Consider the following 54156-nt stretch of genomic DNA (forward strand, 5'->3'; position numbering starts at 1 on the left):
GTTGAGCGCGCCCTCCTCGCCGCCGGACACACCGGTGCCGACGAAGTGCAGGCCCCGCTCACGCAGCGCGGCCTCACGCCGGCGCGTGTCCGCGAAGTGCGCGTTGCCCGCGTCGACGATCACGTCACCCGGCTCCAGCAGCGGCGCGAACTCCTCGATCACGGCGTCGGTGGGCCCGCCGGCCTGCACCATGATCACGATCTGCCGGGGCCGCTCCAGCGCGTCGACGAACTCCTGCGCGGAGTACGCCGGGATGAAGTCGCCCTCGTCGCCGAACTGCTCGACGAGGGAGCGCGTGCGCGCCTCGGAGCGGTTGTGCAGAGCGACCGTGTGCCCGTGCCGGGCCAGGTTCCGCGCCAGGTTGCGGCCCATGACCGCGAGGCCCGTGACCCCGATGCTCGCCTTCTTGCTCATCCGAACCCTTTCCGAAGTCTCTGCCGGAGTCCGAGCCTACTGGCGTTCGGCGTCCGGCGAACCTGCGAGAACATTCACGGGACGTTCGGGAATGCGAGCCTGTCCGAGCATCAGGAAAAACAGCGGATCGGCGCGCCGTTGTAGGCGACCATGTCCGTGATCGCCGCGACCAGGTCGAGCGGGGCGCCCCACTCGGCGCCGTCCAGCTCGGCGTAGGCGCGGTGCAGGTTGCCGGCCAGGCGTTCCTGTTCGGACAGGTCCGAAAAGGTCCCGAGGTCGGTCTCCTTGGCCAGCTGCAGCGGCGAAAGCCCGGCCGCCTTGCCGCGTTCGGCGGTCGCCTGCACGAAGGCCAGGTACGCGTCCACCACGTCCACCGTCTCGACACCGCACGGGCCGCCGTGGCCGGGCAGGATCACGGCGGGGTCGAGCTCGCGGATGACGTCGAGCGCGGCGCGCCAGCCGGCGATCGAGCCCATGAGCGCGAACGGGCTGCCGCCGTTGAACACGAGGTCGCCGGCGAAGAGGATGCGCTGTTCGGGCAGCCAGGCGAGCACGTCGTTGGTGGTGTGGGCGGCGTGGCCGGGGTGCACGAGCTCGATCGCGGTGCCGCCGGCGTGCACGGTGAGCCGTTCGTCGAACACGACGTCGGGTGGGCGCAGCTCGAGGTGACCCCAGTCGTTGCCGACGAGCACGCCGTCGTAGGTCTCGATGCCCGCCGCGAGCATCGCGTCGCGCGTTTTGCGCTGGCCGATGATCGTGGCGCCGCCGACGAGGTAGTTGCCGTTGGTGTGGTCGGAGTGGTGGTGGGTGTTCACGAGCGTCGTGACCGGTCCTGCCGTGGCCTGCGCGGCGGCGAGCAGCGCGCGGGTGCGGCGTTCGGTGGCGCACGTGTCGATCAGCACACAGTGGTCGCCGGCCGCGACGAAGCCGCAGTTGTTGATGAACCAGGACCCGTCGGGCTGTAGGTAGCCGAAGACGCCGTCGGCGAGCTGTTCGACCTTCGCGGCGCCAGGAGAGCGATCGATCACGTCGCCACTATGCCGCATCACCAGGACCGTACGAACCGGGCGCGGGTGTAGACCGGATGGAGCAGCGTGGGTGTCCGAAAGGAGCCGTCTGCCCTGGTCCAGCCGAGTGACAAACGTGATGACTGGCTTTTCGGATCATTTCCTGGAACGCTGCCCGGTGTCATCATCGAGCCCCGTTGGGTAAAGGTACTAACCTGGGTGGTTCGAACGTTCGCGCGCCGGCAGTGGTCGAAAGGCCTCCCACGGCGGTTACTGGTCCGGGAGAGCAAGGCTGATGGCGAGCACCGTCACCTCGCGCCGGAAGCAGCTCGGCAACGAGCTCCGGCATGCCCGCAACGCCGCGCGGATGACTCAGCAGCAGGTCGCCGAAGTTCTCGGCTGCACCCAGGGCAAGGTCAACAAGATCGAGTCCGGTGCCGTCGGGGTGAAGCTCGGGGATGTGCGATCGATGCTGAACGCGTTCGGGATCAACGGCGAAGAAGCCGACACGTTGATGAACCTCGCCCGCGCCGCCGCCGGGCAGCGCGGGCACTGGTCGGGGTACCGCTCGGTGGTGCCCCACTGGTTCCGCACCTTCACCGACCTCGAGCCGGCGGCCGCGGAGATCCTCACCTGGCACGGGGAGCGCATCCCCGGCCCGCTGCAGTCCGAGCACTACATGCTCAAGCAGTTCACGGAGGCGGGCGCCACCGACGTCACGTCGCTGGTGCGCAACCGGCTCGACCGCAAGGCCGTGTTCGACCAGCAGCAGCCGCCGTACTACCGGTTCATCGTGAGCGAGGGCGCGCTGCGCCGCGCGCCCGGCGGGTTCGCGCCGGCGGTGATGCTGGACCAGGTCGAGCACATGCTGGCGCTCGACCGCTACCCCCGCGTGTACGTGCACGTGCTGCCCTTCGGCGCGAAGCTCGCCGCCGTGCCCAACGACTTCACGATCATGCGTTTCCCCGACCGCACGCGGGACTTCGTCTACATCGAACACTCCGCGGGCGGGCTGTACCTCGACGACGTCAAGGACTTCAACATCTTCGTCGACTCGTGGGACCGCCTGCGCGGCGCGGCGCTGGAGCGCGGCGAGACGCGCCAGTTCCTCAAGGAGCTCGCCGAGGGCTACCGGGCGCAGATGTCGCAGTGATTTCCAGCAGTGGCACGGTTTCCTCCGCGCCGGGCTGGGCGTTGATCTCCTCCTGCACGCGCTGAGCGGCTGCGCGCCAGCGGGCCTCGGTGAGCAACTGCACGGCTGTGTCGTGGATCTCGCCGGGCGTCGCCGTTTCCGGATCGAGGGCGAGGCCGGCCCCGAGCCGGGCCAGCCGCCGCGCGTTGCCCGGTTGGTCGGCACCCATCGCGAACACCAGTGACGGCAGGCCGTGGGCCAGCGCGCCCAGCACGCTGCCGGACCCGCCGTGGGACACCACGAGGTCGGTTTTCGGCAGCAGCTCCGCTTGAGGGACGAAGCTGTGGATGCTGACGTTCGCGGGCTGCGGCCCGAAGCCCGCGGGATCCAGCTGCGAGCCGACGGTCGTGGTCACGTCGGCGTCGAGGCGGCCGAGCCCGGCGAGCGCGCGTTCGAACAGATCCCCGGACGCGGTGTTGAAATCCGTGCCGAGCGTGAAGTACACCCCCGGCCGTTCGTGGGGTGCCCGCTGCGGGATCGGCTCGCCCTGGCGGAACGAGAACGCCCCTGGCGGCAGCGGCGCACCGCGGAACATCTCCGGAAACGGCGACAGCACCAGCTGCCCGTCGAGCATGGCCAGGTCCGGGTCCCTCGGCAGCCCGTGCCCGGCCCGCAGCTCGTGCAGGGGTTCGGCCACGAGGTCCTTGCGCAGCAACGTTCCCGCCGCCAGCACCAGCACGGTCACACAGGGGATCCCGAGCTTTTCGGCCGCGACCGCGGCACCGAAGTCGACCTCGTCACGGATCACGACGTCGGGCCGCCAGTCGCGGCCGATCTCCAGCAGCTTTTCGGCCCGCTCCCCGGCGGCTCGGCGGGCGAAGAGCTCGCGGATCTCCCAGTCGTCCCGCGCGGGGTCGACGGGCGGCAGGGGCTCGCGGTTGCCGGTGGTGTGGGGCTGGGGCTGGGGATCGCTGGTCGCGATCGCCGTGAACCCGGCCCGCTCCACCGCCGCGACCAGACTGCCCGCCCCGGCCACGGCCACGACGTGGTCGCGCTTCACCGCCGCCCGCGCCACGGGCACCATCGGATCGAAGTGGCCCCGCCCGCCGACGAAGGTGAAGAGGAAGCGCATTCCCGGCAAGGTACTGGGTGAGGGTGGGACCGGGCATGCCGTTTTCCATGGCTTGGTCACCTCGGCTTGGACCATCGACCAGCCGCCTCGGCCGGCGTGTGCGCGGTGAAGCCGCCGTCGCGTGGTGTCCCAATTCCCCGATCAGGTGTCACTCGATCGGGGGTCGGCTGCGGGACGCGGCCGAAGGTCGGCAGACTGGTCCGCACCAGCACACCGCGGGTCGAAAGGGCGGCTGATGACACAGGTACCGGATCCCGAAGCGCCGGAAGGCATCGACCTCGAGCGGCCGAACGCGGCGCGCATCTACGACTGGTTCCTCGGCGGCACGGCGAACTGGGCGATCGACCGCGAGTTCGGCGAGCGCGCGGTCCAGACCTTCCCCATGATCAAGACCATCGCCCGCTCCGGGCGGGAGCTGCTCGGCCGCACGGTGCGCTACATGGCGCGCAACGGCATCGACCAGTACCTCGACCTCGGGTCGGGCGTGCCGACGGCCGGCAACGTGCACCAGATCGCCACGTCGGTGAACCCGAACGCGCGCTGTGTGTACGTGGACAACGAACCGGTGGCCGTCGCGCACTCGCAGATCCTGCTGGAGCGCGAAGGCGTCGCCGATCGCCACGCCGTGCTGCAGGGCGATCTGCGGTACCCCGGCGACATCTGGCCGCGTGCGCTCGACACCGGCGTGCTCGACCCGAAGCGCCCGATCGGGTTGATCATGTCGGGCGTCCTGTACTTCATCGGCCGCGAAGAGGGCGCGCACGAGATGGTGCGCAAGTACCTGTCGCTGGTGCCGTCCGGCTCGTACTTCATGGCCTCGCACATCACGCTCGACGGCGTGCCGCAGTCCGACGGTGACAGCCGCGAGTCGATCCACGAGCAGTACAAGCAGTCGAGCACGCCGATCCACTTCCGCTCACGCGCGGAGTTCGCGGAGTTCTTCGACGGTCTCGAGGTCGTCGACCCCGGTGTGGTGTGGGTTTCCGAGTGGCGGCCGGAGGAAGGCGAGTCGCGCAACAGCGACCGCATGGCCGCGGACCCGTCGTTCAGTGGCGGCATCTGTGCCGTGGGACGGAAGCCGTAACGACAAAAGCGCGCCTCGGGCGGAGTGGCCCGGGGCGCGCTGGTTCGGTGCTGGGCTACACGTGCCCGTGGACGAGCCCGGCGAGGGTCTCCAGCGGCCGGTGGGCGCGGACCAGGTCCGGCTGGCGCGGTGCGGGCACGTCGAGGTCGGTGTCCCAGGTGACCGGCTTGCGCAGCGGCGCCTGGATCAGGCTGAAGCCGAAGCGGTTGCGCAGCTCGTGGTTGATCCCACGCCGGCCGGGAGTGTGTTCATCCTCACGGCGGAAGAGCGTGGTGAGCCGGACGGCCATGAGATCACACCCCCAGTTCCGAAAGCGGTGACCGGGGCAGATCCGCTCCGGCCAGACCGAGGCAGCTTTCGCACGGCATGCCCACGCCCGACGTCAACCACTCGACGTGGGCCCGGGGAAGCCTCTCCCCGCACCTCGCGAGCACCTCGGCGCAGGAACCCGTGGCGTCCACCTCGAACACGTGCACGACGCGGCGGGATTCGCCGGCTCGGCCGGGCGCGAGCCTGCCCGTCATGAGCACGTTCGCCGTCATGCTGTCCTGGATGATCACGCGGTCCCTCCCCCCGAGCTCGGTGCCGGTTCGCGGACTCCGCTGGTGTGCTGGGCCGAATGCAGCAAGCCATTCACCCACCATCGGCGCCCCGATCGATGCGATTAATCCTACTCCTGGAATAATCTTCATGTCGAGATCGGGTCGAGTTGATCACCCGCTTGGCCCTGCGGTTTGCTCCGTAGTGACAGAAAGAAGCCGGGGACGTGCGCGGCGACCGCACGCCCTGCAGAAGGCTCGGAGGTACGACCCATGACGGATTATCCGTCGCTCCAGGATTACGACCCGGCCTCCGCCGAAGGGCTGTTCGAGGACGCTGCCTGGGAGAAGTCGTTCGCCAGTGAGCCCAACGGAGGCAGCTGCGTCGAGGTCAACCTGGGCCGTTCCGACCTCGTCGGGGTGCGGGACACGAAGCTCGCGTCGAGCCCCGTGTTCGTGTTCGACCGGGCCGAGTGGGAGGCGTTCCTGGTCGGTGTGAAGGCCGGGCAGTTCGACCTGCCGCCCGGCACCTGACGCGGGCTTCGCGATTTTCCGCGACCTCGGACTCAGGCTGTGACGTGAGCGGTTCACCAACTGTCACTCGAACGAGTGAGATGCGCTGACCCAGGGTGGTCGAGGTGGTGATCAAGACGCCGGGAGCACCGTCATCGGTACTCCCGGCTGCGACTCAAGAGGCGGCCGCGACCCCGCCGCCCCGCAACCGGCCGCGCGTGCGGCGCCAGGCGATGACCACGAGCACCACCAGCCCGATCAGCGGCAGGCTGCTGATCGCCCAGCTCAGCCCCATCGGCGGCCCCGGCTGCTCGAGCACGCGCAGGTTCTGCAGTTCGCCCGTGCCCTGGCCCTGCGGGCCTTCGATGGTGAAGCGGAACGCCCACGTGCCCTCCGTCGGCAGGGCGCGGATGTCCAGACCCCACACGTCACGCTTGCGCGGGTGCCGCGCGAGCGGCTGCGCCCGCTGGAAGGTGCCCGAAGCGGGGTTGTGCATCGCGAGCGAGCCCGTTTTGGTGCCGATGCCGCCGTCGGGGATGAAGGTGAAGTCGAGCGACTGCATGGCCCGCAGCGGCCACGTCGAGAAGCCCACGGTCAGGCCGTAGGGCCCGGCCTGCACGCGTTCGGTGTGCACGATGTTCACCGGCTCGTACGCGTCGGCCGGCAACGCGGTGGCGAGCAGCAGCCCGATGACCGCGCCCAGCGCCAGCAGAGTCCTACGCATCCGAACGCACCCCCGAAACCGGGGCGAGCAGCCGCAGCATGCCGCCGAAGCGCCACCCCGCGAAGCCGCCCGCCAACCCCAGCGCGCCGGCCACGAGGCCGGTCGCGATCACCGAAGCGAAGTCACCGACGTGACCGGCGTACACCCAGCCATGCTGCACCGGCAGGGTCGCGCCGATCAGCAGCCCGGCCAGCCCGCCCGCGAGCACCGACACCCGGCCCGGCTGCCAGCCCCGCCGTCGCGCGATCAGCAGGTAGCCCTCGACGAGCGCGGCCACGGGCAGCAGCGCCATCGGCATCAGCGCGGGCATGTCCGGCACGCCGGCCACGTAGTCCCGCACCGGCAGCCCCACGAGGTCGGCGTACCAGCGCGCCGCCCACGGCGAGAACCACCAGAACACGGCCTGGATCACGGCCAGGATCGCCGCCGTCGCCACCGCGCCACCGGGGCGGCGCTGGAACCCGGCCCCGGTGAACACGAGCAGCACCGACAGCAGCGTCGCGCCCACCGACGTGGCCTCGACCGGGTCGAGATCCACCTGCTGCAGCCCCAGCGCGGTCACGGCGCTGAACGCGATCAACACGGCCAGCGAACCGAACACCCCGACTCGCCCCCAGCGGTGCTCACGCGCGGCCGCGAAGACCATCGCGGTGCCGATGATCGACAGCGTCACCGAGAGCAGCAGCCCGATGTGCGGCGGCGAGTCGATCACGGCGTCGAAGCCGTACAACCCGTGCCACCACTGGTCCCACAGGCCGTAGAGCAGGAACGCGGCGGCGCCGACGCCCGAGATGAGGTACCCGACCGGCGCGGCGAACGTCCGGCCGAACACGCCGATCGCGCGTCCGCCGATGCGCGGGTCGACCGGCCGCCCGGCGCGCTGCGCGGCCGTGGTCAGCAGCACCACGGCCAGGCTCGCCAGGCCGACGATCGCGCTGCCCGCGTACAGGAACAGGTGCGGCAGCGTGAAGAAGGTGTCCGGACCGACGTCGTCGTGCCACTGCACGTCCCACGTGAGCCCGATCATCGAGATCACCGAACCCCCGAGCACGGTGCACGCCGGTGCGAGCCCCGGCTTTCTCGTCGTGGCGACCACCCGGGCCCCCGACGCGGTGAGATCCATTCCCAGCCCCCTTATCGATTGACCAACACGGGAAACACGACCTGGTCGGCGCCCGCCGGCCCCTTCAGGGAGACGGTGATCTCCCACTGGCCCGCCATCGGCAGGCCGACGTCGGCGGCGCGGAAGTGCCCCGGCCCGTCGGCGGTCGCCGGCACCGGTGTGATGGCGTGGCCCATCTGCGGCATCACCGGCTCCACCGTCACGCCGTCGACGGCGGGGCCGGTCACCGCGAACGCGAACGTGTTGCCGCCGACGCGGGGCGCGTCCGCGGACAGCTGCACGGTGTAGGGCCCGGTCGTCGACTTGAGCACGGTGGGACCGCCCGCGCCACCGCCGAACAGCAGCCAGCCGGCGATGACCGCGGCGATCACCACGACCACGCTGATGAGGACCACCGGACGCCGTTGTTTCACTTTTCCCCTCCTGGGCAGCGGGCACGTCGAGCACCACCGGCACGGTCAGCACGGACCAGCCGTGCTCGGCCTGCAGCCACAGCCGGTACCGGCCCGGTGCGGCGAAGGTGAACGTGTAGGGCACGTCGGGCCCGTACGCGGCGACGGTCTCGTCCGGCACGCCCGTCAGCCCCGGCACGTACGGCGGCATCGCGTGCGCGTGGGCCCACGTCGGCGCCGTGGCGGCCACCGCACCGACCCGGTCGTCCGACGGCAGCGGCCCGACGACGATCAGGTGCCCCAGCATGCCCAGCCACGGTTGCAGGTCTCCCGCGGGGAAGTGCGCGGTGACCGTGACGGGCACGCCGGCCTTCAGCGCCGTGGTGGTCACGTCGACCGGAACGCCGTCGACCACGCGTTTTCCGGGCCCGGCGGGGACTTCCGCCGAGGTGCCGTGGGTGGCTTGGAGGTCCACAGTGGACCGGGTGAGCTGCACGCCGCCACCGCGGCGTTCCAGCTCGGCCGCCACCGCGTACGTCCCGGATTCCGGTGCGGTGAAGGCAACCTGTTACTCGCCGGGCGCGACCCGCACCGGGTGCAGGTGCCACAACCGGCCCGAGGGCGAGACGACGATGAGGTGCACGAGCGCGTCGTCGTGCACCACGAGGTCGTCGGCCGGGCGGCCGGTGGAGCCGTCGGTGAAGTGCAGTCCGAGGCCGTTCCGGCTCTGCACGCTGAAGTTCACCGGTGGCCGCGAGTAGTCCGTGAGGGGCAGGCGCGACATCGCGTACGGGTCGGTGACGTTGTTCACGGTCGCGTCCAGCTGCGCACCCGGCGCGGGCGGCGGGGGAGTGCCGGTGGACAGCAGCGCGCCGGTGACCGCGACGGCCAGCGCCGCGACCATCCCGCCCGCCGGCACCAGCGCGTAAGCCGTGCGCCGCGACCGCACCGCCACGATCAGCGCGATCAGCAGAAACGCCCCTGCCGCAACGAATCCGCCGAACGCCGCCTTCTCCCACGGCGGCACCACCCGCGCGGGCACGACGAACGGAATGGTCCCGGTGGTCGTGCCGTCGGACAGCCGCAGCTCCCACGGCCCGGCGTGGTCGACGTCCACTTCGCCCGAGTACAGCCCGGGTTTCGCACCGAGCATCACGTCACCGCGCGAGAAGACGACACCGTCGGCGGCCGCGGCGAGGTGCAGCGTGCCGGGCGCGGTGCCGGTGTGCGTGGCGATGTCGACGTGCAGCTCGCCCGGTGTCACGTCGATGCGTCGGATGATCACCGTCAGCTCGCGTGCGCCGAGCGTCTGCGCCACCTGGATGTCCGTGCCCACGGGCGCCCCGTCGGCGCGCGCGGTCCCGCCGCCGAGCGCGATCCCCAGTGCGCAGAGCAGCATCAACAACGCGGCTTCTCTCGTGGTCCCCATCACGGGAGAACGTAGCGAGGCCGGGCCGGGTGAATCGTCACGGAACCGGGGGAAGATCCATCCCCGGTTCGGGGGATGCCACCCCTGAGACGCGAGCCGGTTGCAAATCGGAACGTTGCTCCGTATGGTTATGGAGCAACGTTCCGCTTGCTCTTCGGAGGACCGCCCCATGCAGTACCGCACCTTGGGCCGCACCGGCGTGCAGGTCAGCGCCCTGGCGCTCGGCGCCATGAACTTCGACGCGATCGGTCCCACCACCCAGGAAGACGCCACCGCCATCGTCACCGCCGCGGTCCTTGGGTGATCGATCTCCGAGCGCGGCGGCGAGTGGCAGCCCGTGGCGAGTGCCCATGGATAGACCAAAATGGCCGGGCATAGCAGTGGAGATGTCGAGGTCGCTGACGACGTCGATGGTCGCGAGAAAGCCGGTGACCATGCGAGCCGATGGGGCGCCAAAGTGCGACGGCACGAGGCGTCCACCTCGCTCGATGAAGAAGACGTCCTCGATGAGGCCAGCTTCTTCACAGTCAGAAGTCATCGACACATCCTGCGCCGGTGAAAGGAACCGCCCCATGTCACCTCGCTTCGGCATCATGACCGCCCCCGTGCAGGTCGGCTACGACGACCTTCGCCGCGTCTGGCAGGAAGCCGACGCCCTGCCGGAAATCGAGCACGCCTGGCTGTTCGACCACCTCCTGCCCATCGGCGGCGACCCCGACGGCCCGATTTTCGAAGGCTGGACGCTCCTGTCGGCTCTCGCCGCGCAGACCTCGCGGCTCCGGCTCGGTCTGATGGTCACCAGCAACCGTTTCCGTCCGCCCGCTGTGTTGGCGAAGATCGCCACCACCGTCGACGTGGTGTCCGGCGGCCGGCTCGACTTCGGCATCGGCGTCGGCTCGCGCCCGAGCCACCCGCTGGCCCGGCGCGAGTACGAAGCCCACGGCTTGCCGTTCCACGACACCGCCCACGCCGTGCGGAGCCTGGCCGAGGCGTGCACCGTCATCCGTCGCTTGTGGACGGACGAGGCACCGTTCGACTTCACCGGCGAGAGCGTGCAGCTCAAGGGCGCCTTCGGCAATCCGAAGCCCGTGCAGCGCCCGCACCCGCCGATCGTCATCGGTGGTCGCGCGTCCGCGACGCTGCGGGTGACCGCCGAACATGCCGACGTCTGGAACATTCCCGGCGGCGATCTCGACGACTGCGTCGGCCGCAGTGCCCTGCTCGACCGCTACTGCACCGAACTCGGCCGTGACCCGGCGGAGATCACGCGCTCGATCCACTTGCCGGTGTCGTACGCCGACCCCGGCCTCACCCGCAAAGCCATCGCCGAGGCTGTCGACGCCGGGTTCGGGCACGTGGTGCTGGGGTTGCCGGCGCCGTTTCCCGAGGGTGTGGCGCAGTGGGTCGTGGCCGAGCTGATCAACGCCTGACTGGGTCAGGACAGCAGCCGATACGCCCGCGGGTGCGCCCGGAGCCACACGTTCAGCTTGCCGATCCACCGCATGTGCGCCGACCGCAACGGTGGTGGCACCAGTGCGCCGAAAACCCGGACCGCGAGACAGAAGCGCCGGAACCGTCGCTGGTCGGCCGAAGTCCACTGCAGACCCAGCTGCTCGCGCAGCGAAGCCGGCAACGTCGCCCGGATCAAGAACAACTGCCCACGCGCCTGCCCTCGCCGCAACCGGGGCCACCACCGGTCCGGCAGCCACCGCACCGGTTTCGGCACGGTGTGGATCGTCTCGAGCAACGTTGTCACCGTCGGGTTCGGCCGGAACGAATCCACCATCTCGTCGTAGTACCGCTCGAACGCCGCCCAGTCCGCCGGCAGATCCCGCTCGCGCACCCCGAGCAGCCGGCCGACGTCACGCATCTGCGCGTAGTACTCGTCGAGCTCGGCACCGGATAGGGGACGCCCGAAAAACCGTTGCACGTCAACCGGAACCTTCACCAGCGTCGCATGAACCCACGCATACGCCAACGGATCCAGCCCGCTGTAGCGCCGTCCCTCGGCGACGCCGGTGAACGTCCGGTGCAGCTCCCGCAACCGCGCTGCCTCGAACCGCGCGCCGGCCGCACCGCCGTACACGTAAATCGACAGCGAAGCTCCCGTGCGCATCAAGCGCGTCCACGGGTCCTCGGTGTAGTTCGAATGGTCCCGCACCCCCGCGGCGACGACGGGGTGCGCCACCTGCAGCACCAGCACCTGCCCCGCCAGCAGCAGGTCGCGGAAGTCGCCGAAGTACCGCCAGGCGGCGGTGCCGCGCACGACCGGCGGCGCCACGTCAGGCCCCGCGCAGCAGCATCATCAGCGGCTCGGCCGCCGGCACGTCCGTGCCCGTCGACAGCCGGCGCAGCTGCAGCCCGGCGATGAGCGCGACGACGGGACCGGCCACCCGTGCGGGATCCGGCACGCCGAGCGCACGCAGGATCGTCGTGGCCAGGTCGTCGTACGCGGCGAAGCAGCGCGCGGACGCCTCGCGCAGGCCGGGATCACGCGCCGCTTGCAGGTACAGCTCGTGGGGCGCGAGGTCGTCGGTGCCGAACGGCAGCTGCTCGATCACGTGCTCCACCACCGCCGCGGCCTGTTCGAGGCTGAGCGCGCTGTGGGCTTCGGCGATGGCGGCGAGCTTCGCCGTCTCCTCCTCGGCGAACAGCAGCATCGCCTCGCGCAGCAGCTCGGTCTGGCTGGGGAAGTGGTAGGTGAGTGTGCCCAGCGACACGCCCGCGGCGGCCACGATGCGCCGGTTGGTGAGCCCGCCGACGCCTTGCTCGCCGACGACCTCCAGCGTCGCCCGCAGGATCGCGTCGCGGGTGTTCACCACACCCTTGCGGGCCGGCGCAGGTGCCACCTCGAGACCTCTTCCAGTTGTGCGGCAACGGAAATGAGCCGCTCCTCGCCGTGCGAGGGACCCAGCAGCTGGGCGCCGAGGGGCAGCCCGTCCGCCGTTTGCCCGGCCGGGACGTTGATCCCCGGCCAGCCCAGCACGTTCCACGGCCAAGCGTAGGGGCACGCGGCGATCATCGTCTGGTCGGTGCGCCAGCCGGTGAGGCCGTCGAACGCACCGGTCCGCGGTGGCGGGGTCGCGGTGGTCGGGGTGAGCAGCACGTCGACGCGGCCGAACACCGAGCCGATGCGGCGCTGCAGCGCGGGTTCGAGTGCCCGGGCGAGTTTCAACGCGCCGGCCAGCACTGTGCCCTGCTGCGCGTTGCCGCGGGTGCGCGGGTCGAGCTTGGCCTTCTCGGGCACGCGCGCGGCCCAGTCGCGCACGCCGGTGAGCGAGCGCGGCAGGAAGGTGAGCCCGATGAGCCCGTAGTCCGGGTCGACCTCGACGATCTCGTAGCCCAGGTTAGCGAGCGCCTCCGCGGTGTCGCGCACGGCCGCTTCCACCACCGGGTCGAGGCTCGTTTTCGTTGCGGTGAAAGGAATCCGGGTCGACAGCCCGATGCGCAGCCGCCCGGGTTCGCGGCGAGCGGCGGCGCGGAAGGTGCCGTCGGAGGCCGTGGTGACGTCGAGCAGGGTCGCCGCGTCGGCGACGGTCCGGGCGAGCGGCCCGAGCACGGTCAGGCCGTGGAACAGCTCGCCGCCCGCCGGCACGCGCCCGCGCTGGGTCTTGATGCCGACGAGCCCCGTCCACGCGGCGGGGATGCGCACCGATCCGGCGCCGTCGGACCCCAGCGCCGCCGCGACCACCCCACCGGCGACTGCGGCCGCCGAGCCGCCCGACGACCCGCCGGGCGTGTGGCCGGGGTGCCACGGGTTGCGCGTGACGCCGAACGCCGGCCCCTCGGTGAACGGCCATTGGCCCAGCTCAGGCGTGTTCGTCTTGCCGATGATCACGGCGCCGGCGCGCTTGAGCAGGCCCACGGCCGGCGCGTCCGAGACAGCGTCGGGGAAGTCGCCCGCGCAGCCGAACGCCGTGGGCAGGCCCGAGAGGTCCACGTCGTCCTTGATCGCCACGGGCACGCCCAGCAGCGACGTCGCCTCGCCGCGCGCCCGGCGGCGGTCGGCTTCCGCGGCCTCGGTGAGCGCGTCGTCGTCCCGGATCCGGCGGAACGCGTTGAGAACGGCCTGGCTCGCATGTGCCTCGTCGAGCGCCGCCCGGGTGAGTGCGACGGAGGTCGTGTCACCGGATTCGAGCGCCGCCGCCTGCTCGGCGACTGTGCTGAACAAAACTGTGTTGTCGACAGGACTGCCGAACCCAGAACCGCTGAACCCTGAACTGCTGAACCCTGAACTGCTGAACCCTGAACTGCTGAACCCTGAACTGCTGAACCCTGAACTGCTGGCGGTCATCGGGCACCCCCCGAGGTTCTCGTTCGTTCGAACGAACGTTACCACCGGGATGTGATTCCGGCTGCCTGGTTCGACAGCCACCTGCGTGAGGCCGACGATTACCCGGACGCCCGCCCAGTCCCCCCACGGAGGATCGATGACGTTCGACTTCGACCGGTTTCCCGTTTTCGACGCGTTCCCGCGGGCGGGTCTGGGCAGCGGCGCGACGCCGCTGCTGGCGGCACCGCGGCTGGGCGAGGCGCTCGGGCTGCCGCGGCTGATGCTCAAGCGCGACGACGTGCACCCGCTCGGCGTCGGCGGCAACAAGCTGCGCAAACTCGATTTCCACCTCGGCGCGGCGCTCGCGGCCGGCGCCGACACCGTGATCACCTTCGGCGCGCTGCAGACCAACCACGGCCGCCAGACCGCCGCCGCGTGCGCGCGGCTCGGGCTGCGCTGCGAGCTCGTGCTCACGGCGAAGGTGCCGCGTGAGGGCGAGGCCTACGAGCACTCCGGCAACATTCCGCTCGACCTGCTCTTCGGCGCGCGCGTGCACGTCTGCGCCACCGCCGAGGAAGCCGAGCGCACCTACGAAGAGCTGCTCGCGTCGGCCGACTACGAGGGCCGCAAGGTCTTCACCGTCCCGGTCGGCGGGTCCGACGCGCTGGGCACCCTCGGCTACGTCGCCGCGAGCCACGAGCTCGCGCAGCAGCTGTCGGCGCTCGGCATCGACAGGGCGCGGATCGTCGCGCCCCACGCGAGCGGCGGCACGTCGGCGGGCCTCGCGCTCGGCACGGCGATGCTGGGCAACCTCGGTGCCGACATCGCGTGCGTGAGCCACCCGCTCGACGAGGCCACCGACAACCTGACGCACCTCGTCACGGCGGCCGCGCAGCTGCTCGGCGTCGACACGCCGTCGCTGGACCACGTGCGCATGAGCGACTCGACGATGGGCGAGGGCTACGGCATCCCGGCACCCTCCACGTGGGGTGCGCTGCGGTTGTTCGGCCGCACCGAAGGTGTGGTGCTCGACCCGGTCTACTCGGGCAAGGCCGCCGCCGCGCTCGTCGAATGGGCCGCCGAAGGCCGCTTCGACCCGGAGGAGACGGTGGTGTTCGTGCACACCGGTGGCCTGCCCGGGCTCTACGGCTACGCGCCGGAGTTCGTCGCGGCCGTGCAGGAGTAGTCAGCGCCGCGCGGTGGCCGGCTGCAGTTCGGCCGCCGCGCGGGCGGCGTCCACGCGTACCGCGACGCGGACCAGACCGAGCAGCAGCCCGACGTCGGCGACGAGCATCAGCCGTTGCGCGAGCCCGACCGGCAGCACCTCGGTCACGCCGTGGAACGGCAGGCCGGCCTCGTCGAGGCGGGCGAACAGGAAACTCACGCCGAACACCAGCAGCGCCGCGCCCCCGATCCGCAGCCACCGCAGCACGAGCGCGCGCTCGGCCGTACCGCGCAACGGTTCCAGCAGCGTCAGCGCCGCCGCCGGCAGGCTCGCGAACGCCACCACGCACGAGTACAGGTGGATCTCACCGCTCGCGGGGTCGGGGTTCGGCGGATAACTCGCCGGGAACACGGCCGCGGTCGCCAATCCCAAGGCCCACAAGGAAAGCAGCACCCGCGTGGTCCGCGGCAGCGGCACGCCGCCGGCGACCAGGCAGCCCAGCACGGCAACCGACCCGACGGCGAGCGTGAGCACACTCGCGCTCAGCAGGCCCGGATCGGTGGTGATGTAGCTGGACAACGTGTCGTACACCGGGTCGTGCGGGCTGATCACGTGCATCACCGCGATCGTGAACAGTCCCCACCCGATCGCCACCAGCGCGCCCAGCCGCCAGATCCGCAGCCCCCGTGAGATCCCCATGGGCTCCAGCGTTGTGGGTCGCGGGTGATCCGTGATCCGGGATCACCCTGAATTCAACCCCTGTTCGAAGCTGGCGAGCACCAGCGCTTGATCGTCGTGCCGCTTCGCGCGCGGCCAGCGGGAGCCGTCGGGATCCTGCGTTTCCGCAGTTCGCACGGCGTCCAGCACGGCGTTCGGGCCGTTGGCGCGGGCGAGGCGCAGCACGTCGGGCCAGCCGAAGAGCCCGTAGTCGTCGACGCCGGTGGACACGCCGTCGCTGGCCAGCAGCACGGCGTCGACCTCGGGGCGCGGCCAGCTCCGCCGCACGGCCTTCGCCGCCGCCTCGGGGTCGGCCTCGGCGACCCAGAACCCGCCTTCGGCGTTGCGGCGGCACCGGACGTCGGCACCGGTCTGCAGCAGGCCACCGTCGCGCAGGGACACGAGCCGGTCGTCGGACACCACGTCGACGCCGAACCGGCCGAACGCGACCACGGGACTGTCGGCCAGCACCAGGGACTCCACCTCGACCTCGTCCCAACGCAGGATCGACACGGTGCTCGACGGCGAGTGCCCGGGCTCGAGGCCCTGTTCGGCCGCGACCCCGGCGATGGCCGTCGCGAGTGCCACGGCGAGGTCTTCCTTCGGGCTGTCTCTCAGCTCTTCGGCCAGGCGGTGCACGAGCAGGCCCGCGTACCAGCCGCCGGGCGGCAGGTCGGGGCTCGGTGAGGTGGCGCCGTCGAGCAGCAGCACGGCGTTGTCCAGCACCACGACGTGGTCTTCGCTCGCGCGGGGCAGGCCGTCCGCCCCCACCCCCGCGCGTTCCGCGATCGCGATCTCGGGCATGACCCCGATGCTAACTCGGGACCTGCGTCAACTTGAGTTGACATCAGGCTCGGTGTCAACCTAGATTGACAGCATGACGGAAGCAACAGACCTGGCCGCGAGGGCGGGCGACCGTGATCCCCGAGTGGGGCTTCGCGCGGTCGCGGCGCTTCGCCGGCTCCTTGAACAACTCGAAGCCGTGCAGGTGCGCAGCGCCCGCGTGCACGGCTGGTCCTGGCAGGAAATCGCCGCCGAGCTGGGGGTCAGCCGGCAGGCCGTTCACAAGAAGTACGGGAGGCACTGATGTTCGAACGGTTCACGCTCGACGCGCGGCTGGCCGTGGTCGAGGCCCAGATCGTGGCCCGCGAAGCCGGTGCGCAGCAGATCGAGCTCACCGACGTGCTGGCCGGGCTCGCCCGCACCGAAAACGGCGCCGGCCTGCGATTGCTGCAGGAGCTCGGCGTGTCGCGCGAAGACGTGCTCGCGGAGCTCGACCGCATCCGCCGCCGCGGCGGGATCAGCGACGCCGACGTCGCCGCGCTCACCGAGTTCGGCATCGACGTGGAGCAGATCGTGGAACGCATCGAGCAGACCCACGGCCCGGGCGCCCTGGCCGGCGGCGGCAGACGCGCGAAACGGGGCCACATCCCGTTCGCGGCCGACGCGAAACGCACGATGGAGCTGAGCCTGCGCGAAGCGGTGAAGCTGGGAGACAAGCACCTGGGCCAGGAGCACTTGCTGCTGGCGCTGGTGCAGCAGAGGGGTCCGGTGCCCGACCTGCTGGCCGCCCACGGCGTCGACTACGTGTCGGTGCGCCGCGCGGTTGCCCAGCGCGAGGCCGGTTAGTGCTCCTGCTCCTCGCGGCGCCCGGTCCGCCATGTGACCAGCGGCAACAGCGCCTGCGTGAGCGGTCCGATGGTGAGGGCGTAGAGCACGGTGCCGACGCCGAAGGTGCCGCCGAGCAGCCAGCCGACGGCGAGCACGGTCACCTCGATGCCGGTGCGCACGAGTCGCACCGACCAGCCGGTGCGGGTGGTGAGGCCGGTCATCAGGCCGTCGCGCGGGCCGGGGCCCAGGCGGGTGCCGACGTAGACGGCGGTGGCCACGGCGTTGAGCACGACGCCGCCGACCAGCAGCAGGATCTGCAGCGCGAGGGCGTGCTGGTCGGGCAGCACCGCGCGCACGGCGTCGACGGTCAGGGAGATCACCACGACGTTGGCGACGGTGCCGATGCCGGGCCGCTGGCGTAGCGGGATCCACAGCAGCAACACGAACACCGACGCGATGGCCGTGACCGTGCCGAAGGTCAGGCCGGTGAGCAAGGTGACGCCTTCGTGCAGCACATCCCACGGGTCGAGGCCGAGGTGGGCGCGGGTGAGCATGGCCATGCTGGCGCCGTAGAGCGCGAGGCCCGCCAGGAGCTGGGCACCACGGCGCACGGGGGCCCGGCGGACGCTGAGGGGGCTGAGGTCGACTACTGCCACTTCTCCACTATCGGCGACAAGTGGACTGGTAATCCATGACCAATATTGGATAATTGGTCTTATGACCTCGCACATCCCGCTGGGTAGTCGTGTATCGGGCCCCCGATTGGCCGTGTTGCTGGGGGAATGGCGGCGCCGTGGTTCGCGCCAGGGCGCGACCGATCTCGCCGCGGCCGTCGAGCTGCAGGTGCTCGACGGCCAGCTCCCCATCGGCACCCGGCTGCCCGCCGAGCGTGAACTCGCCGACGCGCTCGGCGTGAGCCGCACGCTCATCGGCGGGGCGCTGGACCGGCTGCGCGCGACCGGCGTCGTGGCCAGCCGTCGCGGCGCCGGGTCGTGGATCTCGGGCGCGGGGCACCGCTCGGCCGCGCCGGCGCAGCACGAGCGGGCCGGCCTGATCGACCTCGCCCGCGCCGCGCCGCCCGCGTTGCCGGGCCTGATCAACGCCGTCGACGCCGCGCGGCGCGACCTCGTCGAGCACCTGAGCGGCAACGGTTACCTCACCGGCGGCCTGCCGCTGCTGCGCGAGCGGATCGCCGAGCGCTACACCGCGCGCGGCCTGCCGACGGCGCCGGAACAGGTGATGGTGACCGCCGGCGCCTACTCGGCTTTCGTGCTGTGCCTCCGCATGCTGGCCGGCCCCGGCGACCGCGTGCTGCTGGAGCAGCCGACCTACCCCAACGCGATCGACGCCGTGCGCGCCGCCCACGCCCTGCCCGTGCCGGTGGCGCTCCACCCCGTGCGCGGCTGGGACCTCACCGGTATCGAGGCCGCGCTGCGCCAGGCGGCACCGCGGTTCGGCTACCTCGTCGTCGACTTCCAGAACCCCACGGGCCTGCGCCTCGACGCCGCCGGCCGCGAACGCCTCGGCGGCCTGCTGGCTCGCTCGCGCACACCCGTCGTCGTCGACGAATCCTTGGTGGAGCTGGATTACGAGGGCGATCCGCTCGAGGCGCCGCCACCGCTGGCCGCCTTCGCCGGCGATCTGGCTCTGACGGTCGGCTCGGCCGCGAAGTCCCACTGGGGCGGTCTGCGCCTCGGCTGGATCCGCGCCTCGGCCGACCTGCTCGACCGCTTGCTGTCGTCGCGCTTCGCCGTGGACCTCGGGGCGCCGGTGTTCGACCAGCTGGTGCTGGCGTCCTTGATGGCGCCGGAGGGTTATCGCGCGCTGGCTCAGCGTCGCCAGGATTTCCTGCTGCAGCGTGATTCCTTGATCGACGCCGTGCACGCCTACTGTCCGGAATGGACGTTCGAGACGCCGCCCGGCGGACTTTCCCTGTGGTGTCGATTGCCCGAACCCATGAGCACGCGCCTGGCCGTGTCGGCGGCGAACCACGGTGTGCAACTGGCGCCGGCGTCGCGTTTCGGTGTGCACGGGGGGTTGGAGCGTTGGTTGCGGTTGCCGTTCGGTTTGCCGCCGGGTGAGTTGCTGGAGGCTGTCCGGCGGTTGAGCCTGGCGGTGGCATCGGTGCGTGGTTGCGCGGATGTGCCGGCGGCGAACGTGCCGGTGACTTGAGAGATAAACAGCCGGTGCACCGGATGGTCCAACCACTCCAGGGATGGTGGTGGTCGCATTCGGTGCACCGGCCGTTCGTCACCCGCTGTGTTCAGCGGGCGCCGCGGCGGGTTCCCGGCACAGCCCCTCGACGTGCCGGGAGCCGCCGACGGCTCAGGCGGGCTTCGGTTGGCGCAGGTTCCCGCTCGGCGCGGTGAGCGGGAACCTCCGGAGCACGCCCGTTGTGGGTCCCGGCGCCGCGGGGGCAGCGCGGCGCCGGGACCAGGACCCGATCCGGCCGGGCGCGGTCGGCCGGTCGGGAAGGCTGGTTGTACGCATGGATCGCCCCTTGTGCCATGGAAAGTGGGTTGGTGCGAAAGGGTGAGCCAGGCGCAGCGAACGGGCGCGCGCTCCCAGAAGTTGATCTTGATCTGGACGTGGCTCTCCCCGGAGGGCCGGGTACCGGTCAGTCCGGAGAGGTGGTGGGCAGGGCTGCGTCCCTGCCCGCGCCGGCGACCTCGTGGTCGCGGCTGACGCCGATCAGCTTGAGCTGCGTGGTGGTCACGCTGTCCCCGACGACGGCGAACGGCTGCCGTGCGCCGCCCGAGCCGTCGTGGCCCGGGTTGGCGGTGGTGGTCGGCGCGACGGGCGCGCTGGGCGCCGCGGGCAGGCCGCCGCCGCCCCCACCGCCGCCGCCACCCGTGGCGCCGACGTGGGAGTTCTCGGTCTTTGTCTGCAGCACCCCGGTGGCGTGCCGGCGCACCGGGACCAGGTGCACGACGCTCGGGTACCGCTGCTCGGCCACAGCCGTCTTCGGCGCGGTCACCGGCGTCTGCGGCGGCGCGGTCACCAGCACCACGGCGGTCACGACGCGCTGGGTCGACGGCTCCGGCACGGTCGCCGTGACCCCGCCGCTCACCGTGCCGCCCGAGAACACCGGTCCGAGCACGTCCCCGATGGGAATCAGCGGCGGCGTGCCCGTCGGCACCGAGGTCACCGGCGGCAGCACGCTGCCCCCGACGTCGTCCACGGTCCCGACCACACCGGTGAGGGAGTGCAAGGTGGTGTCGACCAGCCCGAGGACACCGCCGAGCAACCCGCCCAGGAGGCCGCCGTTGGACTGGGGTTCGAGGGACGGGGGCTCGGGAGAGCGCTGCGGAGTCTCGGTGCTGGTGTCGGCGGCGCTGTGATCCGCCGTGGTTTCGGTGGTGGTCTGGTCCGGAGCGCTCGGGTCTGTTCCGCGCTTCTTCGCCGAGCCGGACGGGTCGGGCGCGACCTGGTCGGAGCCGCCCTGGCTCGTCGCGCCGGGCGTGTCAGTGATGTCGGTGGTGTCGGTGCTGCCACCGGAAGTGGCGTGGGTCGAACCGCTCGCACTGGAAGTGCTCGGCGTGGTGGCAGCCGAGCCGGTGCCGTCGCTCGCGGAGGGCGAGTCCGAAGTCGTGTTGTGGGCGGAAGTTCCGGTGGTGTCCGAGTCCGCAGTGGACCCGGTCGAAATACCGTGCCAGGGATGACCGTGCGGCTCGGCCCGATGGTCGCGCGCGGCACCGTGCCCGCTGTGCCCCGGCGCGGTCGCACCATGCCCGCTGTGCTCCGGCGCGGTCGCCACCGTGGTCCCGGACGCATCTGCGCCGGGCGGCTGCTCCGCCGCCTCCGCGCCGGCCCCGGCGACCAGCGCGCCGAGCAGCCAGCCGGCCAACGTCAACCCGCCCGCCAGCGCGATCCGCGCGGCCGGCCTCGCCAACGGTGCCGCCCACGGCCGCGGCCTGCGCAGCGAAGCGCGGCCGCCCGAGCCGTTCACCGGAACCCCGCCAGTCGAACCGGAAATCCCAAAAGCCGAAACCCCAGAACCCGACACCGGGCCGAGATCAGCGCTGCTCACCAGCGGTGCGACGGTGCGCACGGCTGCCGCGTCGCTCACGCCACCACCACCGTCCGCGCCTGAAGCTCATGCGGCTTCCGCACGAGACTGATCCAACTGGGGTTCTTCTCCGGCCAGGTCGCAGTTCCCCCGGGGCTGCACTCTTTCTAGCACCGGTCGCGAGTGTTTCATCTTCCCTGCGTTCGATCCACCCCGTAAGGCGGAACGGCCTTACCGGCTCCGGTGTCCGATCGGCCGCAGTCGATCACTGAGCGTGCGCTCAGCTGAACCCGCTGCGGCCATCCGGGCGGTTGCCCATACGGTCGTTGACCTGATGTTTAGTGCCGAAAACATACCGTCGGTATCGTGACACCAACGGTGAGTGATCGACTGTGGAGGGTAACCGCCCGACACCTCGTGATCAGGTAACCGCAGTGGTCAGACGAGTTGCCGCAACCGCCCGACGGCTTCGTCGATGACTTCGTTGCGCTTGCAGAACGCGAACCGCAGCAGGTGTTTCCACTCGTCCGGGTGATCCGTGAACACCTTCACGGGCACGGCCGCCACACCGACGCGTTCGGGCAGCTCCCACGCCAGCTCGGCGGCGTCGGTGAAGCCGAGCGGGCGCACGTCGGCGGTCACGAAGTACGTGCCGCTGCTCGGGCGCACCCCGAAACCCGCGTCGGCGAGCCCCGTCGAGAGCCGGTCGCGCTTGTCCTGCAGGCTCGTGCGCAGGTCCTCGACCCACGGCAGCTCGTGGTCCAGCGCGTACGCGACCGCGGGCTGCAACGGCCCGCCCGAGACGAACGTGATGAACTGCTTCGCCGCCTTCACCGCGGCCACCAGCTCCGGGGTCGAGCACACCCAGCCGATCTTCCAGCCGGTGCAGTTGAACGTCTTGCCGGCGCTGGAGATCGACACCGTCCGCTCGCGCATCCCGGGCAGCGTGGCGAGCGGGATGTGCTCGGCGTCGTCGAACACGAGGTGCTCGTAGACCTCGTCGGTCACCGCGATGAGGTCGTGCTCCACGCACAGCGCCGCCACGGCTTCCAGCTGCGCGCGCGAGAACACGGTGCCCGTGGGGTTGTGCGGCGAGTTCAACAGCACCGCGCGGGTGCGCGGGTTGATGGCGTCGCGCAGGGCGTCGAGGTCGAGCTCCAGGTGCCCGTCGGCCGTCTCGGTCAGGCCGATCACGCGCCGCTGGGCGCCGGCCATCGCGACGGCGGCGGCGTAGCTGTCGTAGTACGGCTCGACCACGATCACCTCGTCGCCGGCTTCCGTGAGCGCGATGAGCGCGGCCGTGATGGCCTCGGTCGCACCCGCCGTGACCAGCACTTCCGTCTCCGGGTCGTACTCGGTGCCGTAGCGCAGCCGGTGGCGCGCGATCGCCGCGCGCAGCTCGGGACGACCAGGGCCTGGCGGGTACTGGTTGTCACCGCCGAACAGGGAGTTCTTCGCCGTTTCGAGCATGCCGGCGGGGCCGTCGGTGTCGGGAAAACCCTGGCCGAGGTTCACGGCGCCGTGCTTCACGGCGAGCGCCGTCATCTCGGCGAAGATCGTCGCGGTGAAGGGGCGCAGGCGAGGGACGAGAGCTGGTTCACGCACGAAAACGCATCCTCACGGACAATGGTGTCGTGGAGCAACTCACCCAAGCCAAGGTCACGCCCGCAGACCCGCCCGGTGGCGCCGCCGGTGAAGCGGAAAAACGGCGTGGCCTGCGGCGGATGAAGCAGGTCGCACTGGCCTTCCTCCTCGGCGCCACGGTCGTCTTCCTGCTCACGAGCTGGGCGGAGTCGGCGGGCTGGCCCGCGTGGGTCGGCTACGTGAAGGCCGCCGCGGAGGCCGGCATGGTCGGCGCGCTCGCCGACTGGTTCGCCGTCACCGCGCTCTTCCGCTACCCCTTGGGCCTGCGGATCCCGCACACGGCGATCATCCCGAACAAGAAGGACCAGCTCGGCACCAGCCTGGGCGACTTCGTGGGCTCGAACTTCCTGTCCGAGGACGTGATCCGCGACAAGCTCAAGCGCGTCGAGATCTCCCGCCGCCTCGGCGGGTGGCTTTCGCAGCCGGACAACGCCGAGCGCGTGACCTCCGAGCTGGCCACAGTCGTGCGCGGCGCCGTTACGGTGCTTCGCGACGAAGATGTGCAGGCGATCATGGAACAGGCCGTGGTCAAGCGCATCGTCGAACGGCCGTGGGGGCCGCCGCTGGGCAAGATCCTGGAGGGCGTGTTCGAGGACGGCGCGCACCACAAGCTCGTGGATCTGATGTGCGACCGGGCGTACGAGTGGGTGCGCGACAACCACCAGGCCATGCTGCGCGTGGTTTCCGATCGCGCGCCGAGCTGGTCGCCGAAGTTCGTCGACGAGATGCTGGCGGACAAGGTCTACGGCGAGGTGCTGTCGTTCGCGTGGGCCGTGAAGACCGATGTGAACCACCCTATGCGCCTCGCGCTGGACAAGTTCCTCGGCGAGTTCGCGCAGGACCTGCAGCACGACCCGAAGACCATGGAGCGCGCCGAGCAGGTCAAAGGCCAGATCGTGCACCACGACGAGGTGCAGAAGCTGATCGGCAACGCCTGGGCCACGGCGAAGGAGATGCTGCTCAACGCCGCCGAGGACCCGTCGAGCGAGCTGCGCCGGCGCGTGCGCGCGGGCCTGCAGTCCCTCGGCGAGCGGCTGATCTCGGACAACGCGCTCGCGTCGAAGGTGGACAGCTGGGTCGAGGGCGCCGCGGCGTACCTGGTGAAGAACTACTCGAAGGAGATCACCACGATCATCACCGACACCGTCGAGCGCTGGGACGCCGAGGAGACGTCGCGCAAGATCGAGCTCCAGGTGGGCCGCGACCTGCAGTTCATCCGGATCAACGGCACGGTGGTCGGCGCGCTGGCCGGCCTGGTGATCTACACGGTGGCGCAGTTGCTGTTCTGACCTGGGGTTTCCCGGGTCGGCTCGGGTGGGGCGAGTGCCGGAGCGTGCTCGCTCGTGTGCAGCCGGTGTGTATACCACACCCGGGGGACCTTCAAACCAGTTGTCCACAGGAAGCTGAGTTATCCCCCGGGTTATCCACAACTTTTCACAGATCTGGCCTAACGATCATCCACAAGTTGTGGGGATCCAGTGCTTCTGCACGTGCACATCTGGTGGATGTGCCTGAGTTGTCCACAGCCGGTCAGTTGTGCACACCCGTCGCCCGCGCGCGCCAGGTTCGGGCCTTCTCGCGGTTGCCGCACACGCGCATCGAGCACCAGGTGCGCGACCGGTTGCGCGACTCGTCGTAGAAGGCTTCGAGGCAGTCGTCGGCCGGGCAGATCTTGAGCCGGACCCAGTCGCCGCGGATGGCGAGGCGGGTGGCCGCGACGAGGACCGCCGACACGGTGTCCTCGCCTCTGAGCTGCGGTCCGTCGGCGCCCAGGGAGAAGATGAGCGGCACTTCGAACGGCTCGCGCGCCACCCGTGGATCTCCGATGGCGGCGCGCAGTGCGTCGCGGATGGCGCGGGCTTCGTCGGTGTTGTGGGGCCGGCTGGGGGTCAGCCCGCGGTCCGCGGACCACCGCAACCACTGGCCGGGATCGTCCAGCAGGTCCTCGCCGCGCTCGATGTCGACGGTGTTGAGGAAGTCCACCACCAGGGTCGCGTCGGTGTGCACGCAACCAGTGTACGAGCGATACCGGTTGCTTCGTCGTTCGATAACTTCCATACTCGTGTTGCTGGTTATCCACCTGGAGGGAGAACGGACATGGGTGCGGTTCCGACGTTCGGCTCGACGGTCTTCGACTGCCCTGACCCCGTGGCGCTCGCGGACTTCTACCGCGCGGTGCTCGACTGGCCCGCCCCGGAGATCCACGACGACGGCGACTGGGTCCGCCTCGTGAACCCGCTCGGTGGTGCGCGCCTGGAGTTCCAGCAGGTCGCGGACTACCAGGCGCCCGCGTGGCCCTCGGCCGACAAGCCGCAACAGGCCCACCTCGACCTGGACGTCGAGGACCTCGAAGCCGCGCACACCCGGGTCCTCGGGCTGGGTGCGACCCTGCTCGACGCGTCGCCCGAGACCTTCCGCGTCTACGCCGATCCGGTGGGTCATCCGTTCTGCCTGTGCGCCTGCTGACGTTCCGGGTCGAATCTGCGTAGTCTCGGCCAGGTGAATTGTCCGAAATGCCAGAACCGGATGCGGACCGTCGACAAGAACGGCATCCGCATCGAACAGTGCGAAGCCTGCCGCGGCATCTTCCTCGACCACGGTGAGCTGGAGCAGATCGTCGGGGCGGAAAGCTCGTACTACGGGCAGCAACCGCGCTACGGCCGCCCCGACTCACCCCGTCCCTACTCGGACTCCCCTCGCCCGTACCGCGGTGGGTACTCGGACTCACCCGGGCCCTACGGCCGCGGCGGGTACGGCGACTCGCCCCGGCCCTACGGCGGTCACGGCGGCCATCGCGGTTACGCCGATTCGCCCCGGCCGCACGGTCACCGCAAGCGCAGCTTCCTCGAGAACTTGTTCGACTGAGTTGGCCGCGTTTGAACCCCTCAGTGCTCCGGTTCCGGCCCTCGACCTGCGGATCTGCCCGGCGTGTGGTGATCGTGCCGACCGTCCGCGGGTCGAGGGCTCGGTGCTGACCTGCGTCCGATGTGGACACCGGTGGCCGTTCCGGCGGCTGCCGCTGTTCGCGCTCACCGGCCCGAGCGGCGCGGGCAAGTCGACCGTCGGCCCGGCGCTGGCCGCGCGCCTCGCCGGCGACGCGCTGGTCCTGGAGCAGGACGTGCTGTGGACCGGCGCCCTGCGCGACGACACGCCGGCCTTCCGCGCGGCTTGGCTCCGCCTCGCGGGGATGCTGCACCAGAACGGCCACCCCATCGTCCTGTGCGGCACGGTCGCCCCGCAGGAGCTCGAGCCCCTGCCGGAACGCGCCTTCTTCGCCGACATCCACTACCTGGCGCTCGTCGCCGGGGACGAGGCACTGCGCAAGCGCTTGCGGGCGCGTCCGGCCTGGCGTGAGTGGGACGAACCCAGGATCGAGGAGATGCTGGAGTTCAACCACTGGATCCGCACCCAGGTCCCGTACCTGGACACGACCACCAGCTCACTCGACGAGGTGGTCACGCAGGTGGAGAAGTGGGTCCGGGCGAACCTCGGCGCCTAACCCAGCTCCCACCTCAACCCGTCCGGCTCGTCCAGCCAGAACTCCTGCTGCGCGCCGTCCACGGTCACCCCGAACCGGTCCCGTTCGGGCCGGCCCAGGGAGTTCCACAGCACCAGCGCGCGCTCGGCGAGATCCCACAACCCGCGCGGCCCGCCCTGGGCGGTTTCGAGCGTCGAACCCCGCACGCGGAAGCGGGCCCACGAGCCGTCGGGGTGGGTGAGGGCGAAGGGGCCCGCCTGGGTCTCCGTGTCGGGGGTGGGGTCGGGAGCGCCCGCGGGGAGCTCGAGGACCGGGTGGACGCCCGGGAGTTCCAGCGAGGCGAAGAACTCGAACTTCAGCCGGGGCTTGAGCAGCAGCTCGATCGGCAGCTGCGTCGGGCGCCAGTCGGACTCCGCGACGGGAGGCAGGGCAGTCGGCGCGGGGCGGCGGTGGGCACGCAGCGGCATGAAGCGACCGTCGCGGGCCAGGACCTGGCCGCGGCCCGTGGCGCCGGGGCCGGCGACGAGGCGGACGAGCCCCGCGCCCAGCGGGCGGTTGAGCGTGGTCACCACGAGGCCGCCCGGCACGGTCTGTTCGAGCCACGCGGGCGGCACGGACGAAACCGACGCCGTGCACAGCACCCGGTCGAACAAGACGCCCGCCGGGAAACCCAGTGCGCCGTCGCCGACCTCGCACGCGGGCGCGTAGCCGGCTTCCTGCAACCGGGCGCGCGCGGCGGAGACGAGGCCCGCATCGACGTCCACAGTGGACACCAAGCCGGACCCGCAGCGGTGGCTGAGCAAAGCCGCGTTGTAGCCGGTGCCCGTGCCGATCTCCAGCACGCGCTGCCCGTCGTCGACACGCAGCTCCTCGAGCATGATCGCCATGATCGCGGGCTGACTCGACGAACTCGTGGGCACGCCTTGCACGGGCCCGTCGCGGCGGGCCTTGTCCCACAGCGACGAGTCGTCGTCGAGCTGGGTGACGAGGACCTCGGGTGAGTAGACGCGTTCGAGGTAACCCGGGTCGTCGCGCTCGACGGCCGCCCAGCCGCCGTCGACGCGCGTGAAGAACCGCGGCAGGAACACGTGGCGGGGGACGCTGCGGAACGCGTCGACCCACTTGGGGTCGTGCAGCACGTCCTCGCCGATCAGGTGTTTGACCAGTCTGCGGCGCAAGCGCTGAGTCGCCATGGGGACCACCGTAGCCGGGTGAGCGGAACCACACGCGATGGTGCAAGCAGAGTGCTTGCAATAGCTAGCACGGCCGCGTACGGTCGAAAGTGTCGCGAGGAGGTGACCCGATGACAGAACCTCAGGGCCCGATGGAGAAGGTCGCGGACATCGCCTCCGACATCGGCGAGTACATCCGTCAGCAGCGGAGTTCGGCGAAGATTTCGTTGCGCCAGTTGTCGAAGCTCGCCGGCGTGTCCAATCCGTACCTGAGCCAGATCGAGCGCGGGGTCCGCAAACCCAGCGCGGAAATCCTGCAGCAGATCGCCAAAGGTCTGCGGATTTCGGCCGAAGCGCTCTACGTGCAGGCAGGAATCCTCGACGTCCCCACGGGCGGCCCGGTCGGCGACGCGATTCGCGCCGACACCGTGCTGACCGAACGGCAGAAGCAAGTCCTGCTCGACGTCTACGAGTCCTTCCGGCGCGAGAACGCCGCCGGCACGCCCGCTGAACCGGCAACACCCACCAAGACCGTCAACGACACCACGGAGGAGTCGGCATGACCACGCCCAAGACCGAGGACGTCCGCAAGGTCGTCAGCACCGCCATCGACCAGGTCCGCACCCCGCTGCTCGCCGCGCTCGGTGCCGGCAACCTCGCGAGCCAGGCCGTGACGGACGCCGTCGCGAAGGCCCGCAAGAGCGGCGAGGTCGCCCGCAAGAACCTCGAAGAGCTGCCCACCGACGTCGAGAGCCTGCGCGGCAAGCTCGACCCGGCCGAGCTGCGCAAGGTCATCGACGAGTACACCGAGGCCGCGCTCAAGCTCTACAACAGGCTGGCCGAGTCCGGTGAGCAGACCTGGGACAAGATCTCCGCGCAGCCGCAGGTCAAGAAGGCCCTCGACCAGCTCGAGGACGCGCTGACCACCGCGCAGGAGCGCGTGGACGGCCTCGCCGGCGAGACCCGCGAGCGCGTCGACGGCGTGCTCGCCAAGGTGACCAAGCGCACCCGCTCCGTCGGCGAGAAGACGGCCCGCAAGGTGACCGAGGTTGCCGACGAGACCGCCGAGGTCGTCGAGGAACTGGGCGACGACCTCGCCCAGGAGACCCGCTCGGTCACGCGCAAGGCCGCCAACCGCACGGCGCCGAAGACCACTTCGCCCGCCCGCCGCACCACCACGACCACCACGGTCGCCAAGAAGCCGGCCGCCGCGCCGAAGACCGAGAAGTAAGACCGTACGAGAGCCCGCCTTCCCGCCACGGGGAGGCGGGCTCTTGCCGTCTCGGGGCGAAAACCGATCGGAGAGCAGCGTCACACCTCGCCGGGCCACGGTCGTCTTGGGTGGTTTGCCGTAAGCTGACGTCCGTGCTGGTTGCCGCTTGGATACTTCAGGTCATCCACTGGGGCAGCGCCTTGGTCGGGCTGTTCGCCTTCGTTCACGCGCTGCTGCAGCGTTCCGACGCGTACCAGGCGGCCGACCGCAGGACCAAGCCGATCTGGTTGCTCATCACCGGTGGCGCCACGCTCGCGATGGTCCTGTTCGGCACCGACGTCGCCGGGGTCGGGTTCATCTTCTGGGTGCCCGCGATGGCCGCCGCGCTCGTCTACCTGGTGGACGTGCGCCCGCGGCTGATCGAGGTGCAGCGGGGCAACCGCAACTGGTAGCCGCGTAGATTCGTCCGGGTGACCACCTGGACCATCGCCGGGAGCCTCACGGTCGTCCCCGCGCCCACCCGCACTGACCTGCTCGCCGAACCCGTCGCGAAGGCGCTTGCCGCTCTCGCGGAGCCCGACGCGGTCGGCGTCACCGAGATCGACCCCGAGCTGGCCGACACCGCGGCGTTCTGCGAGACCTACGGCTCGCCGCTCGACGCGTCGGCCAACTGCGTGGTCGTGGCCGGCAAGCGGGCCGGCGAAGTGCGCTTCGCGGCGGCCCTCGTGCTCGCCACCACGCGCGCCGACGTCAACGGCGTGATCAAGCGCCGCCTCGACGTGCGCAAGGCGTCGTTCGCGCCCATGGACGAGGCCGTGTCCCTCACCGGCATGCAGTACGGCGGCATCACGCCCGTCGGCCTGCCCGCCGAATGGCCGATCCTCATCGACGCCCGTGTGGCCGCCGCGCCGGAGCTCGTGATCGGCAGCGGGATCCGCGGCAGCAAGCTGCTGATCTCCGGGGCGGCGCTGCAGACGCTGCCGAACGCCGAGGTCATCGAGGGCCTCGCCTCGTGACAGTGCAGCATTCGGTCTGGCTCCGTTACCTCACCGGTGAGGACATCGACTCGCTCGGCATCACCCACGCGGACATCGTCGGCGCCGTCGAGGACGTGCTCGGCGACCACGGCCGCGGCGACGTCGTGTTCGAGCCGCGCACGCACCTCGTGCCCGACAACGGCGGCAAGGGCCACTTCAACATCCTGCGTGGCCACCTGTCGGCCAAACAGGTGAGCGGCGTGAAGGTCGTCGGCGATTTCGTGGGCAACTACGAGCGCGGCCTGCCGAGCGAGATGGCGTTGATCCTGCTGCTGGACCCCGAGACGGGCATGCCGCGCGCGATCGTCGACGGCACCATGATCACCGAGGCCCGCACGGGCGCGATGACGGCCGTCGGCGCGAAGCACCTGGCGCGACCTGGCTCGAAGGTGCTCGGTCACGTCGGCGCGCGCGGTACGGCGTGGTGGAACGTGGTGCTGCTCGACTCGCTGTTCGACTTCGACGAGATCCGCGTGACCAGCAAACGCCCGGAGTCCCGCGAGGACTTCGCGCGACGGCTGAGCGAGCACCTCGGCAAGAACGTCCACGTGCGCGAAACCGCCGCCGAAACCCTCGACGGCGCCGACATCCTCGTCGAGGCCTCCCGGCTGACCGAGCCGCAAGCGCTGGTGCGCAAGGAGTTCCTGCGGCCCGGCGCGTTCCTCGTGCCGTATGGCACCATCAGCGCCCTCGAGCTCACGCTGCTCGACGCCGTGGACAAGGTCGTGGTCGACAACTGGCGCGAATCGCAGTCGGGCAACCCCCGCTTCGGCGCGCTGCGACCGCAGCTCAACGCCGGGCTGCTGACCGAAAGCGGTGTGCACGCAGAGATCGGTGACGTGGTCGCGGGCAACCGCCCCGGCCGCGAGAGCGACGACGAGCGCATCCTCTTCTGGCACCGTGGACTGTCCACAACGGACGTCGCCGTCGCGGACATGATCCTGCGGCGCGCGGAAGCGGCCGACGTCGGCACGATGCTGCCGTACCGGTGATCGTTTCAGGTCCCGGCGATCTGCCCGCCGAAGGCAGGATCGACCTCGCCCCGGCCCTGCTCGCCGGGCTGCGGGAGAACCGCGCCGCGATGCTGGCCGCGCTCGACGCCGCCGACCGGCCCGTCTACGGCGTCAACACCGGCATGGGCCGGCTCGCGGGCATCAAGCTCACCGCCGCCCAGCAGGCCGAACACCAGCACAACCTGCTGGTCGGCCGGGCCGTCGGTGGTCCGCCGTGGCTGTCGGACGAGCTCACGCGCGCGCTCCTGCAGATGCGGTTGCGCAGCTTCCTGCAGCCCGGCGCCGCTGTGAGCGCGCAGCTCGTGACTTTCCTCGCCGAGCGGCTCGACGACGGTTTCCTGCCGGCCGTTCCCCGCGCCGGCCTCGGCAGCGCCGGCGAGATCATCCCGCTGGCGCACGCGTTCCAGACCTTCCTGGGCCTCGGCACGGTGCTCGAAGACGGCGTGGAGACGCCCGCGGCCAAGGCACTGGCCCGGCGCGGTGTCGAGCCGTTCGAGCTCGGTCCGAAGGAGGGCGCCAGCCTGATCCAGGGTTCACCGCTGGCCGAGGCGTACGCGTGGGTCTGCGGCCGGCGCACGGAACGCCTGCTGGAGCGGCAGACGCAGTGCGCGGCGATCGCCGTCGACGTGCTGGGGGCGCCGCACGCGGTCTACCAGCACGGCGCTTCGGCGCGGTTCCACGAGCTGATCGCCGGGGCCGAACCTCGTGCCGGCGTGGTGCAGGCACCGATCTCCGTGCGCGTCGGGCCCAACGTGCTCGGCCTGCTCGACCGGGTTCGCACGGAGCTGGCCGACGAGCTGCGCACCTCCTGGGCCACCCCCGCCGACTCACCGTCGTTTGTGGACGGAGAGTTCATCGCGACCACGGGTTACCACGCGGCCGGCCTCGGCTTGCGCATGGACGCGCTGAAGGCCGTGCTGGTCCACGTCGCCGAGATCGCCGTGCAGCGCCTGCACCGGCTGCTCGACCCGCAGTTCAGCGGGCTGCCGGCGCAGCTCGCCGTGGACCCGGGCCCGCAGGCCGGGCTCGTGCCGCTGCACAAACGCGCGGTCGGCGAGCTGCACGCACTGCGCCGCCTGGCCGTGCCCGCCACCCTCGGCTCCCTCGACACTTCGGCCGGCCAGGAGGACGTGCAGGCCTTCGCGTGGGCCGCCGGCGCCGAGCTGGAGGACGCACTCGGCCACCTCACGGCCATCACGGCGTGCGAACTGATCGCCGGCGCGCAGGCGCGGTACCTGCGGGGCCGGGGAGCGCCCGCGCTGGAGCCGGTTTACGCGTGGGTGGCTGAGCGGGTGCCGCCGCTCGTGGTGGATCGCTCGCTGGGGCCGGAGATCACGCGGCTGATCGCGGAGCTCGGCTAGTCGCGCCGAGCTGCCTGCAGCGCCACACCCTTCGGTGTCGCCCAGCGGGTGAGGAGGGCGAAGATCCCCTCGCACACCAGGGCCAGGATGATCACCGCCAGGCCGCCGCCGAAGATTTCGCCGTAGCCCTGGGCGCCTTCGGCGAAGCCGTCGACGATGTAGCGGCCCAGCCCGCCGCCGTCGTTGACGATGGCGCCGATCGCGACGGTGGCCACGAGCTGCAGGAACGCCACGCGCGCGCCGGCCACGATGACCGGCGAGGCCAGGGGCAGTTCGAGGCGGAGCATGATCTGCCACTCGCGGTAGCCGGTGCCGCGCGCGGCGTCCACGGTTTCCTGTTCGAGCTGCACCACACCCGCGTAGGTGTTGGTGAACAGCGGCGGCAGCGCCAAGCCGACGAGCGCGAGCAGCAGCGGCCAGAAGTCCGTGTCGGCGCCCCAGCGGCTGGCCAGGAACCAGAACAGGATGATCAGGCCGAAGCTCGGGATCGCGCGCCCGATGTTCACGGCGCTGCTCGCGAGGAACGCGCCTCGGCGGTAGTGCGCGAGCCACAGGGCCAGCGGGATCGTGAGCACGGCCGCGACCACCAGCGACAGCACGGAGAACCACAGGTGCTCCAGCGTCCGGTACGGCACGCCCGCGGGGTCGGTCCAGCTCCAGCGGTTCGGCTCGGAGAGCCATTCGCCCAGCTGCGTGAACACGTTCATCGCGCCCGCACCTTCCGCACCCACGGCGCCAGCGCGCGCTCGCTCAGCCACAGCAGCAGGTCGACGAGCACCGCGAGCACCACCGACAGCACCACGCCGACGATGATCGGGCTCGGGTTCGGTGTGGTCGTCTGGATGCCGGCGCGGATGAAGTAGCCGAGGCCGCCCATGCCGAGCAACGACGTGACCGTGACCAGGCCGATCGTGGTCACGGCGGCCACCCGCAGGCCCGCGATCACCACGGGCAGCGCCAGCGGCAGCTCCACCTGCCACAGCAGCCGGCCGCGCGTGAAGCCCATGCCGACCGCCGCCTCGCGCACCTCCGCGGGCACCTGCTGCACGCCCGTGACGATGTTGCGGATCAGGATCAGCAGCGTGTAAGTGGCCAACGGGATCACGGCGGTGGTGAACGTGAGCCCGAAGAACGGCACCAGCAGCGCGAACGCCCCCAGGCTCGGGATCACGTACAAGGCTCCGGCCGTGCCCAGCACCAGCGGGTAGAACCAGCGGTACCGCAGGCAGAGCGTGGCCAGGGCGAGCGACACCACGAGGCCGATGCCCAGAGCCGTGGCCGTGAGGGCGATGTGTTCACCGAGCCGCTGGCCGATGGCGTCGGCGTTGCGCTCGACCCACCGCCACTCGAAGATCGGCCGGCTGCTCTCGGTGAGCAGCGGAGTGACCGCGGACGCATGCACCACGGAAGGTTACCCCGTTCGAGCGCCGAGATTCCGGTTGTTGAGATTCGATGCCGGTGATTCCCGGTATGTGGTTTCTGTCGTGGCTCACGGTTAGGGTCCAAACCCTCTGTTCGTGAGACTGAGGAGTGTGGGGACGTGCGCTGGACCCGGAACATCCGAGCGGCCGCGCTACTGGCGGTGGCCGCGCTCGGCTTGACCGCGTGTGGGGGTGGGGGCTCCGAAAGTGACCAGCCCGCCGCGCAGAGCAAGGGCGGGGCGCCGATCGTCGTCGCGTCGTTCAACTTCACCGACAGCCAGATCCTGGCCGAGATCTACGCCGGCGCGCTCGAGGCCAAGGGCTACCCGGTCACGCGCAAGCTCAACCTGGGCTCGCGTGAGCTGATCTACCCGTCGCTCAAGTCGGGTGAGCTGCAGTTCCTGCCCGAGTACCAGGGCGCGGCGATCACCACGGGCTTCGGCAAGGACGCGGTGAAGACGGCCGACGGTGAGCACCAGCAGCTCGCGGAGCTGTTCGCGCCGTCGGGCATCGGGCTTTTGAACTACGCGGCGGCCGAGGACAAGAACACCTACATCATGAAGGCCGACCTCGCGAAGGCCAACGGCATCACGAGCATCAGCGACCTGAAGAAGCTGCCGAAGGTCGTGATGGCCGGGCCGCCGGAGTGCGAGTCGCGGCTGCCGTGTTACAAGGGGTTCACCGACGTCTACAAGCTCACGAACACGTCGTTCCAGACCGTGCAGGAAGCCGGGCCGCGCGTGCAGCAGCTCAACTCCGGCGCGGCGACCGTGATCCCGGTCGACTCGGTGAGCCCGCTGGTCGGCGACTCGCAGTACCTGGCGCTCAAGGACGACCTGCAGATCGTGCCGACGGAGAACGTGGTGCCGGCCGTGAACAAGAAGGTGCTCGACGAGCGCGGCGCCGATTTCGCGGCGGCCGTGAACGCTGTGTCGGCGAAGCTCACGACCGAAGGCATGCGCGAGCTGAACAAGCGCGTGGACTCCGACGGTGAGCCGGCGGCCGACGTCGCCAAGGACTGGCTGCAGCAGCAGGGCTTGGGCTGATCTGTTTCGCGGTTGAGCGGGCCGTCCGGGACATCCCGGGCGGCCCGTTTCGCGTGTGTCGTGTCACTGGTCGCGCCGCGTTCGATCGGGTCGTGTGCGAAGGTGGCGCGTGAGGGGATTTCAGTACATTGAGGAGCGAGATGGGTAAGGTCACGGCCACCGCGGAGCGCACGATCAACGCGCCGGTGGACAGGGTTCGCGAGCTGGTCGCCGACTACGCCGAGACCCGGCCGAAGCTGCTCACCGAGCACTACCGCGACTACCAGGTCACCGAGGGCGGCGTGGGCGCGGGCACCCACGCGAGCTGGAAGCTGCAGGCCACGTCGAAGCGGGTGCGCGACGTCGCTGCGACGGTGACCGAGCCGTCGCCGGGCACCCTCGTGGAGACCGACGCCAACTCCAGCATGGTCACGACCTGGACGGTTTCGCCGTCGGGCTCGGGCAGCGTCGTCCGCATCGAGACGAGCTGGGACGGCGCGGGTGGCGTCGGCGGGTTCTTCGAGAAGACCTTCGCGCCCGGCGGGCTGAAGAAGATCTACGACGGTGTGCTCGGCAAGCTCGACGAGATCGTGTAGCGCTTGCCACACGCCCGGGCATAATCGGAATGATCGCCCCGGTTGGCTCGTTGGGGCGAAGGTATGCGGGGCGATGGCCCCGGTTCGACCTCTTCGAGAAACCTGCTTCCAGAAATGGAGTCCCGTGGTGACCGCACCGACCCAGGCGACCGAGATCCGGCTCGCTTCCCGTCCGCACGGCGTCCCGACGTCGGCGAACTTCGACATCGTCGACACCGAGATCCCGACGCCGGGCGCCGGGCAGCTCTTGGTGCGCAACGTGTTCATGAGCGTCGACCCGGCCATGCGTGGCCGGATGAACGACGCGAAGTCCTACGCCCCGCCGTTCGCGGTGGGCGAGGTCATGGGCGGTGGTGCGGTCGGTGAGGTCATCGAGTCCACTGTGGACGACTTCAAGCCCGGTGACCACGTGCTGCACCAGCTCGGCTGGCGCACCCACGCGGTGGTCGACGCGACGAAGGTCGTGAAGGTCGATGGTTCCGTCGCGCCGCTGTCGACGTACCTGGGTGTGCTCGGCATGCCCGGCCTCACCGCGTACTCCGGCCTTCTCGTCACGGCGGAGTTCAAGCCGGGCGACACGGTCTTCGTCTCCGGTGCGGCCGGCGCGGTGGGTTCGCTCGTGGGCCAGCTCGCGAAGCTCAAGGGCGCCAAGCGCGTGATCGGCAGTGCCGGCTCCGCCGAGAAGGTCCGCCACCTCGTCGAGGACCTCGGTTTCGACGCCGCCTTCAACTACAAGGACGGTCCCGTCGCCGAGCAGCTGGCCGCCGCCGCGCCCGAGGGCATCGACGTGTACTTCGACAACGTCGGCGGCGAGCACCTCGAGGCCGCCATCGCGGCGCTGAACCTGCACGGCCGCGTCACCGTGTGCGGCATGATCTCGCAGTACAACGCCACCGAGGCCACGCCGGCGCCGCGCAACCTGGTCCAGATCATCGCCAAGCGCCTCACGATCCGCGGCATGCTCGTACTGGACCACTGGGGCCTGCAGCCGCAGTTCGTCTCCGAGGTGGCGCCGCTCGTGGCGTCCGGCGAGATCAAGTACTCGGAGACGGTGGTCGACGGGATCCGCAACGCACCGGAGGCGTTCCTGGGGCTGTTGAGCGGCGCGAACACCGGCAAGATGCTGGTGCGCCTCAGCTGAGTTTCGTGCTGCCGGGTGTGCCGCCGCGCAGGTGGCGCACCCGGCTTTTCCGGCTACTGTGTGCCCTCGGCCCGGCGGGCTTCGATCACCATCCGCGCCGCCTGCGTCGACTTCTGCACGACCAGGTCCGGTGAGTAGCCCAAGCGCACGTAGACCCCGTTCAGGTACAGCTCGCCATAGCCGTGCGACTGCGCGTAGAGCTGCTCCAGCAGCTCGAGCGCCGATGCCGGAGTGGGGCTGAGTTCCAGGCACAGCATGAGAAACGCGTCGTTCATGGCGCGCCGGTGGTCGTGCAGGTCGGTGTAGCGGGGGTCGGCCAGGCCTTCGGCGAAGATGACCTGGAAGCCGATGCGCGTGTCGATCAGGAAGCGGGTGTAGGCGCCCGCCGCGGCGGCCAGGCGGGGGGCCGGGGTGGGGTCGGTGGTGGTGACGGCGGTGTCCACCAGGCAGTGCAGGCGGCACGCGGCCTCGGCGGCGACGGCGGCCAGCAGGCTCGGCCGATCGGGGAAGTGGCGGTACGGCGCGGCCGCCGAGACGTTCGCCCGCTTCGCGACCTGAGCGACGGAGAAGCCGGCCATCCCCTGCTCCGCGATCAGCTCGAGGGACACGCGCACGAGCTCGGCGCGCAGGTCGCCGTGGTGGTACTTGCCGCCCATGTCGGGGATCACATCCGCTCTCGCTCGCATGAATGTAAGACCCCTCTTACTATGGCAGATGTAAGCGGGGTCTTACATTGTGAACGCCGGGTGAGGTGCCCGGTTTGTCTGGAGGATTTCATGACCACCACCACGCCCGCCATCGCCGCCCCGGCCGCGGGGCAGCCGCTGGCTCCGACGACGATCGAGCGCCGCGACCTGCGTGCGGACGACGTGCTGATCGACATCGCCTTCGCGGGCATCTGCCACAGCGACATCCACCAGGCCAAGGAGGACTGGGGGAGCGCGATCTTCCCGATGGTGCCGGGTCACGAGATCGCCGGTGTGGTCGCCGCGGTGGGCTCGAACGTCACCAAGTACCAGGTCGGCGACCGCGTCGGTGTCGGCTGCATGGTCGACTCGTGCGGCGAGTGCGAGTACTGCCAGGCCGGTACGGAGCAGTTCTGCGTCAAGGGCAACGTGCAGACCTACAACGGCGTCGGCTTCGACGGCGAGAACACCTACGGCGGGTACAGCCGCCAGATCGTGGTCAAGGACGCCTTCGTCTGCGGCATCCCCGAGGGCATCGACCTCGACGTGGCCGCGCCGCTGCTGTGCGCGGGCATCACCACGTACTCGCCGCTGCGCCAGTGGGGCGCCGGGCCGGGCAAGAAGGTCGCCGTCGTGGGCTTCGGCGGGCTCGGCCACATGGCCGTGAAGATCGCCGCCGCCATGGGCGCCGAGGTCACCGTGCTGAGCCAGAGCCTGAAGAAGCAGGAAGACGGCCTCAAGCTGGGCGCCAAGGACTACTACGCCACCGGCGACGAGTCCACTTTTGACGTCCTGCGCGGGCGCTTCGACCTGATCCTCAACACCGTCTCCGCGAAGCTGCCGGTGGACGCCTACCTGGGCCTGCTGCGCGTCGGTGGCGCGATGGTGAGCGTCGGCGCGCCCGGGGAGCCGTTGGAGTACAACGTTTTCTCGCTGCTCGGCGGCAACCGGATCCTCGCCGGCTCCATGATCGGCGGCATCGCCCACACGCAGGAGATGCTCGAGTTCTGCGCCGAGCACGGCATCGGCGCCGAGATCGAGACGATCTCGGCCGACCAGGTCAACGCGGCCTACGAGCGCGTGGAGAACAGCGACGTGCGCTACCGCTTCGTGATCGACGCCTCGACCATCGGGGCGTGAGCACCGGGTGCACGGCGACCGGTCAGAACACCATGGTCCGGTTGCCGTGCACCAGCACGCGGCCTTCGAGGTGCCAGCGCAGGCCGCGCGCCAGCGTCACCTTCTCGATGTCGCGGCCCTTGCGCACGAGGTCGGCGGCGGAATCGCCGTGGTCCACGCGGATCACGTCCTGCTCGATGATCGGGCCGGCGTCGAGGTCGGCCGTCACGTAGTGGCAGGTCGCGCCGATCAGCTTCACCCCGCGCACGTGCGCCTGGTGGTACGGCCGCGCCCCGATGAACGAGGGCAGGAAGCTGTGGTGGATGTTGATCGCCCGCCCGGACCACTCGTCGCACAGGTCGGCCGGCAGCACCTGCATGAAGCGCGCCAGCACCACGGCGTGCGGGTCGTGCTCGTCGACGAGCTTGCGCACCTCGGCGAACGCCTCGGCCTTGCCCTCGGCCGGGAACGGCACGTGGTGGAACGGGATCCCGTGCGCGCGCGTGATGTCCGCGAGCGACGTGTGGTTGCCGATCACCGCGGCGATGTCCACGTCGAGCTCGCCCGAGGCGACGCGGCCCAGCAGGTCGTACAGGCAGTGCCCCGCCTTGGACACCAGGATCACCGCGCGCGGGCGTTCCCCGGTGTCGCGCACCTGCCAGCTCGACTCGGCCGACAGCTCGTCCGCGACGGCCGCGAACCGCTTCCGCAGCCCGTCGGCGTCGAACGGCAGCGATCCCGCCAGCACGACCTGGCGCGTGAAGAACCAGCCGGTGTCGGGATCGGTGTGGTAGGCCGCCTCGACGATCATGCCCCCGTGGTCGGCGAGGAAGCCCGAGATGCGGGCGATGATGCCGGTGCGGTCGGGGCAACCGAAGGTGAGCACGTAACGCTGGGGATCAGGCACGCCCACCATTCTCACCGGTGCTGGTCAGGGTGGCGCGAGGGGCTCGGTGAGTGCGACCTGGCCCACGACCCGCGCCTCGTGTGGACGGCCCCAGAGCGCCCGGTAGACGTCGTCGGGTGAACCGGAGACGGTGAGGTCCGGGACACCGTCGGACGCCCGTTCCGGCACCGAGCATTCGGGAACCGAGCCGGGGCGAAGAACCACCGTCCACGCCCGGTCTCCCGCCTCGATCCGCACCACGCCCTCGCGATCGGCGACCCGGCGTGGCACGAAACGCGTGACGAACTCCTCGATGCCGTCCAGCGCGAACGCGTCCGCGAACCGCGTCGCCGGTGGTTCGGCCAGGGCGCTTTCGGCGTCGAGGCGGTGGATGGCCACCTCGTGCGCGAGACGCCGGGACCAGTCGCCCACGGTGAGCAGCCAGGGGCGCACCGGTCGCACGGGCGTGTCCGCGTGCAGGCGGAAGGCTTCGCGGACGGCGAGGCGCTGGCCGTCCCAGCGGCCGAGGGCGTCGGGCCAGTCGGCGGGCGGCAGCGGCTCAGCCGGTCGGTCCGTGATCGCCGCGACCGTGGACGAGAGCAGGGTCGTCAGGTGCGTCACCAGGTCGTGCGTCGTCCACTTCGGACAGTTCCGCAGGCGCGCCGTCGGTCCGGCCGTCAGCGCCGCCGCCTTCAGCCGGTCGGAGTGGACGTCGATCGCCTCGGTCAGGTGCATCCGTCGAACTTAGCCTGCGCAGCCGCAGCCGGCGGCCGAACTCGATGAGGCTGACCAGGCCGAGCCCGAGGACGAAGGACAGCACCAGGCCCTTCACCGGCTCGTCGGCGAACGTCGCGCCGCCGACCAGGCCGATGAGCACGCTGTAGACCGCCCACACCGCGGCGCCGATCGCGTCGAGCGGCATGAAGCGGCGCAACGGATACCCGAGGCTGCCCGTGGCCAGCGCGCTCGCCACGCGGCCGCCCGGCAGGTAGCGCGCGGCGATGATCAGCAACGGCGCCTGCCGCCGCACCTGCGCGCGCGCCCAATCGTGACGCTGGCGTCCCGCCGGCCCGCGCTGCAGCCGCGCGATCGCCCGCGGCCCGGCCGCGCGGCCCACGGCGTAGCCCAGGCAGTCGCCCGCCCAAGCCCCCGCGGCCGCGACGAGCGCGAGCAGCGCCAGCCGCTGCGGGTCGGGGCCGAGGAGCACCGCCACCGTCACCACGGTCGTCTCGCTGGGCATGAACGGCAGCAGCGCGTCGAGCCCGGCGACGGCGAACACGAGCACCCACAGCCACGGCGAGCCCAGCGCGCCGCGCAGCAGGTCGGTGACGTGTTGAAGCAGTTCCACCCGCCCATCGTGATCACCGCAGGTCACCACCGGGTGACGCCGTGGGGGTGGGTCGGTGAACAGGTGGGATTCGTACCCGGACGACGTATTCGTACCGGCTCTCGGCACCCCGTTGAGCACTCTCCGTGGCCGGTTCCAGCGGTGGTCGGCTCTAGCGCGGCGCAACGCTGTCCCACGGCACCGTCAGCTCGCCGAGCCGCCAGCGTCCCGGGCGCCCGAGCACCGGCCAGCCGCGCGCCCGCAGCAGGCCCACCGCCGACACCCACCGCGCCCGCACACCGAACGACAGGTGCGGTGCCGCGGCGGCCCAGCACTCGTCCAGCGCGGACAGGAACGCGTGCACCGGCTCACCGGGAACGTTGCGGTGGATGAGAACCTTCGGCAATCGTTCGGCCACAATGGACGGACGCTCGAGCCCGGCCAGCCGCATCGACACCGTGAGCGACACCGGCCCACCCGCCCCGACGACCACCCACGAGGCCAGCCGGCCGATCTCGTCGCAGGTGCCTTCCACGATCAGCCCGTCGTCGGGCATCGCGTCGAGCACGACCTTCCACGCCCCGGCGACCTCGGATTCGGCGTACTGGCGCAGCACGTTGAACGCGCGCACCACCACCGGCCGCGCACCCGCCAGCTCGAAGCCGCCGCGGTGGAAATCCAGCCACGGCGGGTCGGCGGCCTCGCGCGCCACGGCCACGCGTTCGGGGTCGATCTCCAGTCCGAGCACGCGCACGTCGGCCCGGACGCGGCGCAACCAGCGAAGCAGCTCGATCGTCGTGACCGGCGACGCGCCGTAACCGAGGTCGACGACCAACGGTGGTTCGGCGCGGCGCAACAGGCGCGTCACCGACGGATCCTGAGCGAGCCAGCGATCGACCCTGCGCAACCGATTGGGGTTGGTGGTGCCCCTCGTGGGGGCGCCCACCGGGCTCAGGCGTGCTCGGCCAGCCACGACGTGGTGAAGTCGGCTTCGCGGGCCAGGAGATTGGTCACCTGCTGGGCCACGAACTCCTCGATTTTCCCGCCGAACAAAGGAATCCGGACCGTGACCTCACCCGAGGTCCGGAACTCGACGCGCGCACCGCGCGGCGTGAGGAAGGTCTGCGCGCCGATCTCACCCGGGACGCCGCTCACGCTCACGTCGACCTTGCCGGTGTACCCGTCGCCCGAGCGCTGCCACACCTGCTTGCGCTGCACGACGATGTCGCCCTTGTGCAGGGCCCGCACGGCCTGGGGCAGGCGTTGCGCGGCGATGCCGTGGCGCAGCTCGTAGCGGACGGTGTCGTAGAGCGCGGTGTCGCCGTTCACCTCGTGCGACAGCAGTGCGGCGCTGTCGCCACCCAGCTCCGCCAGGCGCGCCCGCAGCGCGTCCTCGCCCGACACGGCGGCCAGCACGGCCGCGAGTCCGGCGGAGAACTCGGCACGGTGCTCGATCCGGGATCCCATGGGCCGGACAGTACCGTTAGGCAGCGTGAACCCCGTCGAAACGCCCACGCGACCGCGCCTCGCCGAGTACACGACGCTGCGCCTGGGAGGGCCCGCGCGCCGCTTCGTGCGGGCCGCGACCAGCGACGATCTCGTGGCCGCCGTGCGCGCGGCCGACGACGCGGGCGAACGTGTGCTGCTGCTCGGCGGCGGCTCCAACCTCGTGGTGGCCGACGAGGGTTTCCCCGGCACCCTCATCCAGGTCGCGAACACGGGGTGGACCCGCGACGGCGACACCGTCGAGGCCGCCGCCGGCCAGGAGTGGGACGCGTTCGTGGCCGAACTCGTCGCCGCCGGCATCGGCGGGCTGGAGTGCCTGTCGGGCATCCCCGGCTCGGTCGGCGCGACGCCGATCCAGAACGTCGGCGCGTACGGCTGCGAGGTCGCCGAGTCGATCGTCTCGCTGGAGCTCTACGACCGTGCCGCGCGCGAGGTGCGCACGGTGAAGGCCGACGAGCTCGGTTTCGCCTACCGCACCAGCGTGCTCAAGGGCACCGACGCCGGCGTGGTGCTCAGCGTGCGCTTCCGCGTCGACCCGGCCGGCTCGTCGGCCCCGATCCGCTACGCCGAACTCGCCCGCACGCTCGGCGTCGAGATCGGTGCGAGGGTCCCCGCCGCGTCCGCGCGCGCCGCGGTCCTGGGCCTGCGCCGCGGCAAGGGCATGGTCCTCGACCCGGCCGACCACGACACGTGGAGCGCCGGCTCGTTCTTCACGAACCCGATCGTCGGATCGGCCGACGTCGAGTCCGTCCTGCGGCGCATCACTTCCGTCGTCGGTGCGGACGTGGCCGTGCCCCAGTACCCGGCTGACGGCGGCGTGAAGCTCTCGGCCGCCTGGCTGATCGAGCGCGCGGGCTTCGCCAAGGGGCACCCGGGCCCCGGCGGCCGCGCTTCGCTCTCCACGAAACACACGCTCGCCCTCACCAACCGCGGTACCGCCACGACCGCCGACCTGCTCACCCTGGCCCGCGAGGTCCGCGACGGGGTGCGGGAGCGGTTCGGGGTGACGCTGCACCCTGAGCCGCTGCTCATCGCCTGCACGTTCTGATCCCCGGCGCGACATCCCCGTCACAACGCCGTCACCAGCGGAACCGCCCGGGAGATGAAACGTCTTGTCGACATGACGTGGGCCCCACGCACTGGGTGAACCCGGCGTCGGCAGGTAACGTCGAGTCGCTCACCGGCGCTGACAGCGTGGAGGCATCCGCCGGTGCGGGGGAACGGGAGGTTGGCGGGATGGAACGGCGCACGGTGTTCAAAGCGGTGCTCGCCGCGGGGGCGGGGGCACTCGCGGCCGCGTGTTCGACCACCACGGACGGCAAGGCGCTGCCGCTCGGCGGGAGCGGGGAAGACGGCGGCAAGCCGGTCGAGGCCGTGGCGAAGATCACCGTCACCCCGGCCGTGGACGCCAAGGACGCGAACGTCCGCGAGCCCGTGGTCGTGAAGGTCACCGAGGGCAAGCTCACCGAGGTCAAGGTCACCAACGAAGACGGGGAGGCCGTCAAGGGTGAGCTCGCCGACGACGGCCTGACCTGGAAGAGCTCCGAATCCCTCGGCTACGGCAAGACCTACACCTACGCCGCCAAGGCCACCGGCACCGACAACCGGCCGGTGGAGCTCAAGGGCTCGTTCGCCACGGTCGACCCGGCCAAGCAGGTGCGCGCCACCCTCAACCCGGCCGACGACGCCCATGTGGGGGTCGGCATGCCGATCAGCGTGAAGTTCAAGGAAGCGCCGAAGGACCGCGCGGCCGTGGAGAAGGCGCTCAAGGTGAAGACCGACGTCGAGGGCTCGTGGGGCTGGCTCTCGGCCACGCAGGTCGACTGGCGGCCGAAGGAGTACTGGCCGGAGAACACGACCGTGGAGGTCGAGGCGAACCTCTACGGCGTCGACCTCGGCGGCGGCGCCTACGGCAAGGCCGACGTGACCACGAAGTTCAAGATCGGCCGCAACCAGGTCGTGAAGGTGAACACCCCCGACCACCAGATGAAGGTCTACCGCGGCGGCTCCGAGTACAAGAGCTACCCGTGCGCCAACGGCCTCGACTCCGATGTGAACCGCAACACGCCCAACGGCACGTTCATCGTGATGTCGAAGGAGCCCACGGCGGTCTTCGACAACGCGCGCTACGGCTACACGAACGTCAACAAGAAGTGGGCCTGCCGCATCTCCAACCACGGCGAGTACATCCACGAGAACCAGGACAACGCCGCCAACATCGGCAAGGCCAACAACTCCCACGGCTGCGTCAACCTGCTGGAAGCCGACGCCAAGGAGTTCTTCGACTCCGCGCTCATCGGCGACCCGGTGGAGGTGACCGGTTCGCAGCTGTCGAGCCCGACCGGCTCCGACGTGAAGGACTGGTTCTACGACTGGTCCACCTGGAAGACGCTGTCGGCGGTCAAGTGAAGTCTGCTACGAACTGACGTCGTGAACACCGAAGTGGTCGGTACCTCCGGCGTGCGCATCGCGCTGCGCGTCGAGGGTGCCCAGAACTCGCGTCCGATCGTGTTCGTGCACGGCTGGGCCCAGTCGTCGCGCGCGTGGGCGGCCCAGCTGGCCGACCCGGCGCTCACGGAGCGGTTCCGCCTCGTGGCGATGGACCTGCGGGGCCACGGTGCTTCCGACGTGCCGGCCGCGGGCTACGACGACCCGCGCCAGTGGGCCGACGACCTCGCGGCCGTGCTCGACTTCGCCGGTCCCGACGCGATCGTGGTCGGCTGGTCCTACGGCGGGCTCGTGATCGCCGACTACCTGCGGGTGCACGGAACCGCACGGCTGGCCGGTATCGTGCTCGTCGGCGCGATCACCGAAATCGGCCGCGGCCGCGAAGGCGGTAAGACCGGATCGGTCATGCGGACGGCGTTGCCCGCCGCGCTCTCGGACGATCCCGAGGTGGCGGTGCCCGCGCTCGTCGAGTTCACCCGGGCTCAGGCGAGTACTTCGGTGCCCGGGACTTTCGCGCAGGCGATGCTCGGCATGTCGCTTTCGGTGCCGCCCGCGGTGCGTGCGGCCCTGTTCAAGCGGGACGTCGAAAGCGCGGACGTGCTGGCCGCGGTCGACAAGCCGGTGCTGGTCGTGCACGGCACGGCCGATCGCGTGGTCGATCCGTCGGCAGCGGAATATTCGGCGGGGAAGATTCCGGGGGCTGTTCTGCGTTGGTTCGTTGATGCGGGGCATCTGCCGTTCGTCGAGGACCCGGGGGAGTTCAACTCCGCGCTGCGGCGGTTCTCCGGGGAAACAGCCGAGTAGCGCACACGGGAGTAGTGACCAGGTGACCATCTCCTCACTGCAGGGGCATCGTGGCGCGCCGCGACGGATCGCGGTGCTGTCCGTGCACACTTCGCCGCTGGAACAGCCGGGCACCGGCGACGCGGGCGGCATGAACGTGTACGTGCGCGAAACCGCCACCGAGATGGCGCGCCGCGGCGTCGAGGTCGAGGTGTTCACGCGCGCGACCTCGTCGGACCAGCCGCCGCTCGCCGAGCTGGCGCCGGGAGTGACCGTGCGCCACGTGCAGGCCGGCCCGTTCGAGCCGCTGGGGCGCGAGGAGCTGCCCGCGCAGCTGTGCGCGTTCACCTCGGGTGTGCTGCGGGCCGAGGCGTTCCACGAGCCCGGCTACTACGACCTCATCCACTCGCACTACTGGCTCTCGGGCCAGGTCGGCTGGCTCGCGCGCGACCGCTGGGGCGTGCCGCTGGTCCACACCGCGCACACGCTGGCGAAGGTCAAGAACTCGCTGCTCGCCGAGGGGGACAAGCCCGAGCCGCGCACGCGCGTGATGGGGGAGGACCAAGTGGTGGCCGAGGCCGACTGCCTCGTCGCCAACACACAGGTGGAGGCGCGTCAGCTGGTCGACCTCTACGGCGCCGACCCGCACGCGGTGCACGCCGTGCCGCCGGGTGTCGACCTCGACCGGTTCACGCCGGGCTCACAGGCCTTGGCGCGCCAGGCCTTCGGGCTGCCGCAGGACGCCGTGGTGCTCGCGTTCGCGGGCCGCATCCAGCCGTTGAAGGCGCCGGACGTGCTGCTGCGCGCGGCCGCCGAGCTGCTGGCGCAACGCCCGGAGCTGCGCGCGAAGCTCGTGGTGCTCGTGGTCGGCGGGCCGTCGGGCACGGGGCTCGAACAGCCGCAGGCGCTCAAGGAACTGGCGTGGACGCTCGGTATCCAGGAACAGGTGCGCTTCCTGCCGCCGCTGCCGGGGCAGAAGCTCGTGAACGTGTTCCGCGCGGCCGACGTGGTCGCGGTGCCGAGCTACAACGAGTCGTTCGGCCTGGTGGCGCTGGAGGCGCAGGCCTGCGGGACGCCCGTGGTGGCCGCCGAGGTCGGCGGGCTGCCGGTGGCGGTGCCGCACGGGGTGTCCGGGCTGCTGGTGCCCTCGCACACCGCCCCCGACTGGGCCGGCGCGCTGGCGGCCGTGGCGTTGAAGCCGGAGCGGCGGCGTGAGCTGGGCGCCAACGCCGTACTGCACGCGCGGCGCTTCTCCTGGAGCCGCACGACGGATTCGCTGCTGGAGATCTACGCTCAGGCGACCAGGGCGTTCCGCGGGGCGCTGGAGACGCGAACGGAGGTGGCCGTGTGAGCCTGGACGCGACGATCAAGTCCACTTTGGACAGCTCCGACCTGAAGTACGACCGGCGCGGCGAGGGAAAGTACTTCGTCACGCTGCCCGGCACCAAGAAGCTGCAGACCAACTGCTGGCTCGTGGACGGCGACCACGCGTTCTCCGTGGAGGCGTTCGTGTGCCGCCGCCCGGACGAGGCGCACGAGCAGGTGTACCGCTTTCTGTTGCAGCGCAACGCCCGGCTCTACGGCGTGCACTACACAGTGGACAGCATCGGCGACATCTACCTCGTCGGCCGCTTCGGCAAGGAGACGGTGACCGAGGCCGAGCTCGACAAGATCCTCGGGCAGGTGCTCGAGGCCGCCGACGGTGACTTCAACACGTTGCTGGAGATCGGGTTCGCGTCGTCGATCAAGCGCGAGTGGGACTGGCGGGTGTCGCGCGGCGAGTCGCTGGCGAACCTGCAGGCGTTCAAGCACCTCGTGGCGCCGGAGCGGCCGCACGAGCCGGGGTTGACCGAGTCGTGACGGTCGCGGTGCAACGCCGCTGACGCGCTCGTCCGTCTGTCCGCCACACGAGCGGAGGAGGACGGATGAGGACCCCGATGGAGACGTGCGGCGGCAGCGGTCGGCGCAGGGTTTCTGGTGGTGCTGGCGGGGTGCACGGCGAACGAGTCGAGCCCGATGCGGGCCGACAGCACCGGGGCGGGGGCGAACGAAGCCGCGCCGGCGGTACCGAACAAGGCAGTACCCCAGCAGGCAGTACCTCAGCAGGCAGTACCTCAGCAGGGCGCTCAGCCGCAGAAGGGCGTGGCTCCGGCGGTGGGCGCGCCGGGAAGCACCGATCGCAAGCTGGCGCGCAGCGCGCGGCTGGACCTCTCGACGCCGAAGCTCGGCGACGTCGTCTCGCGGGCGCGGGTGATCGCGGCCGGAGCCGGCGGGTACACGGGCCAGGAGAGCACGCTGGAGTCGTCCGCGACCCTGAGCCTCGCCGTGCCCGCCGAAAAGCTCGACGGGGTGCTCGACCAGCTCGCCGCGCTCGGCAACGTCACCAAGCGCGAGCTGAGCGCCCAGGACGTGACCGCCCAGGTGGTCGACGTGGACGCGCGGCTGGCAACGCAGCGCGCGAGTGTAGACCGAATCGGGGCATTGCTCGCGAAAGCGACGTCGATCTCCGAGATCTCGGCTGTGGAGAGTGAGCTCACGAGCCGCGAAGCCGCGCTCGAGTCACTCGAACAGCAGCAGAAGGCGCTCGCGGGCAGCGTTGCGATGGCGACGGTGGCACTGTCCGTGACCGCCGAGGCCGTGACCGGTCCCGGGCAGACATCCGATGACTCGGCCGGGTTCCTCGCCGGACTGACCGGTGGCTGGCACGCATTCCTGACTTTCGGCGGCGGCTTCCTGACGGCGCTGGGGGCGATCGCGCCGTTCGCCGTAATGCTCGGGATCCCGGGCGCGGCGCTGTGGTGGTGGCTGCGCAAGCGCCGGCGGGTGCGAGTGGCGGAGTCGGCCGCGGTGTCAGCGGGGCCCGCCGGACCAGCGGCGTAAGGGGAAAGGCGGGACGGCTCGAGGGAGGGGGGAGTCGCGATCTCGAGCCGCCCCGCTGAAGTTCCCGCCGATCAAGGACCCGGTGACGAGGGGGATGCCAACGGGGCCGGCGGGCCGCGGCTCGGCAGGGGGGAGACGAGCCGCGGTCATAGCCCGCCATCAGCCGGGGAGTGCGTGGAATCCGGCTGAGCGGGACATGCCAAACCTGTCAGATGTCCACCTGTAATCACAAGACTACTCGTTACTCCATTCGTGTGAAATTCGCTGTGTGGGATAACAGTGCGCAGCACATTGCACCCGTTTCGGGGCTTGTTGGCAGACGGCCTTCTGTTCGGGTGAAGGTGTTACTATGCGGTAACACACTCTCAGTAGAACGTCGTTCAAGGGGGACTCACCACTCGCGAACCTGGTCCGCTCTGGCAGGCTGTGGCCATGGCCGAACTTGGGACGCTGGTGCTGCTGCGTCACGGACAGAGCACGTGGAACGCGGAAAACCTGTTCACCGGATGGGTGGACGTGCCGCTTTCGGAGACCGGTGAGCGCGAAGCCCGCCAGGGCGGGCAGCTGCTGGCCGAGGCGGGGCTGCTGCCGGACGTGGTGCACACGTCGCTGCTGCGCCGCGCGATCGGCACGGCGAACATCGCCCTCGACGCCGCCGACCGCCACTGGATCCCGGTGAAGCGCGACTGGCGGCTCAACGAGCGCCACTACGGCGCGCTGCAGGGCAAGAACAAGAAGCAGACGCTGGAGGAGTTCGGCGAGGAGCAGTTCATGCTTTGGCGCCGCTCCTACGACACCCCGCCCCCGGCGATCGACCCGGCCGACGAGTTCAGCCAGGCCGGCGACGCGCGCTACGCCGTGCTCGGCGACTCCGCGCCGCTGACCGAGTGCCTCAAGGACGTCGTCGAGCGGCTCGTGCCGTACTGGGAGTCCGAGATCGTCCCGGACCTGCGCGCCGGCAAGAACGTGCTCGTGGCCGCCCACGGCAACTCGCTGCGGGCGCTGGTCAAGCACCTCGACGGCATCTCCGACACGGACATCGCGGCGCTGAACATCCCCACCGGCATCCCGCTGCGCTACGACCTCACCGACGACCTCCAGCCGATCAAGCCGGGCGGTCTGTACCTGGACCCGGAGGCGGCCGAGGAAGCCGCCGCCGCGGTGGCGAACCAGGGGCGCTGACCCCCGCTCGTCCCACGCAAACAGGGCCACCGCGCGACTCGCGTGGTGGCCCTGTTTGCGGGTCCGGGATCAGGACGAGATGTTCAGCGGGTCGATGGCCGAAACCTTCCAGCTGCCGTCCGGTTGGCGGGCCAGGGTGAGGCCGACGGGGATGGTGCGGTCCTGCGGGCCGCCCTGCTGCTGGGTCGAGACCACGGCGTCGAGGAGCACCTTGGCGGTCTTGCCGTCGGCGGACACGGACGTGAGGGCCGCGGCGGACTGCTGGTTGAAGGAAGCCTTGGCACCACTGCTTTTCATGCTCGCGACGGTCGTCTCGCGGGTCGCACGGAACTGGGCGAGCAACGGGTCCACGGCCACGCTCTCGTAGCCGTCGAACACGGCCTCGGCGTTCTGGGCGTCGACGGTGAGCAGCAGAGCGCCGGCGTGCCGGGCGGCGGCGAGGGCGGAGTCGCGGTTGGCGGCCGAGCGGGGCTCGGCGGGGCCGGCGGTGGGGCCGGGTGTGCCGCGGGGGTTGAGGTCGAGATCGCTGACCTGCCAGTGGCCGCCCACCGGCGCCGCGGTGACCAGCACCAGCGCGAGCGCGGCGCTGGTCTTGCCGGTGGGCGCCTGGCTCTGCTGCTTGAGCGCGACGAGCACCTGGGCGCCGGCCGGTGAGAGGGAAGCGACGCCGGACTCGACCACGTGCGTCTGCGTCTTCACCGGGGTGGTCTTGATCTGCGCGAAGGTCTGGTCGAACTGCGTGCGGGCGTTGCCGGTGAAGTACTCCTGCTCGTTCTTCGCGACGGCGGCTTGGTCGGTGGAGTCGAAGCTGAAGACGGTCTCCATCGCCTTCTTGACCCCGGCCGCGGCGTCGTCGGTGGCCCTCGCGTCCACATAGGCCAGATTCGGGGCCGGCACGGGCTTTCCGGCCACGGCGGAGCTGCACCCGGCGGCCAACAGGGCCAGCCCGACCACAACGGCACGCTTCACAGCAGACCGGCCTCCTTCGCGCGCGCCCCGGCCTGGAACCGCGACGTCGCCCCCAACGCTGCCATCAGCTCCGCCACATAACGCCGGTAGGTCCGCAGTCCGACGCCCATCGTGCGCGCCGCGGTTTCGTCGGTGCAGCCCGACAGCAGCAGATCGAGCAGCCGCGGCGTGTGCTGGCGCAGCTCGGCAAGGCGCGTCTCGAACGCGAGCAGGTCCGTGGACGAGCGCCACGCCGCTTCGAACAGCGACGAGATCCCGTTGACGAGATCGGGTCGGGAAAGGACGGTGTAGCTGCGCCCGTCCGGGGTGACCTCGGCGGCGAGGATCGCGAGGCGGCCGTCGAGGATGATCGTCTCGTTGATCTCGCGTTCGCTGATGCGGATTTCCGCGCCGAGCTGACGCAGGGCACGCAGGTGCTGGGCGCTCTGGGCGTTGAGCAGCACGCTCGGCAGGTAGATCTTGCGCATGCGCCGGCCCTGCAGCTGCGGCACCGGCGGAAGATCGGCGCCCGGGCGCGAAGCGGCCCAGGTGTAGAGGGTGTTGGCGGCGCACGCGATGTCCGTGGCGCTGCCGAAGAGGTGGGCGGTGCGGTCGAACAGTTCGCGTTCGCCGCGCACGGTCACGACGTCGTCGACTCGGGTCACGGACCCCAGTGTCCTCCCGGCGCGAACGGGTGGCAGCTTGCTGCCAATCCGGGCGCTGTCGCGACCGCCTGGCCACCCTGGAAGCCATGACCCACACAGCTCTTCCAGCCGCGGCCGCCGGCACGTGGCAGCTCGGCTCACTGACCGTCAACCGCCTCGGGTTCGGCGCCATGCGGCTGGTCCCACACACCGGCGGCACGGGCGCGGACCGCGAGCGCGCCATCACTGTGCTGCGCCGCGCGCTCGAGCTCGGCGTGAACCACATCGACACGGCCGCGTTCTACTTCACCAGCCGCTTCTCCTCCAACGAGATCATCAACGCCGCCCTCGCGCCCTACGCCGACGACCTGGTCCTGACCACGAAGGTCGGCCCCGGGCGCGACCCGTCGGGCCAGTTCCTGCCCTTCGTGCGGCCGGACCAGCTGCGTGGCCAGGTCGAGGAGAACCTGCGCCAGCTCGCCCGTGACCACATCGACGTGGTCAACCTCCGCATCGGCGAGGGGCTGGACCGCGGCACGGGTTCGATCGCCGAGCACTTCGGCGCGCTCGCGGAGCTGAGGGAAGCCGGCCTCGTCCGTGAGCTCGGCATCTCCAACGTCGGGCCCGAACACCTCACGGAGGCGCTGGCGATCGCGCCGGTGGTGTGCGTGCAGAACCAGTACGGGCTCACCGCCGTGCGCGAGGACGACGAGCTGCTGCGCCTCTGCGGCGAGCACGGCGTGGCGTTCGTGCCGTGGTTCGCCGTCGCGAGTGGACAAGCGGACCAATCAGGCCGACCCGGTGCCGAGGAGCGCGTGGCGATCGTCGCCGAGCGCCACGACGCCACCCCGGCCCAGATCCGCCTGGCCTGGACGCTGGCACAGGGTGATCACGTGCTCGCGATTCCGGGTACGGGCAACCCGGACCATCTGGCACAGAACGTCGCCGCCGCGGCGCTGCGCCTGACGGGTGACGATCTTGCGGAGCTCGACGGAGCGTGAACAACCTGCGAGAAGGTCTCGGGAGGGTGAACGGGGCCTGACACCAGGGCGAACATGTCTCCCACAGGTGTCACGCGCCTCACGACAGGGCTTCCAGGACTGGTCCGAAAGGCTACCGGGATGCTTACGATTCCTTCGTGACCACGCCTGTTGTCCTGTTGACGGCCATCGGCGCTCTTGTCGTCGGCGCGGTCGTCGGGTATTTCATCGCCCGGGCACGGGCCCGGAAGGAGTCGGAGCGACCGGCCGGACCGACCGTCGCCGAGCTCCTCGAAAGGCTGATCCGGTCGTCGAGCAGCGGCGTCATCGTGCTCAACCGGTTCGGTGACCTCGTGATGCACAACCCGCGGGCCTACGAGCTCGGCCTGGTTCGCGTGAGCCAGCCCGACCCGCGGGCCCGCGCCGCCGCCGAACAGGTGGTGGAGACCGATGAGCCGCTGGAGATCGACCTCTCGCCGCTCGAGAACCGCGGGCGGCGCCAGCCCGAGGCCGTGCTCGGCCAGGTGCGGCCGCTCGGCGACGGGTTCACCGTCGTCGAGGCCGTGGACCACTCGGAGGCCATCCGGCTCGAGGCCGTGCGGCGTGACTTCGTCGCCAACGTCAGCCACGAGCTCAAGACCCCCGTCGGCGCGATCGCGCTGCTCACCGAGGCTGTGCTCGACGCTGCCGACGACGTGGACGAGGTCCGCCGCTTCGGCAGCAAGATCCTGCGCGAGTCCACCCGCCTGGGCACGCTCGTGACCGAGCTGATCGCCCTCTCGCGCCTGCAGGGCGCCGAGCGGCTGCCCGACCTCAACGTGGTCGAGGTCGACGCCGTGGTGCGGGAGGCGCTCGGCCGGACAACGTTGTCAGCGGAGTCGGCGGAGATCACCATCACCACCGACACGGCGAGCGGCCTGCTCATCGAGGGCGACCGCACGCTGCTGGTCACGGCCCTGTCGAACCTGCTGGAGAACGCCGTCGCGTACTCGTCGCCGGGCAGCCCGGTGTCGATCTCGCGCCGGCTCGCCGACGGCATGGTCGAGATCGCCGTGACCGACCGCGGCATCGGCATCGCCGAGGACGAGCAGCAGCGCGTGTTCGAACGCTTCTACCGCGCCGACAAGGCCCGTTCACGGGCCACGGGCGGTACCGGGCTCGGCCTGGCGATCGTGAAGCACGTGGCGGCCAACCACGGCGGTTCCGTGGGCCTCTGGAGCCGGCCCGGCACCGGGTCCACGTTCACCCTGCGGATCCCCGCCCACGTGACCCCGGAGCCAGGCGGCGACGGGGCGCGCGGCAAGACCCAGCCCGCCACCGTGGTGCGGCAGGAGAAGACCCCCGAGCGGACACCCCGGCTCGTGGCAACCGGGCAGGAGCTCTCCGGCCCAGACCATGGAGGAAACCTGTGACGAGGGTTCTCATTGTCGAGGACGAAGAGTCCTTCGCCGACCCGCTCGCCTTCCTGCTTCGCAAGGAGGGCTTCACGGCCGCGGTGGCCGGGACGGGACAGCAGGCGCTCGAGGAGTTCGACCGCAACGGTGCCGACATCGTGCTGCTCGACCTCATGCTCCCGGGCATGAGCGGCACGGACGTCTGCAAGCAGCTGCGCCAGCGCTCGGCCGTGCCGGTGATCATGGTGACGGCACGCGACAGCGAGATCGACAAGGTCGTGGGCCTGGAACTGGGCGCCGACGACTACGTGACGAAGCCGTACTCCGCCCGCGAGCTCATCGCGCGGGTGCGCGCGGTGCTGCGGCGCGGCGGCGAGCCGGGCACCGACGGCGAGCTGGCCCCGCTGGTGCTCTCGGCGGGCCCGGTGCGGATGGACGTCGAGCGGCACGTGGTGACCGTGGACGGCGCCGAGGTCTCGCTGCCGCTCAAGGAGTTCGACCTGCTGGAGTACCTGCTGCGCAACGTGGGACGCGTGCTCACCCGCGGGCAGCTGATCGACCGCGTGTGGGGCGCCGACTACGTCGGGGACACCAAGACCCTCGACGTGCACGTGAAGCGCCTGCGCTCGAAGATCGAGCCCGACCCGGGTTCGCCGCGCCACCTCGTGACGGTGCGCGGCCTCGGGTACAAGTTCGAGACGTGAGCCGACGGTAAGCACCAACCGGAGCACGGCCGGGGCAGCGGGGTTTTTTCTTGCCGCTCCGGCCGGTTTCGCTCCTGGGAAAACGCTTCATTTTTCACCCTGCGCGGGCGTTCGGGCACGCAGAGTCGAGCCCGGACCGAGTGGTGTTGGTTACAGTTTCGAGACCTGGCTGTGGGACCGGTACGCTGGATCCTCGTGCGCCTAGGGGTACTCGACGTCGGATCCAACACCGTCCACCTGCTGGTGGTCGACGCCCATCGTGGTGCGCACCCGACGCCCATGCACTCGGAGAAGGCCGTGCTGC

Annotated in this window: 63 protein-coding genes and 1 pseudogene (2 of these 64 cut by a window edge); 35 read left to right on the forward strand and 29 right to left on the reverse strand. The window is 70.8% G+C overall.

Translation table 11 applies throughout. The features are described from left to right. Both gndA and ACWEOE_RS09090 read right to left on the reverse strand, forming a co-directional pair. On the reverse strand, nucleotides 1-414 hold the 5' end (the start) of the coding sequence (gndA, locus tag ACWEOE_RS09085) for an NADP-dependent phosphogluconate dehydrogenase (RefSeq protein WP_452006096.1). Its footprint begins 1026 nt before the window's first position; 414 of the gene's 1440 nt are visible here — the first part of the coding sequence; it begins with the start codon at nucleotides 412-414; its stop codon lies off the left edge, out of view. 110 nt (nucleotides 415-524) lie between these two features. Beyond that, on the reverse strand, nucleotides 525-1442 hold the full coding sequence (locus ACWEOE_RS09090; RefSeq protein WP_452006098.1) for an MBL fold metallo-hydrolase: 918 nt from the start codon (nucleotides 1440-1442) through the stop codon (nucleotides 525-527). Between the two features lie 274 nt (nucleotides 1443-1716). Between ACWEOE_RS09090 and ACWEOE_RS09095 the strand changes: the two genes are divergently transcribed. Beyond that, the gene (locus tag ACWEOE_RS09095; RefSeq protein ID WP_452006101.1) at nucleotides 1717-2574 is read left to right on the forward strand and encodes a helix-turn-helix domain-containing protein; all 858 of its coding nucleotides are present in this window, start codon (nucleotides 1717-1719) and stop codon (nucleotides 2572-2574) included. Here the strand turns inward: ACWEOE_RS09095 and ACWEOE_RS09100 are convergent. After that, nucleotides 2531-3685, reverse strand: coding sequence for a glycosyltransferase (locus ACWEOE_RS09100; protein ID WP_452006104.1), 1155 nt, complete (start codon nucleotides 3683-3685; stop codon nucleotides 2531-2533). The genes ACWEOE_RS09095 and ACWEOE_RS09100 overlap by 44 nt on opposite strands. A 235-nt stretch (nucleotides 3686-3920) precedes the next feature. Between ACWEOE_RS09100 and ACWEOE_RS09105 the strand changes: the two genes are divergently transcribed. After that, nucleotides 3921-4769, forward strand: coding sequence for an SAM-dependent methyltransferase (locus tag ACWEOE_RS09105; protein ID WP_452006107.1), 849 nt, complete (start codon nucleotides 3921-3923; stop codon nucleotides 4767-4769). A gap of 55 nt (nucleotides 4770-4824) precedes the next feature. Here ACWEOE_RS09105 and ACWEOE_RS09110 read toward each other — a convergent pair whose 3' ends face one another. Together ACWEOE_RS09110 and ACWEOE_RS09115 are read right to left on the reverse strand one after the other, a co-directional pair. Continuing rightward, on the reverse strand, nucleotides 4825-5058 hold the full coding sequence (locus ACWEOE_RS09110; RefSeq protein WP_452006109.1) for a hypothetical protein: 234 nt from the start codon (nucleotides 5056-5058) through the stop codon (nucleotides 4825-4827). A 4-nt stretch (nucleotides 5059-5062) separates the two neighbouring features. Continuing rightward, nucleotides 5063-5329: a hypothetical protein gene (locus ACWEOE_RS09115; RefSeq protein WP_452006112.1), complete on the reverse strand. Its 267-nt coding sequence runs from the start codon at nucleotides 5327-5329 to the stop codon at nucleotides 5063-5065. A 252-nt stretch (nucleotides 5330-5581) separates the two neighbouring features. Here ACWEOE_RS09115 and ACWEOE_RS09120 point away from each other — a divergent pair, with 252 nt between their 5' ends. Then, nucleotides 5582-5842: a DUF397 domain-containing protein gene (locus ACWEOE_RS09120; protein ID WP_452006114.1), complete on the forward strand. Its 261-nt coding sequence runs from the start codon at nucleotides 5582-5584 to the stop codon at nucleotides 5840-5842. Nucleotides 5843-5996: 154 nt separating this feature from the next. Here ACWEOE_RS09120 and ACWEOE_RS09125 read toward each other — a convergent pair whose 3' ends face one another. The 4 genes from ACWEOE_RS09125 to ACWEOE_RS09140 form a co-directional block, all read right to left on the reverse strand. Beyond that, nucleotides 5997-6545: a hypothetical protein gene (locus ACWEOE_RS09125; protein ID WP_452006115.1), complete on the reverse strand. Its 549-nt coding sequence runs from the start codon at nucleotides 6543-6545 to the stop codon at nucleotides 5997-5999. Beyond that, nucleotides 6538-7668 (reverse strand): hypothetical protein, encoded by a 1131-nt coding sequence (locus tag ACWEOE_RS09130; protein ID WP_452006118.1) that lies wholly within the window; start codon nucleotides 7666-7668, stop codon nucleotides 6538-6540. The genes ACWEOE_RS09125 and ACWEOE_RS09130 overlap by 8 nt, the downstream gene beginning before the upstream one ends. Nucleotides 7669-7679: 11 nt before the next feature. Beyond that, a complete protein-coding gene (locus ACWEOE_RS09135; RefSeq protein ID WP_452006120.1) occupies nucleotides 7680-8081 on the reverse strand; it encodes a FixH family protein in 402 nt (133 codons plus the stop codon). A 547-nt stretch (nucleotides 8082-8628) separates the two neighbouring features. Continuing rightward, on the reverse strand, nucleotides 8629-9489 hold the full coding sequence (locus tag ACWEOE_RS09140; protein ID WP_452006123.1) for a hypothetical protein: 861 nt from the start codon (nucleotides 9487-9489) through the stop codon (nucleotides 8629-8631). A 169-nt stretch (nucleotides 9490-9658) separates the two neighbouring features. Here ACWEOE_RS09140 and ACWEOE_RS09145 point away from each other — a divergent pair. Beyond that, nucleotides 9659-9784 (forward strand): annotated as a pseudogene (locus ACWEOE_RS09145) (aldo/keto reductase); the annotation flags it as partial. A gap of 277 nt (nucleotides 9785-10061) precedes the next feature. Then, entirely contained in the window at nucleotides 10062-10919 is an 858-nt protein-coding gene (locus tag ACWEOE_RS09150; RefSeq protein ID WP_452006125.1) for an LLM class flavin-dependent oxidoreductase, read from the forward strand. A gap of 5 nt (nucleotides 10920-10924) precedes the next feature. On the opposite strand, the gene ACWEOE_RS09155 is transcribed toward ACWEOE_RS09150, so the two are convergent. Genes ACWEOE_RS09155 through ACWEOE_RS09165 form a run of 3 tightly spaced genes read right to left on the reverse strand, consistent with a single transcriptional unit; the run spans nucleotide 10925 to nucleotide 13660 of the window. Next, nucleotides 10925-11770 (reverse strand): oxygenase MpaB family protein, encoded by an 846-nt coding sequence (locus ACWEOE_RS09155; RefSeq protein WP_452006128.1) that lies wholly within the window; start codon nucleotides 11768-11770, stop codon nucleotides 10925-10927. A 1-nt stretch (nucleotide 11771) separates the two neighbouring features. Continuing rightward, on the reverse strand, nucleotides 11772-12308 hold the full coding sequence (locus tag ACWEOE_RS09160) for a TetR/AcrR family transcriptional regulator (RefSeq protein ID WP_452006495.1): 537 nt from the start codon (nucleotides 12306-12308) through the stop codon (nucleotides 11772-11774). After that, on the reverse strand, nucleotides 12305-13660 hold the full coding sequence (locus ACWEOE_RS09165) for an amidase (RefSeq protein ID WP_452006131.1): 1356 nt from the start codon (nucleotides 13658-13660) through the stop codon (nucleotides 12305-12307). The genes ACWEOE_RS09160 and ACWEOE_RS09165 overlap by 4 nt, the downstream gene beginning before the upstream one ends. On the opposite strand from ACWEOE_RS09165, the gene ACWEOE_RS09170 reads away from it, so the two are divergent. Beyond that, a complete protein-coding gene (locus ACWEOE_RS09170) occupies nucleotides 13650-13838 on the forward strand; it encodes a hypothetical protein (RefSeq protein ID WP_452006134.1) in 189 nt (62 codons plus the stop codon). The two genes, ACWEOE_RS09165 and ACWEOE_RS09170, sit on opposite strands and share 11 nt — an antisense overlap. Nucleotides 13839-13919: 81 nt before the next feature. Beyond that, nucleotides 13920-14948, forward strand: a complete 1029-nt coding sequence (locus ACWEOE_RS09175) for a D-cysteine desulfhydrase family protein (RefSeq protein ID WP_452006137.1) — start codon at nucleotides 13920-13922, stop codon at nucleotides 14946-14948. On the opposite strand, the gene ACWEOE_RS09180 is transcribed toward ACWEOE_RS09175, so the two are convergent. Together ACWEOE_RS09180 and ACWEOE_RS09185 are read right to left on the reverse strand one after the other, a co-directional pair. Then, nucleotides 14949-15626, reverse strand: coding sequence for a DUF998 domain-containing protein (locus ACWEOE_RS09180; RefSeq protein ID WP_452006140.1), 678 nt, complete (start codon nucleotides 15624-15626; stop codon nucleotides 14949-14951). A gap of 42 nt (nucleotides 15627-15668) precedes the next feature. Continuing rightward, nucleotides 15669-16448 carry a hypothetical protein gene (locus ACWEOE_RS09185; protein WP_452006142.1) on the reverse strand — a complete coding sequence of 260 codons (780 nt, stop codon included), beginning with the start codon at nucleotides 16446-16448 and terminating at the stop codon, nucleotides 15669-15671. Nucleotides 16449-16521: 73 nt separating this feature from the next. On the opposite strand from ACWEOE_RS09185, the gene ACWEOE_RS09190 reads away from it, so the two are divergent. Together ACWEOE_RS09190 and ACWEOE_RS09195 are read left to right on the forward strand one after the other, a co-directional pair. Then, nucleotides 16522-16731, forward strand: a complete 210-nt coding sequence (locus tag ACWEOE_RS09190) for a sigma factor-like helix-turn-helix DNA-binding protein (RefSeq protein ID WP_004559389.1) — start codon at nucleotides 16522-16524, stop codon at nucleotides 16729-16731. Beyond that, the gene (locus tag ACWEOE_RS09195; RefSeq protein ID WP_452006144.1) at nucleotides 16731-17273 is read left to right on the forward strand and encodes a Clp protease N-terminal domain-containing protein; all 543 of its coding nucleotides are present in this window, start codon (nucleotides 16731-16733) and stop codon (nucleotides 17271-17273) included. Before ACWEOE_RS09190 ends, ACWEOE_RS09195 begins: the two co-directional genes overlap by 1 nt. Here ACWEOE_RS09195 and yczE read toward each other — a convergent pair. Then, a complete protein-coding gene (gene yczE, locus ACWEOE_RS09200; protein WP_452006147.1) occupies nucleotides 17270-17911 on the reverse strand; it encodes a membrane protein YczE in 642 nt (213 codons plus the stop codon). The two genes, ACWEOE_RS09195 and yczE, sit on opposite strands and share 4 nt — an antisense overlap. 61 nt (nucleotides 17912-17972) lie before the next feature. On the opposite strand from yczE, the gene yczR reads away from it, so the two are divergent. Then, nucleotides 17973-19427 carry a MocR-like transcription factor YczR gene (yczR, locus tag ACWEOE_RS09205; protein WP_452006150.1) on the forward strand — a complete coding sequence of 485 codons (1455 nt, stop codon included), beginning with the start codon at nucleotides 17973-17975 and terminating at the stop codon, nucleotides 19425-19427. Nucleotides 19428-19872: 445 nt separating this feature from the next. Here yczR and ACWEOE_RS09210 read toward each other — a convergent pair whose 3' ends face one another. Beyond that, a complete protein-coding gene (locus ACWEOE_RS09210) occupies nucleotides 19873-21324 on the reverse strand; it encodes a hypothetical protein (RefSeq protein ID WP_452006152.1) in 1452 nt (483 codons plus the stop codon). A 378-nt stretch (nucleotides 21325-21702) separates the two neighbouring features. After that, a complete protein-coding gene (locus tag ACWEOE_RS09215) occupies nucleotides 21703-22869 on the reverse strand; it encodes a pyridoxal phosphate-dependent aminotransferase (RefSeq protein WP_452006155.1) in 1167 nt (388 codons plus the stop codon). 29 nt (nucleotides 22870-22898) lie between these two features. Here ACWEOE_RS09215 and ACWEOE_RS09220 point away from each other — a divergent pair, with 29 nt between their 5' ends. Continuing rightward, a complete protein-coding gene (locus ACWEOE_RS09220) occupies nucleotides 22899-24197 on the forward strand; it encodes a DUF445 domain-containing protein (RefSeq protein WP_452006158.1) in 1299 nt (432 codons plus the stop codon). A gap of 241 nt (nucleotides 24198-24438) precedes the next feature. On the opposite strand, the gene ACWEOE_RS09225 is transcribed toward ACWEOE_RS09220, so the two are convergent. After that, nucleotides 24439-24915: a CGNR zinc finger domain-containing protein gene (locus tag ACWEOE_RS09225; protein ID WP_452006161.1), complete on the reverse strand. Its 477-nt coding sequence runs from the start codon at nucleotides 24913-24915 to the stop codon at nucleotides 24439-24441. Between the two features lie 90 nt (nucleotides 24916-25005). Between ACWEOE_RS09225 and ACWEOE_RS09230 the strand changes: the two genes are divergently transcribed. Genes ACWEOE_RS09230 through ACWEOE_RS09240 form a run of 3 tightly spaced genes read left to right on the forward strand, consistent with a single transcriptional unit; the run spans nucleotide 25006 to nucleotide 26407 of the window. Further along, on the forward strand, nucleotides 25006-25374 hold the full coding sequence (locus ACWEOE_RS09230) for a VOC family protein (RefSeq protein ID WP_452006162.1): 369 nt from the start codon (nucleotides 25006-25008) through the stop codon (nucleotides 25372-25374). Between the two features lie 15 nt (nucleotides 25375-25389). Next, on the forward strand, nucleotides 25390-25773 hold the full coding sequence (locus ACWEOE_RS09235; protein WP_452006498.1) for a TFIIB-type zinc ribbon-containing protein: 384 nt from the start codon (nucleotides 25390-25392) through the stop codon (nucleotides 25771-25773). Between the two features lies 1 nt (nucleotide 25774). After that, nucleotides 25775-26407 carry an AAA family ATPase gene (locus ACWEOE_RS09240; protein ID WP_452006164.1) on the forward strand — a complete coding sequence of 211 codons (633 nt, stop codon included), beginning with the start codon at nucleotides 25775-25777 and terminating at the stop codon, nucleotides 26405-26407. Here the strand turns inward: ACWEOE_RS09240 and ACWEOE_RS09245 are convergent. After that, entirely contained in the window at nucleotides 26404-27579 is a 1176-nt protein-coding gene (locus tag ACWEOE_RS09245) for a methyltransferase domain-containing protein (RefSeq protein WP_452006167.1), read from the reverse strand. The genes ACWEOE_RS09240 and ACWEOE_RS09245 overlap by 4 nt on opposite strands. A 131-nt stretch (nucleotides 27580-27710) precedes the next feature. On the opposite strand from ACWEOE_RS09245, the gene ACWEOE_RS09250 reads away from it, so the two are divergent. The 6 genes from ACWEOE_RS09250 (at nucleotide 27711) to ACWEOE_RS09275 (ending at nucleotide 32182) form a co-directional block, all read left to right on the forward strand. Next, on the forward strand, nucleotides 27711-28121 hold the full coding sequence (locus ACWEOE_RS09250; RefSeq protein ID WP_452006500.1) for a helix-turn-helix domain-containing protein: 411 nt from the start codon (nucleotides 27711-27713) through the stop codon (nucleotides 28119-28121). After that, nucleotides 28118-28789 carry a hypothetical protein gene (locus ACWEOE_RS09255; protein WP_452006170.1) on the forward strand — a complete coding sequence of 224 codons (672 nt, stop codon included), beginning with the start codon at nucleotides 28118-28120 and terminating at the stop codon, nucleotides 28787-28789. Before ACWEOE_RS09250 ends, ACWEOE_RS09255 begins: the two co-directional genes overlap by 4 nt. Nucleotides 28790-28923: 134 nt before the next feature. Beyond that, nucleotides 28924-29223 (forward strand): DUF2516 family protein, encoded by a 300-nt coding sequence (locus ACWEOE_RS09260; RefSeq protein ID WP_452006172.1) that lies wholly within the window; start codon nucleotides 28924-28926, stop codon nucleotides 29221-29223. Between the two features lie 18 nt (nucleotides 29224-29241). Continuing rightward, nucleotides 29242-29787: a YbaK/EbsC family protein gene (locus ACWEOE_RS09265; RefSeq protein ID WP_452006174.1), complete on the forward strand. Its 546-nt coding sequence runs from the start codon at nucleotides 29242-29244 to the stop codon at nucleotides 29785-29787. Beyond that, a complete protein-coding gene (locus tag ACWEOE_RS09270) occupies nucleotides 29784-30800 on the forward strand; it encodes an ornithine cyclodeaminase family protein (protein WP_452006177.1) in 1017 nt (338 codons plus the stop codon). The genes ACWEOE_RS09265 and ACWEOE_RS09270 overlap by 4 nt, the downstream gene beginning before the upstream one ends. Next, a complete protein-coding gene (locus tag ACWEOE_RS09275; RefSeq protein ID WP_452006503.1) occupies nucleotides 30800-32182 on the forward strand; it encodes an aromatic amino acid lyase in 1383 nt (460 codons plus the stop codon). The genes ACWEOE_RS09270 and ACWEOE_RS09275 overlap by 1 nt, the downstream gene beginning before the upstream one ends. Here ACWEOE_RS09275 and ACWEOE_RS09280 read toward each other — a convergent pair. Continuing rightward, nucleotides 32179-32889, reverse strand: coding sequence for an ABC transporter permease (locus tag ACWEOE_RS09280; protein WP_452006179.1), 711 nt, complete (start codon nucleotides 32887-32889; stop codon nucleotides 32179-32181). The two genes, ACWEOE_RS09275 and ACWEOE_RS09280, sit on opposite strands and share 4 nt — an antisense overlap. After that, nucleotides 32886-33584 (reverse strand): ABC transporter permease, encoded by a 699-nt coding sequence (locus ACWEOE_RS09285; protein ID WP_452006182.1) that lies wholly within the window; start codon nucleotides 33582-33584, stop codon nucleotides 32886-32888. Before ACWEOE_RS09285 ends, ACWEOE_RS09280 begins: the two co-directional genes overlap by 4 nt. Nucleotides 33585-33722: 138 nt before the next feature. On the opposite strand from ACWEOE_RS09285, the gene ACWEOE_RS09290 reads away from it, so the two are divergent. The 3 genes from ACWEOE_RS09290 (at nucleotide 33723) to ACWEOE_RS09300 (ending at nucleotide 36365) form a co-directional block, all read left to right on the forward strand. Then, on the forward strand, nucleotides 33723-34649 hold the full coding sequence (locus tag ACWEOE_RS09290; RefSeq protein ID WP_452006185.1) for an ABC transporter substrate-binding protein: 927 nt from the start codon (nucleotides 33723-33725) through the stop codon (nucleotides 34647-34649). Nucleotides 34650-34789: 140 nt separating this feature from the next. After that, on the forward strand, nucleotides 34790-35224 hold the full coding sequence (locus tag ACWEOE_RS09295) for an SRPBCC family protein (RefSeq protein WP_452006188.1): 435 nt from the start codon (nucleotides 34790-34792) through the stop codon (nucleotides 35222-35224). A gap of 127 nt (nucleotides 35225-35351) precedes the next feature. Continuing rightward, complete coding sequence (locus tag ACWEOE_RS09300) at nucleotides 35352-36365, forward strand: NADP-dependent oxidoreductase (protein ID WP_452006190.1); 1014 nt, start codon at nucleotides 35352-35354, stop codon at nucleotides 36363-36365. A 53-nt stretch (nucleotides 36366-36418) separates the two neighbouring features. Here the strand turns inward: ACWEOE_RS09300 and ACWEOE_RS09305 are convergent, their stop codons facing one another. After that, nucleotides 36419-37051 (reverse strand): TetR/AcrR family transcriptional regulator, encoded by a 633-nt coding sequence (locus ACWEOE_RS09305; protein ID WP_452006193.1) that lies wholly within the window; start codon nucleotides 37049-37051, stop codon nucleotides 36419-36421. Between the two features lie 90 nt (nucleotides 37052-37141). On the opposite strand from ACWEOE_RS09305, the gene ACWEOE_RS09310 reads away from it, so the two are divergent. After that, nucleotides 37142-38191: an NAD(P)-dependent alcohol dehydrogenase gene (locus ACWEOE_RS09310; RefSeq protein WP_452006196.1), complete on the forward strand. Its 1050-nt coding sequence runs from the start codon at nucleotides 37142-37144 to the stop codon at nucleotides 38189-38191. A gap of 22 nt (nucleotides 38192-38213) precedes the next feature. Here the strand turns inward: ACWEOE_RS09310 and purU are convergent, their stop codons facing one another. From purU to ACWEOE_RS09335, 5 genes are all read right to left on the reverse strand, one after another. Beyond that, the gene (gene purU / locus ACWEOE_RS09315) at nucleotides 38214-39086 is read right to left on the reverse strand and encodes a formyltetrahydrofolate deformylase (RefSeq protein ID WP_452006199.1); all 873 of its coding nucleotides are present in this window, start codon (nucleotides 39084-39086) and stop codon (nucleotides 38214-38216) included. Between the two features lie 15 nt (nucleotides 39087-39101). Beyond that, complete coding sequence (locus ACWEOE_RS09320) at nucleotides 39102-39713, reverse strand: maleylpyruvate isomerase N-terminal domain-containing protein (RefSeq protein WP_452006506.1); 612 nt, start codon at nucleotides 39711-39713, stop codon at nucleotides 39102-39104. Then, nucleotides 39616-40404 (reverse strand): DedA family protein, encoded by a 789-nt coding sequence (locus ACWEOE_RS09325; protein WP_452006202.1) that lies wholly within the window; start codon nucleotides 40402-40404, stop codon nucleotides 39616-39618. Before ACWEOE_RS09325 ends, ACWEOE_RS09320 begins: the two co-directional genes overlap by 98 nt. A 151-nt stretch (nucleotides 40405-40555) precedes the next feature. Continuing rightward, nucleotides 40556-41356, reverse strand: a complete 801-nt coding sequence (locus ACWEOE_RS09330; protein WP_452006205.1) for a class I SAM-dependent methyltransferase — start codon at nucleotides 41354-41356, stop codon at nucleotides 40556-40558. Then, nucleotides 41335-41850, reverse strand: a complete 516-nt coding sequence (locus ACWEOE_RS09335) for a DUF2505 domain-containing protein (RefSeq protein ID WP_452006208.1) — start codon at nucleotides 41848-41850, stop codon at nucleotides 41335-41337. The genes ACWEOE_RS09330 and ACWEOE_RS09335 overlap by 22 nt, the downstream gene beginning before the upstream one ends. Nucleotides 41851-41875: 25 nt before the next feature. Here ACWEOE_RS09335 and ACWEOE_RS09340 point away from each other — a divergent pair, with 25 nt between their 5' ends. From ACWEOE_RS09340 to ACWEOE_RS09370, 7 genes are all read left to right on the forward strand, one after another. Beyond that, nucleotides 41876-42937, forward strand: coding sequence for a UDP-N-acetylmuramate dehydrogenase (locus tag ACWEOE_RS09340; RefSeq protein WP_452006210.1), 1062 nt, complete (start codon nucleotides 41876-41878; stop codon nucleotides 42935-42937). 188 nt (nucleotides 42938-43125) lie between these two features. Then, on the forward strand, nucleotides 43126-44298 hold the full coding sequence (locus ACWEOE_RS09345) for a L,D-transpeptidase (RefSeq protein WP_452006212.1): 1173 nt from the start codon (nucleotides 43126-43128) through the stop codon (nucleotides 44296-44298). A 21-nt stretch (nucleotides 44299-44319) separates the two neighbouring features. Further along, complete coding sequence (locus ACWEOE_RS09350) at nucleotides 44320-45141, forward strand: alpha/beta fold hydrolase (RefSeq protein WP_452006215.1); 822 nt, start codon at nucleotides 44320-44322, stop codon at nucleotides 45139-45141. 22 nt (nucleotides 45142-45163) lie between these two features. Next, nucleotides 45164-46471, forward strand: coding sequence for a D-inositol-3-phosphate glycosyltransferase (gene mshA / locus ACWEOE_RS09355; protein WP_452006217.1), 1308 nt, complete (start codon nucleotides 45164-45166; stop codon nucleotides 46469-46471). Beyond that, complete coding sequence (locus tag ACWEOE_RS09360) at nucleotides 46468-46980, forward strand: YbjN domain-containing protein (protein WP_452006220.1); 513 nt, start codon at nucleotides 46468-46470, stop codon at nucleotides 46978-46980. The genes mshA and ACWEOE_RS09360 overlap by 4 nt, the downstream gene beginning before the upstream one ends. Before the next feature lie 156 nt (nucleotides 46981-47136). Next, nucleotides 47137-48000: a DUF4349 domain-containing protein gene (locus tag ACWEOE_RS09365; protein WP_452006223.1), complete on the forward strand. Its 864-nt coding sequence runs from the start codon at nucleotides 47137-47139 to the stop codon at nucleotides 47998-48000. Nucleotides 48001-48432: 432 nt separating this feature from the next. Next, on the forward strand, nucleotides 48433-49182 hold the full coding sequence (locus tag ACWEOE_RS09370) for a phosphoglyceromutase (protein WP_452006226.1): 750 nt from the start codon (nucleotides 48433-48435) through the stop codon (nucleotides 49180-49182). Between the two features lie 69 nt (nucleotides 49183-49251). Here the strand turns inward: ACWEOE_RS09370 and ACWEOE_RS09375 are convergent, their stop codons facing one another. Together ACWEOE_RS09375 and ACWEOE_RS09380 are read right to left on the reverse strand one after the other, a co-directional pair. Continuing rightward, complete coding sequence (locus ACWEOE_RS09375; protein ID WP_452006228.1) at nucleotides 49252-50151, reverse strand: hypothetical protein; 900 nt, start codon at nucleotides 50149-50151, stop codon at nucleotides 49252-49254. Continuing rightward, a complete protein-coding gene (locus ACWEOE_RS09380) occupies nucleotides 50148-50795 on the reverse strand; it encodes a DNA-binding response regulator (RefSeq protein ID WP_452006231.1) in 648 nt (215 codons plus the stop codon). Before ACWEOE_RS09380 ends, ACWEOE_RS09375 begins: the two co-directional genes overlap by 4 nt. Nucleotides 50796-50881: 86 nt before the next feature. Here ACWEOE_RS09380 and ACWEOE_RS09385 point away from each other — a divergent pair, with 86 nt between their 5' ends. The 4 genes from ACWEOE_RS09385 to ACWEOE_RS09400 form a co-directional block, all read left to right on the forward strand. Continuing rightward, nucleotides 50882-51775 carry an aldo/keto reductase gene (locus ACWEOE_RS09385; protein ID WP_452006234.1) on the forward strand — a complete coding sequence of 298 codons (894 nt, stop codon included), beginning with the start codon at nucleotides 50882-50884 and terminating at the stop codon, nucleotides 51773-51775. A gap of 137 nt (nucleotides 51776-51912) precedes the next feature. After that, nucleotides 51913-53166: a sensor histidine kinase gene (locus ACWEOE_RS09390; protein ID WP_452006236.1), complete on the forward strand. Its 1254-nt coding sequence runs from the start codon at nucleotides 51913-51915 to the stop codon at nucleotides 53164-53166. Next, a complete protein-coding gene (locus tag ACWEOE_RS09395; protein ID WP_098511814.1) occupies nucleotides 53163-53852 on the forward strand; it encodes a response regulator transcription factor in 690 nt (229 codons plus the stop codon). Before ACWEOE_RS09390 ends, ACWEOE_RS09395 begins: the two co-directional genes overlap by 4 nt. Nucleotides 53853-54047: 195 nt before the next feature. Beyond that, nucleotides 54048-54156, forward strand: partial view of a Ppx/GppA phosphatase family protein gene (locus ACWEOE_RS09400; RefSeq protein WP_452006239.1) — the 5' end (the start) only. 875 nt of this gene lie beyond the right edge of the window; 109 of the gene's 984 nt are visible here — the first part of the coding sequence; its start codon is at nucleotides 54048-54050; its stop codon lies beyond the right edge, outside the window.

Source organism: Amycolatopsis sp. NPDC004368 (assembly GCF_053602515.1).

What these genes read in the sequence shown, in the direction of transcription:
- ACWEOE_RS09095 (WP_452006101.1), top strand. Translation starts at nt 1,717, where the DNA reads ATGGCGAGCACCGTCACCTCGCGCCGGAAGCAGCTCGGCAACGAGCTC.
- ACWEOE_RS09100 (WP_452006104.1), bottom strand. Translation starts at nt 3,685, where the DNA reads ATGCGCTTCCTCTTCACCTTCGTCGGCGGGCGGGGCCACTTCGATCCG.
- ACWEOE_RS09105 (WP_452006107.1), top strand. Translation starts at nt 3,921, where the DNA reads ATGACACAGGTACCGGATCCCGAAGCGCCGGAAGGCATCGACCTCGAG.
- ACWEOE_RS09110 (WP_452006109.1), bottom strand. Translation starts at nt 5,058, where the DNA reads ATGGCCGTCCGGCTCACCACGCTCTTCCGCCGTGAGGATGAACACACT.
- ACWEOE_RS09120 (WP_452006114.1), top strand. Translation starts at nt 5,582, where the DNA reads ATGACGGATTATCCGTCGCTCCAGGATTACGACCCGGCCTCCGCCGAA.
- ACWEOE_RS09125 (WP_452006115.1), bottom strand. Translation starts at nt 6,545, where the DNA reads ATGCGTAGGACTCTGCTGGCGCTGGGCGCGGTCATCGGGCTGCTGCTC.
- ACWEOE_RS09130 (WP_452006118.1), bottom strand. Translation starts at nt 7,668, where the DNA reads ATGGATCTCACCGCGTCGGGGGCCCGGGTGGTCGCCACGACGAGAAAG.
- ACWEOE_RS09140 (WP_452006123.1), bottom strand. Translation starts at nt 9,489, where the DNA reads ATGGGGACCACGAGAGAAGCCGCGTTGTTGATGCTGCTCTGCGCACTG.
- ACWEOE_RS09150 (WP_452006125.1), top strand. Translation starts at nt 10,062, where the DNA reads ATGTCACCTCGCTTCGGCATCATGACCGCCCCCGTGCAGGTCGGCTAC.
- ACWEOE_RS09175 (WP_452006137.1), top strand. Translation starts at nt 13,920, where the DNA reads ATGACGTTCGACTTCGACCGGTTTCCCGTTTTCGACGCGTTCCCGCGG.
- ACWEOE_RS09180 (WP_452006140.1), bottom strand. Translation starts at nt 15,626, where the DNA reads ATGGGGATCTCACGGGGGCTGCGGATCTGGCGGCTGGGCGCGCTGGTG.
- ACWEOE_RS09185 (WP_452006142.1), bottom strand. Translation starts at nt 16,448, where the DNA reads ATGCCCGAGATCGCGATCGCGGAACGCGCGGGGGTGGGGGCGGACGGC.
- ACWEOE_RS09190 (WP_004559389.1), top strand. Translation starts at nt 16,522, where the DNA reads ATGACGGAAGCAACAGACCTGGCCGCGAGGGCGGGCGACCGTGATCCC.
- ACWEOE_RS09195 (WP_452006144.1), top strand. Translation starts at nt 16,731, where the DNA reads ATGTTCGAACGGTTCACGCTCGACGCGCGGCTGGCCGTGGTCGAGGCC.
- yczR (WP_452006150.1), top strand. Translation starts at nt 17,973, where the DNA reads ATGACCTCGCACATCCCGCTGGGTAGTCGTGTATCGGGCCCCCGATTG.
- ACWEOE_RS09230 (WP_452006162.1), top strand. Translation starts at nt 25,006, where the DNA reads ATGGGTGCGGTTCCGACGTTCGGCTCGACGGTCTTCGACTGCCCTGAC.
- ACWEOE_RS09245 (WP_452006167.1), bottom strand. Translation starts at nt 27,579, where the DNA reads ATGGCGACTCAGCGCTTGCGCCGCAGACTGGTCAAACACCTGATCGGC.
- ACWEOE_RS09250 (WP_452006500.1), top strand. Translation starts at nt 27,711, where the DNA reads ATGGAGAAGGTCGCGGACATCGCCTCCGACATCGGCGAGTACATCCGT.
- ACWEOE_RS09255 (WP_452006170.1), top strand. Translation starts at nt 28,118, where the DNA reads ATGACCACGCCCAAGACCGAGGACGTCCGCAAGGTCGTCAGCACCGCC.
- ACWEOE_RS09280 (WP_452006179.1), bottom strand. Translation starts at nt 32,889, where the DNA reads ATGAACGTGTTCACGCAGCTGGGCGAATGGCTCTCCGAGCCGAACCGC.
- ACWEOE_RS09295 (WP_452006188.1), top strand. Translation starts at nt 34,790, where the DNA reads ATGGGTAAGGTCACGGCCACCGCGGAGCGCACGATCAACGCGCCGGTG.
- ACWEOE_RS09305 (WP_452006193.1), bottom strand. Translation starts at nt 37,051, where the DNA reads ATGCGAGCGAGAGCGGATGTGATCCCCGACATGGGCGGCAAGTACCAC.
- ACWEOE_RS09310 (WP_452006196.1), top strand. Translation starts at nt 37,142, where the DNA reads ATGACCACCACCACGCCCGCCATCGCCGCCCCGGCCGCGGGGCAGCCG.
- purU (WP_452006199.1), bottom strand. Translation starts at nt 39,086, where the DNA reads ATGGTGGGCGTGCCTGATCCCCAGCGTTACGTGCTCACCTTCGGTTGC.
- ACWEOE_RS09335 (WP_452006208.1), bottom strand. Translation starts at nt 41,850, where the DNA reads ATGGGATCCCGGATCGAGCACCGTGCCGAGTTCTCCGCCGGACTCGCG.
- ACWEOE_RS09345 (WP_452006212.1), top strand. Translation starts at nt 43,126, where the DNA reads ATGGAACGGCGCACGGTGTTCAAAGCGGTGCTCGCCGCGGGGGCGGGG.
- ACWEOE_RS09365 (WP_452006223.1), top strand. Translation starts at nt 47,137, where the DNA reads ATGCGGGCCGACAGCACCGGGGCGGGGGCGAACGAAGCCGCGCCGGCG.
- ACWEOE_RS09370 (WP_452006226.1), top strand. Translation starts at nt 48,433, where the DNA reads ATGGCCGAACTTGGGACGCTGGTGCTGCTGCGTCACGGACAGAGCACG.
- ACWEOE_RS09385 (WP_452006234.1), top strand. Translation starts at nt 50,882, where the DNA reads ATGACCCACACAGCTCTTCCAGCCGCGGCCGCCGGCACGTGGCAGCTC.